This window comes from Pelatocladus sp. (genome assembly GCF_059505505.1).
The window spans coordinates 168,007-217,032 of record NZ_JCACKS010000101.1 but is presented as its reverse complement, the minus strand read 5'-3'; the positions used below and the strand labels follow the sequence as shown (position 1 = coordinate 217,032).

Genomic DNA, 49,026 nt, shown 5'->3' with positions numbered 1-49,026 from the left:
TTCTCATGATGTAATCTCTTTGTACTTCAATTTGAAGTGCGGAATGTGGGTTACTAAATCTTCTGTACACAACAATATCCCCGACTTATTCAATAAGTCGGGGATCTGATTCTCTAAATGAAACATATTTTTATCAGATATGCAGGCATAAATAAAAATAATTAATAAATCAAAAAAGAGAATTTATTTATTGCCTACTGTTAATTAGGAATGATGCAAATTTTAATTTATTTGCATTAAATTACTTAAATTAACCCAAAAATTGCTGTTTAACAGAGTCAATTTCTGCTGCTAATTCTTGGCGAGTGGATTCTTTCATGAGATAGCGAAAAACAAACCAACTAGTGTAAATAATACCAATTAACTCCAATACTGGCTGTGCTAGCGGAATATCATTGATTGCATCCAGTACAGCCAGGATAATTTTAGCAGTCACAACTGCTGCTAGTGACCAAGCCAGAATGATGAATATCTGTTTGTATGCTTGAAAAAAATTAGTGAAGTTTTGGGACAATTCCTGCCAAAAACTTGCCAATTCTCTAGTAATCAACTGAAATTGACTCTCAGGTTCTTGGGCTGGAAGTAACTTTGGTAAGTTTTGATTATCTGAACCTTCAATTGCTGCCACAGCTTCTGCTGAGGTAACATCATTGTATTGTTGTTGCTGTACTTCGGTTTCCATAGGTTGGTGAGGTGATTTCGTTGCAATGGAAAACTATAATTGCAGTATCTCCTAATTTAAATTGTGCAGTTTCATCTTAATTTTTCATCAAACTTTTGACATACTTGTTTTTTCTTCCGTGAGAAGGAAGATTTATCAGTTATCAGTTTCATCAAAGACGCGAAATTATCCTGCGGGATCTTGCTACGCGTCTCTAGAACCCCAAAAATATGATGTGAAGTACCCCAACTTGCTTCGCTACTGATAACTGATAACTGTTAAAAATCTACTCCCCGCTTCAGTTCCACACCTTGATTAGCATAATGTTTATGGCAATACACTTCAGAGTGAATGCTAGCTAGGTCAAAATAGGCTGGTTGATTTTGGCAGCGACCAGTGATGATAATTTCGGTATGACGAGGTTTGCGGAGTAAAGCTTGAACAATTGGTTCTACAGGTAGTAATTCCAAGTCAACTGTGGGGTTGAGTTCATCTAAGATGATGGTTTTATAAAGTCCAGATGCGATCGCAGTCTTAGCAATTTCCCAACCTCGTTCTGCTTCCACATAGTCTAATTCTTGACGAGAATTACGCCAAACGATCGCATCTCTTCCGCAACGTTGATGATCCATCACATCTGGATACGACTGTTGCAAAGCTGCTAATGCTGCATCTTCAGTATAACCACTACCACCTTTAAGCCACTGCATAATTAATACACGGGTAGAACCTGGATGATTAATCCCTCGACCGATTGCTTGTAAGGCTTTCCCCAAAGCACTAGTAGACTTACCTTTTCCAGCACCTGTGTAAATTTCAATACCTTCAATCAAAAGTGCGCTTGCAGTTGGATGGTGATGGGGTTTCATTTCCGAGTGTAAATCCGCAATATCTAGCAACTTTTGCGGTGCTGCGCGACCAGTTGCAATAATTTCTAAATCTTCAGGTTTGGATGTGAGTGTTCGTACCACCTCATCCACTGATAATAAACCCAAATCCAAGACAGGGTTAATTTCATCCAAGACCACAACTGAATATAAACCAGAAGCGATCGCACCTTTTGCTACGTCCCAACCCCGTGTAGCTTCATATCGATCAAAAGATGTAATTTCATCTGGTCCAAAAAATTCTGCTCTTCCGGTGCGAACTTGATCAATTAAATGGGGAAATCCGCGTTGCAAAGCTGCGATCGCTCCATCTTCATCATAATCTCGTTCTGGCCCTTTTAAAAACCGCAGCAGCAAGACGCGGTTGGAATTGCTCGGTGTATTGATTCCCAAGCCAATTGAGCGTAAAACGACTCCTAAAGCTGCTTGGGATTTACCTTTACCTGCACCATCATAAACGTGAATTTGCCCTGTAACTCTTTGTTGACGCACTTGTGCTGTGCGAATTCCAATCCCGTTCCTTGTCATTTGACTCAAAGCTGTAAGTGGCAGTTTTTTATCTTACCCAAGGTTTTATATCAGAAGGTAGGGGGAAATGTACCGTCTTAAAAATGGGTGTGGGGGTGTAAGGGTGTACGGGTGTAGGAGGAGTCACATTTTCATACCCAATAACCCTCATCATTTGATTAGGTTGCGGCTATACTTTTTTAAGTCATTCAAAAAAGGGGTAAAAGAGTGAGCAAATAAAGGTATGAGAGAGAAAATTCTCAGACCATAAGTCCAGATTAAAGAGTGTTAATCCGAAGAGTATTGCCTTTAAACCCTGATACTCTTATAACCGATAGTTAAATCTAGCAACTACCTGTTTCTGCTTATGTTTGATTTGCCTCTACTTCCCAAAGTAGTACCCATTGGTGCAATTTTGTTTAGTTTTTTATTTTTGTTGGTTTCGATTCCGTTAGAAGCTTATATTTTAAATTCAGTTCTCAAATTTGATAAAAGAACCTCTAGCTTTTATGCTATTTGCATGAATTTGTTTTCCAATGTAGTCGGTTGGATAATCTTTTTTTGGATAGAGCCATTCCTGTCTATCAGATTGAGAACAAGCTTAATGAATTTGATTTTCTTTGATCAAATACTGCCTAGCATGATAAATTTAATGATTTTGACTGCCTTTATCGTTTTTTTTGGAACTTTTGTCGTCAAATCATTGATTTTAAGACTGGCGTTAATTTCAATGACTGACTTTTGGAAAAGGCAAGATGAATCTGATGCTCAAAAGGTTTTATCTCGTAGGGAATTTAAAATGAGACTACAAACAAAAAATATATTCACTAATGTATTAATAGCCAATGCACTCAGTTACACTGCGGTTGTTTTAATTCTATTTTTGATTATCAGAATTGTCTAAATTCCATTCATGAAAATTTGGTTTATAAACTAAATCTTAAATATACAGCAGATTTCAACAAGCGTGAGGTACGGAAGAACCTCACCCGCGCACGCGCACCCTCCTCGCTTGCGCTTAGGGTTGGGAAGGGGTGTACTCCATTTAGATGCAAAGCGCTGTATCAGAAGTGCTAAGGTAAATCCGAAGTAGAAAGTAGTGTATGTAAAAGTCTTGCTATCATCACACCACAAATGAAAAACAAATGTTTCTAATACAACATCTTACTAGTCATGTAAAGGTTGCAATATGGAATTAATTAGAGATTTATTAGGTGTTTTCGGTTTTATTGGGGGTATTTACGACGATATTAAAGATTTTTTTCTTCCCAAAAGAGCTTTTGCCTGGCAAACATTAATATATTTAAGTATTTTTTCTTGGTTAATGTCTTCTCTATCTACAGGCTTTGTAAAATCGGCAATAGCCCTTTGTGGTTGGGTATTATTAATTGCAGGAACAGCTTGGTATACAACTGAAAATCCTGTAGTTATTCCTGGTACTAATATGCCTATTGGAGCATTAGTAACCGGATTTTTAGTGAGTGCTTTTGCTTTTAGAGAGTCAGGACAAGAAATTACAACTAGAACAATTGTTTTCTGGCCAACAATTTCCGCATTAATTACAGCAATTCCAGAATTTTTTGAAGGAACTGGAACGGAGTTTAGCACTCAGGTTCCTAAAATAGAAGAACGCCAAAAAATTATTATTTTGGTTGCTGTTTCGATGGTAATTAGTTGTTGGTTGCAGTTCGGGTTTGTAGTAAATAAATGGTTAGACGAGTTTCCAAGTTTACAGACAGACAATATTAAACCTACTTTTGTACTTAGAACAGAACCACAACTCAGTAAAACCCCAAAAAATGGTAGTTTAATTCTGAGCAAGCTTGAGCCAATAGTAAAAGAACAAATAGCTAATAGACCTTGGTCTGAAGTAGAACAGTGGTTAAAAAGTGCGAATGCGAGAGTCGATAGTTTAGGTAGAGAAGCAATAGAAACAAGCTTACGTGAATTTGACGAAAAGTCTTTATGGCGCACTGAAGCACGTATATCTAGTCTCGATCAGAAAAATCCTGACATCTATAAATTGGATTTACTGAGTGTGTGGAGTGGCCCCACTTCTACTGGACGTGAGTATTATCTGAGAAAAACTTGTCGAGTAGAACCAATTAATGTTTCTAGCAGACCAGATCAAGTATTAAGAGTTGCAGAAATTGCATGTGGTCGCACTAGCAACCGCATCATAGGTTCACCACCTGCGCTGTGAGGTTTTATATGAATTTTGGCAGACTCTACGTTATAGCAACGAATGTATTTCGAGAAGTAGTGCGCGATCGCATTCTGTTTATGATCGGCTTCTACATCATTATTCTTTCCATTGCTATCTACTTCCTTCCTCAATTTGCTGCTACCGCAGAAGATAAAATGTTTCTCGATTTTGCTTTGGCGACGATGAATCTTCTTGGTTTAATTGTCGCCATATTTGTTGGTACAGGATTGATTAACAAAGAAATTGAGAAACGGACTGTTTTGGTTTTAATTGCTAAACCTATTAGCCATAGTGAATTGATAGTTGGTAAATATTTAGGATTATTGATATTGCTAGCAGTTTTACTTACTGCTATGACAATGATCACTCTTGTGTTTTTGCTCTTCAGTCAAGTTTCCTACTCAATAGTCAGTATTCTAATTGCTGTATTTTTTTTATTTTTGCAGTTGTCTTTAATGACTGCTGTTGCTATTACCTTGGGTGTGTTTACTAGTTCATTATTAGCAACCGTTTTAACATTTGCTGTGTATTTAATGGGGAATATTAGTCGAGACGTATTAAAATTAGGTCGTCTTAGTTCTAAGCATGGAATTGAAACATTCACTCAAGCTTTATATCTTATATTGCCAGATTTATCTAGATTAGACGTAAAAAATGATGCTATTTATGGTCTGGCTGCATTGCCTAACTCAATAACACTAATTAGTAACATTGGTTATGGCTTACTGTATATCCTGATGCTGTTAGCGATCGCTATCCTCATTTTTTCCCAACGAGAGTTTTAGGAACGGGAACAGGGAACAGGGATCGGGGATCGGGGAAAAGGGAAAGGGGAGTTTGGGGAGAAAAATTACTTCCTTGTCTCCCTTGTCCCCCATCTCCCTCTTATCAATTTTTAATTGATAAGTTCCCCGTTCCCTATCTTCTAATATCTACTCGAATAGTTCCGTCGGGCATAATTGTTTCATAAAGTTTTGCATTTTTGAAATTGGCATTTTCAAGATTAGCTTCACTTAAATTTGTTGCCATAAGATTAGCCCATTTTAGATCTGCACCTGTTAAGTTGGCTTGATTAAAATTAGCTTCTATTAAAATAGCTCCACATAGCTTCGCTTCGGTGAGATTTGCTCTGACTAAATTAGCTTCAACTAACGATGCTTCAATTAATTGGGCTGTACTCAAATTAGCTTCCCTTAAGTCAGCATTACACAGAGAAGCATTCCATAATTTACTACCATTTAATTTTACTCGCCACAAACAAGCGCCACACAAATTTGCTTGAGTTAAATCAGCTTGACTTAAATCAGCATCAGAGAAATTTACTTGTTGTAGATTTGCTTCTCTGAGATTTGCACCAGTAAGTATCGCTCCACTAAGATTTGCATTACGTAAATCTGCTCCTTTAAAATTAATTCTGCTTAAATCAATTCCTCTGAGGTCAATTCCACTTAAGTCACACCCACTAAAGTCTCTACCTTCAATATTTCTATCTGTGATTTGACTTAAAACTTGCTCTTGCTTGTCAGCATGATTTTTCATGATATTTACCCCTAATTGTGCCTAGATGTAGTAGTAGGGGCGAAGCATTTGCTGATAAATATTTTTATAAAACAAATCAATAGTCATCTCAATGCTTCGTCCGTAAAGTCACGCAAAAATTGTTACCAAGAATCAATGTTCCAAGTAACTCCGTATTCCGAATGATGAATTCCAAATTGAAGTGGTTTCATACGCTTGTTCGGAACAAGTGTTCAATTTTGCCCTGATGATATATGTATCTTGAGATTACACCCGAAATCTTTATAAGCTAGATAGCAAATCAAGAGAAAATCCAAAAAAATCTCTTATCAATCGTGAAAACCATAATAGTACGTTCTTAATGAGAATTTTCTGTCAAAATACCCTGATAAAAATCAGGGAATGTTTATAATCTAGAACTTTTACTTTCATGCGATCGCTAGCATTGATACATGTTTATGGTGTTCGCATTGGTAATGGTTTCCAATTAGAATATTCGCCTAGATGATTCCAGTATGTAATATAACCGACAAAAGCAAAAATGAGGGCAGCAATTACTAACAAAATTGCACCAAACAAGCGCCACTTACGATTTGTTTTTAGATACAGAGTTGGTGCAGCAAAAACTCCACCTAATCCCGTTAAAATAAATCCAATTCCTGAGAGAAGTGGATTTCGTGTCAAATTCAGATTAATTATGCGTACCCCAATTACAATCGCAGCAAGTCCAGCAAAAAAGCCATAAATTGTAACTGTGAGCAAATCCCATCCCAAGGCTAAGGCTAAAGAAGCAGACAAAAATAAAATACCGAACAATACCGTCATTTCACCATAAGCAATGTTGAAAACTCCCCCTACTGGCCACGTAAAAGTCATGTGTAAACCAGTAACTAGTGCGATCGCCCCTGTCATCCCAAATCCAGGAATCCACCGTTTTTGATAAGCGTGATCTAGGCCAAAATACACATAGCCAGCTAAAAGAAATAGTCCGGCTACCATATTAATCAACATCAAGGTGATATAGTTAATAAACATTTATCTAGATGTAGATAGCATTAAACTTTTATTTGAGTATAAAATTACCTCATTTAAAATCTATAGCTAGAAGCATTTTTCAAACATCCTCTTAAAAGCTTTTAACTCTCCTCATTCCAGGTTTGTAGCTGCAAATATACCAGCACCAGGGTCACTGCAAATAATACCGTTGCTGCGGCGGCTGCATAACCAAAATCAAATTGAGCAAAAGCCTCTTGGTAAATGTAGTAAACCATTAAATTAGTAGAATTTAGAGGACCACCGCCAGTCATCACATAAACTTGCTCAAAACTTCGTAATGTAAAAATCATCGTGGTAACGATCGCAAAAATTAAAGTTGATTGCAATCCGGGTAAAGTAATATACCAAAACTTTTGCCAACTATTCGCGCCATCAAGTTCCGCAGCTTCGTATCGACTGGGAGGAATAGTTTGCAACCCTGCTAAAAACACTACCATATTAAAGCCGAGTTGTTTCCAAATACTCAAGATAATCAGTACTGGCATTGCCCACACAGTACTACTTAACCAAGGAATAGCTTTAATACCAATAATATCCAATAGGGTGTTAACTATACCATCATTTTGAAATAACCAACGAAATCCCAAACCACCAGCAACTAGAGAAATTATCGAGGGTAAAAAATAAACACTGCGGATAAATCCCCCCAAAGGTAAAGCTTGATTTAACAATACTGCTATTCCTAAAGGAATCACCAGACTAGGAATCACAGTAGCAAGGGTGAAATAAATAGTATTAAAAATAACTTGCCAAAAATCTGAGTCAGATAACAGACGCCAATAATTTTTTAAGCCTACCCAGTGTGTACCACCAGAAGTGAAAATACCACTGGTAAAACTAAGATAAAACAAATAGGCAATTGGCCAAAGAATAAAAAGACCTAATAAAATCAGTGCTGGAGTCAGAAAAAACCAAGCAGCAACGCTATCATTAGCCAACCACGACTGACTAGATTTACTATATATTTTTGGCATCTATAAAATTAACCTGTCGTTATGACACTCCGCCCTGATTCTATCTTTAGCCTGGTTTCTCCTCAAATTCAAGACACATTTAGTCAACACAAGCCTATAAAATTGGGAATCATGGCTTCGGGAAGTGGTAGTAACTTTGAAGCGATCGCCCAAGCCATCAAAGATGGGCAACTCAACGCCCAAATTCAAGTTTTAATTTACAATAATCCAGATGCCTATGCCGCAGTCCGGGCTGCTAATTGGGATGTACCTGCTGTACTTCTCAATCACCGTGATTATAGTAGCCGTGAAGAGTTTGATTGGCAAATTGTCCAGGCTCTACAGCAATATGATGTGGAATGGGTAATTATGGGTGGTTGGATGCGACTAGTAACACAAGTATTAATTGATGCTTTCCCATACAAGATTATTAATATTCATCCCAGCTTGTTACCCAGTTTTAAAGGTTCTCGTGCCGTAGAACAAGCTATAGCTACTGGTGTCAAAGTTACTGGTTGTACAGTGCATTTAGTTTGTTTGGAAATGGATAGTGGCCCGATTTTAATGCAAGCAGCAGTTCCCGTTTTACCTGATGACACACCTCAAACCCTTCACGCCAGAATTCAGATACAGGAACACAAGATATTACCGCAGGCGATCGCACTAGCAGCACAACAAGCACAGATGGGAGACACGGGTAATAAGTAGTTATACTTGTCACCCGTGTCTCCCATGTCCTCGTTCCCTGTTCCCTAACCACTTAACAATTACACAGTTTGATCGGAAGGATTTAAAGTAGAACGCCCATTCAACGACAGCATCACGCGAGAAACACCAGTGAACAGAACACTAGCACCAACCAGTGTTCCAAGCAGCCAAGGTGCATTGAAAGGCCACTGGAACCAGATCATTCCACCTAAAATGAGGGTAATAATTCCGTCGGAAAGTACCCAAGTCCAGTTTTGTTGTGGGCGCAACTTGAATGCTAGGATTAGCTCGAAAACACCTTCAGTTAATAAGAAGCTACCCAATAACAGAGTTAGTGTCAAAATACCAGTGCGAGGATAGATAAACAGCATCACACCTGTAGCGATGTAAAGACCACTCAACAGAATTTTCCAAACAAATCCGCCTTGCTCACGGGTATTATACGCGTAGAATAGTTTGGCAAACCCAGCAGAAATCAGAATGACCGCAACCCAGGTTTCAGCAAAAATAGTTGAGACAACAGGTAGTGCGATCGCAATTATTCCCAAAACACTCAGGATAATACCCATCCATAGCGATCGATTATTATTTTTGTTGAGGTTATCAGAAATGTTGGTTGTCATATAAAAAATTTTCCCCTAGCTGAGAATAAACCTACAATCAGGCTAGAAAATTTCTCAGCAAGTAGGAAATAACCCTAAGATAGACTCCGAGTTGTTTGTGGTAATATATTCAACTCTATTTTTGACGTTGGGAAAAAGCAGGAATTATTGTAACAGTTAATACCTCCCTACTTTCCACAAATAACTAGAAATAATGTTTGTAAAAACATGAGCAATAATTGGCACTAACAAATTACCACTGAGGATGGCGCTATATCCCAATATTAGTCCCACAATACTTGCCCAAATCACATACGGCCATTGTTGGGAACCACTCAAATGCAACACCCCAAAACAAAGACTCGATACGATGACAGCAGCATAATCTAATCCAAAAGCTGGCAACATTACACCACGAAATAATAATTCTTCACTCAATCCTGGTAATAATCCCAACCAAATTAAATCAGGGAAAGCTAGGGGTTTGAGAACTATTTCTAAGTAATAATTGGCACTCCTACGATAAGGAGGGCAAAGTTGATAAGCTAAACCACTCAAACCAGTAATACTCAAGCCTAAACCTACGCCCAAAAGGAAATCTCTTAAATTCCACGTTAAAGGCATCAGGGTAAAACTGCCAAAATACAACCATAGTTTGGCAATAATCCATAAAACTACAGCAGTTACTCCCATCGCCACCAGTACTTGGGTGCGTGTCATGTATGGTATTTCTGGCTCTTGATTTTCTGGTTGAGTCACGGAATTGGGGATTGGGGATTGGGGACTACCGCTTCGCGGAATTAAAAATTAAAAACTAAAAATTAAAAATTAAGAATCTTTTTGACTTTTGACTTATGGCTTTTAACGCCACTAACTACTAACTAATTATTTAAACAACGCAAAGGCGAGATATCAGGATTAAGAGCATAGGAGTTAATGCCTGCTTTATGGGCAACTAATACGCCCACTGCTTCTAAATATGAGTTTACCTCTACTGATTTTATCCCTAAAGGTTGGGGAGGAACTTGAAGCAGAGTATGATTTTCTCGAACTGTGACTATTAGAGATTGCGTCTGGCTGAGATTTAGTAAGGCGCTACTGCCACATGCGCTTGCTGGCACAATCACAGCATCTACTTGATTAGCCCAAATTTCTGTTGGTTCAAGTATTTGCTCAGTCTCCCTCACGATAAATTGGGGTGCGCGACTTAAACCAACAAGAACGCTTGGTAGAAAAGTATAACCTAATTCTTCGGCAGCTGAACGGGGAGATAAATCGGGATCTAGGGATGGAGGTAAAAAGGCTGGCGCATGAGCGCAAGGAATGTGAAACTGTCGCACTAATAAATGGCTAATCACAGCTTCAGCGCCAGCAATTGGATCTACACCTTTGCCGTGACGGTAGTTTTGATCTGCTTGTTCATCGATATAATCGGGGAAACGAGCCACAACTGCGATCGCTTCTGCCCCAGCTTTGTTAATTAATACTTCTGCTGCCCTTAGTAAACTATCTGGATTACCAATTGTTCCCCAACTTGCACCAGAGGTAGATGTACGTAGTTCTACGTTTAAAGGTGCATCGGTAACTACATAATCTGTTAAAGATAATCCTAAAGTTGCCCTAGCTGCGTCGGCTGCTTGCAGGTTTCGCAGGCGTAATTCTGGTTCTATCCCTTGGTCTAAAAGCAAACCAATCCGATTTTGATGGACGGGACGTAAACCCCAGCATTCAGCAGCAAATTTGTCAAGCCCATAACCTTCGACATAGAAAGCATTGGGGAGATTCCAATATAAAGTCGCACCATTCATGACATTGGGGTGAGTGATCAGGCGCTCGCAAACCTGGGCGATAGTTTTGGCAACGGGTAATGCATCGCCTGCATAACCACCAATTGCAGCTCCAATGCCAGTAGGTACAATCAAAATAGCAGTGTATGGACGCACAAATAATTAAAAAGTAAAAAGTAAAAAGTAAAAAGTAAAAATAAAAAATGGCTAATAGCTAATACCAATTAATAATTAGCTATTAGCCATCAAAAATTAAGCATTAGTGGTGACGACAGCTTCCACAGTTGCTTTTTGTTGGGGAACATCTACAGAAGTAATTGCCCAACGTAAGGGTTCACCTTGTTTTTTTAGTTCTGCTTCAATGGTTTTTTGTAATTCTGTAGGAGTTTCTTGGAGGTTAATTTCTGCGGTGATAAAATGAGTTGTCATTGTATTTGTTGGTTGTTAGTGGATAGTGGTTAGTATAAAACAACTAAAGTTCGTAGTAAGGACTTGAGTATTTATTTTTTAAGCACTTTAGTGCTTACTACGAACCCTTCATTCAAGGTGCGTTAGCCTACCTAACGTTATTTACCAAATTGTAATTGATAAACTGTATCTTCTTTTTCTGTGGCAATTTTTAAATCGGAACGAGGATAAGCAACACAAAGTAAGACGTAACCTTGTTCTTGAAGGTCTGGACTAACGCCCATGCCCTCACTTTGGTCTACTGTACCGGAAATAATTTGACCAGCGCAAGTTGTGCAAACACCTGCATGACAGGAACTAGGTAATTCTAACCTCTGTGCATCTGCAACTGATAAGATTGTTTGATCTTCGGGAACTTGCAAAGTATGAGTTTTGCCTTGATGGTGAATTTCAACGGTGTAAGTCTTAGACATATACTATTAAAGATGCGATACAACAGACAAATTGGCGTTGCTGAATGCGGTATGAATCCGAATGTAGAGACACGATATATCGTGTCTCTACAAAGATTTTGGCATTACGCAAAATCATTTTCATACATGAAATCAGCAATGCCGACAAATTTATTATTTTATCTGAATTAGTTAAAAATATTGCAGACATTAAATAAAGTTTGGATTTTGCTTGGGTTGGGGTATTCTACCAGAGTTCTATAATAATCACAGAGAATTTTTCAGAATTTTATAATGCACTCACAAACAAACTTTTGTCATCAATCTTACAAGGTTAACCCTTAAAGTTACAACATTAAGCCTTACAGATAGAACATTAAGCCTTAAGATTACAATATTAAGTCTTACAGCCATAACATTAAGCCTTAAAGTTACAACATTAAGCCTTAAGTAGGGTGCGTTATGGCTTTAGCCTAACCGCACCAGCAGATCATATTGGCGTGTCTAGACTAAAATAGTGCAATAGAAAAAGTTCGTAGTAGGCGCTGTCTTCGCAGAAAAACTAAAAATCTAATACAACATTTTAGCCTTGATACGCTAGTAAGGTGGAATATAGAGACGTACCTTAGCGAAGCCATGCGCTACAGGGGGATTATTTCCCTAAAAATCAACCTTTGGTAACTCAATTCAGAGAAATTACGGTCAAAAATAAAACCATTTGCTAAAAAACTGTGCTTTTTGCTGAACTAGAATCCAGATTAATTGAGCCAAAATAGCTCGATAAAGCTTTTAAAAGTGTAAATTTATGCCCCGAAAAAAACGTAGTTCCCGGATTCTAAAAAAAGCTCAGTTTAGAGTTGCTGGATTGAAAGCTATTGATCCAAATCTCAATTTTGATGAAACTTGCAATTTGCGAAACCTGACGCAATTAATAGAACAGTTTCACAATATGCTTGATGAGTATAACGCTGCTGTAGCTCTAGTTGACTCTTCTAAAACAAAGCTGGATGAGATGGAAAAAATATTAAGTCAAGTTTCAGATAAAATGCTGTACGGGGTTGGTTTTAAATACGGCAAAAACAGCAATGAATATGAACTTGCAGGCGGGGTTAGAGAAAGCGAACGTATCCGTAAAAGCAGATTGACACGTTTGAAATCTAATCCAGATAAAACATCAAATGAAAATACAATAACTACTTAGTGATTCATTGCATTAACTATGAGGAGTTATAGATACCCGACTTTTTTAAATCGGGGATCTATGTTTCTTATGAAAGATTCAGAACTGCTATAGAATAAAACTTTGCATTAACCTAGAAATTCTGCAATATTAAAATTGAATGACCCGTTTTATACATGATCAATTCGCCAAAGACTACCTCGAAGAATTATTAAAAGATTACGGAGAAGTCAAAGCATCAGAGAAAGTATCAGGAGAGATTAAAGAAATAGATGTTTTATTCACTCCTGCAAAACAGCAAAACTCTAATTTACAAATACTGGGTTTGCTAGGAAAATTTGCAGAAAATCCTGCCATCATCGAACCCTTCCGCAATCCGGCTGCTAGCGATGAAATCTGCGACTGTATTCTCAAATTATTAGAAGTCAAAGCTTTATTGCGACGAGAAGCCAAAGCCAACAAAACTAAACTTCAGGACTCAGAAATTCCCAAGTTGTGGGTTCTGACTCCAACAATATCCGAAACTAGATTGTCTAGTTTTGGAACTATCCAAAAGCAAGGTTGGTCATCAGGAGTGCATTTTCTCCCAGAAGCCTTGCGGACAGCTATTGTGGCGATACATCAACTACCAACCACACCAGAGACATTATGGTTGAGGCTTTTGGGTAGAGGAAGTGTACAGTCACAAGCAATTATCGAGTTGCAAGCGTTACCATTAAATCATCCATACCAACAAGCAACCCTCGAATTAGTTTACAACTTGCGCGAAAATTTGAGAGTAAATCAAGAATTAGAAGCAGATGATCGGGAGTTAATTATGCGTTTAGAACCACTTTATCAAAGAGACAGAGAACAAGCCAAAGAAGAAGGAAGACAAGAAGGAAGACGAGAAGGAAGACGAGAAGGAAGACAAGAAGGAAGACAAGAAGGAAGACAAGAAGGCGAACAAGACTTAATACTACGTCTATTAAATCGTCGTATTGGTGAAATTGATGCGTCATTAATCGAGCAAATTAAAGGGTTATCAATTGCACAGTTAGAAAATCTAGGAGAGGCATTGTTAGATTTTTCCAGTGTTAATGATTTAGAAATTTGGTTAAACCAACAATCAATCTAATTCATTTTGATTTATTGAGTCCTTCTCGTAAAGTATGTGTTTTAGAAGCAGATGTTGGGAGTTAATTATGCGTTTGAAACCACTTTATCAAAAAGACAGAGAACAAGCCAAAGAAGAAGGAAGACAAGAAGGAAGACAAGAAGGAAGGCAACAAGGCAAACAAAACTTAATCCTACGTCTGCTAAATCGTCGTATTGGTGAAATTGATGCATCATTAATCGAGCAAATTAAAGGGTTATCAATTGCACAGTTAGAAAATCTAGGAGAGGCATTGTTAGATTTTTCCAGTGTTAATGATTTAGAAATTTGGTTAAACCAACACTCAGAATAAGTTATCAGTTTTATATATTATGGGTAAAACAATTAATCCCTTAATAGTAAATGTTGTGGCAATTAAAATATCTTCGTTTGAATTGATACTTAAAATTTAGTTTTAAGTATCAGATAAAATTATTAATAAGCAATTACACAGTAAGGCTTTCAGCTATAAAATAAGGTAAGCTTTTATAGCCAAGTCTTGCCTAAAAATATTTCATAATTAAGGGGAGAACATCCCAACGGAGAATACAAAAATGCTAGAACAATACCGTCAACACGTCGCCGAAAGGGCAGCATTAGGAATTCCCCCCTTACCGTTGGATGCAAAGCAAACATCAGAACTGTGTGAATTACTTAAAACCCCACCTGCGGGAGACGAGGAAAATTTACTGCATTTATTGCGCGATCGCGTATCTCCTGGAGTCGATCCAGCAGCTTACGTCAAAGCCGGATTTCTGACTGGAATCGCCAAAAAGGAAATCACCAGCCCTCTGATTTCACCAATCGAAGCAATACAATTGCTGGGGACAATGGTAGGAGGTTACAACGTCCAATCTTTAATTGAGTTGCTACAAACTTCCACCGTCTCCTTCTCAGATTCTTCCGAAACACCCCTAGTGATGGGGGGAGAAGGTAAAGAACCAATCGCAGCTTACGCCGCCGCAGCCCTCAGCAAAATCCTGCTGGTGTACGATGCTTTCCACGATATCTTAGAATTATCCAAGGTCAACCCCTTTGCTAAACGGGTAATTGATGCTTGGAAAGACGCAGAGTGGTTTACAGTTCGTCCCGAAGTACCACAAGCAATAACTGTCACCGTCTTTAAAGTTCCTGGCGAAACTAACACCGACGACTTATCACCAGCTACCGAAGCCATGACTCGCCCGGATATTCCTTTACACGCCTTGGCAATGTTAACATCACGGATGCCTGGGGCGTTGGATACCATTGCCGAATTAAAGAAAAAAGGACACCCCATCGCCTACGTAGGAGATGTCGTCGGTACTGGTTCCTCTAGGAAATCTGCCATTAACTCGGTACTTTGGCACATCGGTAATGATATTCCTTATGTTCCCAACAAACGAGCAGGTGGATATGTTTTAGGTAGTGCGATCGCCCCCATATTTTTCAATACTGCTGAAGATGCTGGTGCTTTCCCCATCCAGTGCGATGTCACTAAGATGGAGACGGGGATGGTGATTACTATCCACCCCTACAAAGGTGAAATCACCACACATGTAGAGACGCGCCATGGCACGTCTGAGGAAGTAATTTCGACATTTAGCCTCAAACCCGATACCATTTTAGATGAAGTACGTGCAGGCGGACGTATTCCTTTATTAATTGGACGCACTCTTACCGATAAAACCAGACTTGCATTAGATTTAGAACCCAGTCCAATCTTCACCCGTCCCCAACAACCTACTGACACAGGTAAAGGCTACACCCTCGCTCAAAAAATGGTCGGTAAAGCCTGCGGTTTACCTGGTGTGCGTCCCGGTACTTACTGTGAACCGATCATGACTACCGTTGGTTCCCAAGATACCACTGGGCCAATGACGCGGGATGAATTGAAAGAACTCGCTTGTCTTGGTTTCAGTGCAGATTTGGTAATGCAAAGTTTTTGTCACACTGCTGCTTATCCTAAACCAGTTGATATCAAAACTCACCACGAATTACCAGACTTTTTCGCTTCTCGTGGTGGTGTGGCTTTGCGTCCCGGTGATGGTATTATTCACTCGTGGTTAAATCGGATGCTATTACCAGATACCGTAGGAACAGGTGGCGACTCTCATACTCGTTTCCCCTTGGGTATTTCCTTTCCTGCTGGTTCCGGGTTAGTAGCATTTGCGGGGGCGTTGGGTGTGATGCCTCTGGATATGCCAGAATCAGTTTTGGTACGTTTCAAAGGACAATTGCAACCGGGTGTAACTTTGCGGGATATTGTTAACGCTATTCCCTACGTTGCGATTCAAAAAGGTTTGCTAACGGTAGAAAAGCAGAACAAGAAAAATGTTTTTGCTGGGCGGATCATGGAAATCGAAGGCTTACCAGATTTGAAAGTTGAGCAAGCTTTTGAATTTACCGACGCTACAGCCGAACGTTCTTGTGCTGGTTCTACAATCAAACTCAGTATAGAGACTGTATCTGAATATCTGCGTTCTAATGTTGCTTTGTTAAAAAACATGGTAGCGCGGGGTTACGGCGATGCAAAAACGATTATGCGCCGTGTTGCCAAAATGGAAGAATGGTTGACGAACCCGGTATTAATGGAAGCAGACCCGGATGCGGAGTATGCGGAAATTCTCGAAATTGATTTGAACGAAATTAAAGAACCAATTGTAGCAGCACCCAATGATCCTGATAATGTGAAATTATTATCAGAAGTTGCAGGCGACAAAGTTGATGAAGTATTCGTTGGTTCTTGTATGACGAATATTGGTCATTATCGTGCTACTGCCAAAGTATTGGAAGGTGCAGGCGCAGTCAAAACCCGCTTATGGATTTGTCCACCCACCCGCATGGATGAACACCAATTAAAAGAAGAAGGTATGTACGGTATTTTTGGTGCTGCGGGTGCGAGGACAGAAATACCCGGTTGTAGTTTATGTATGGGAAACCAAGCACGAGTTGAAGATGGTGCAACGGTGTTTTCCACTTCTACCCGCAACTTTAATAATCGCATGGGTAAGGATGCGCGAGTGTATCTTGGTTCAGCCGAATTATCAGCAGTTTGTGCGTTATTAGGGCGCGTTCCCACACTCCAAGAATATATGGATATTGTGGCGAAGAAAATTCATCCTTTTGCTGGGGATTTGTATCGGTATTTGAACTTTGATCAAATTGCTGGTTTTGAGGATGAAGGTAGGGTGATTGCGTTGGAAGATATGCCTAAGATTGAGGATATTTTGGGAATTCCTGCTGGTACTTTGCGTACTCCATAATTAAAGTTAGGGTGGGCTATGCTCACCCTATTTTGTTAGTGGAAATGCAAGATATAAGCATATTATCAGAGCTAGTGATACTTACCTAACACGACGAATTCATTCTCATATTAATGCCAGCAAAAGATATATACCATAATGCTGTTAAACAAGCTCTAATTAAAGATAGCTGGACAATTACAGCTGATATCAAGTTCGGATAATTAGTTATACTTCCCACAGTCATTGCACCCCACCCCTTAATCCCCTCCCCGCACGCGGGGAGGGGTGGTTTTGGCGTTAGACAAAACCGGGGTGGGGTTCAAAGGGGATTATAAGTAATCAAGCGAACCTGATATGATCCTTATCCAATTAAATATGAAGAAGTTAAACTGTTTGCGGATCTTGCTGGAGAAAAAACCATTGCTGCAAGTAGACAAGGAAAACAAATTGTTATTGAAATTAAAAGTTTTCTGAGTCGTTCTCCTATGCGTGATTTTGAAACTGCATTAGGTCAGTATCTTATTTATAAGGCGTTACTTACTATTGAGCATCCCAAACAGATTTATATTTAGCAATATTTACATTGAAGAAGATTGGACTGAGGAAGGAATAGCAACTGAGTTATTAAGGGAAGGTGTGCCGAAAGAGGATATTGTTTTAGCTTTTTATGATCCAGAAACTCGTAAATTGACTGAATTTCCTGTTGCTTGAATAATTTCTAAACAGGAGCAGGTTTTGTTGGTATGATTTAGGCTAAGGTAGGTTTTGACTTTAGGAAATGATATGATTCCTGTGGAAAAGATACCTAAGCTTGATAAAATTAGGGTTTAGTATAATTATGAGAGTGTTTTTTTTGAGACTCACCTTTAACTTAGCCCCGGTGTAAAATTTTGTCAGATTAGTTTAATATAAATTACTTTAATAATAAAAACTCTAAGTTTCAACATCCACAAAAACAAATTGTAAAATCATGTTGACTCAATTAAAAATCACAGATGAACGCAAAGAAAATGCTGAAATAGAAATTCGTGACAAAACAAAGCGTGTTGACTACAACACTTTAGAATACCCTATAGAAGTAATCATTCAAAAATATTTAGATGGAAGGGATGAAGATGAAAATGAGTTGTTTATTCCAGACTATCAACGAGAAATGTCTTGGGATGAAGATAGACAATCAAAATTTATTGAATCTTTAATTTTAGGTTTACCAATACCTTACATTTTTGTTGCTGATATATCAGGAGCAGAAGATTTAGCACGTTTAGAAATTATAGATGGTACGCAACGTATTCGCACTTTAACTAAATTTATTAACAATGAACTTAAATTAAGAAATCTTGAGAAATTAAAAACTCTAAATGAGTTTACTTTTGCAGATTTACCGCTACCACGCCAAAGACGTTTTAAAAGGACTACTATTAGAATGATTATATTAACAAAGGAAGCAGATGAAGAAATCAGAAGGGATCTTTTTGAAAGAATTAACAGTGGTAGCGTCGAATTAAATGAAATGGAGAAACGCAGGGGAGGTAAACCAGGAAAGTTTTTAAATCTAATTGAAGAATTATCAAAATATCAACTATTTTTAGATTTATGCTCTTTTACTGAAACGGAAATCAATAAAAGAGACCCACAAGAATTTGTTTTACGTTTTTTTGCATTTTTAAATAATTATCAAAACTATTCTGATTCAGATAGAAAAGTCCATAAATTTTTAAATAACTATTTAGAACAAGAAAATCAATCTAATTCATTAAATATTGATGCAATGAAAAGTGAATTTTATTTAGTGTTAGATTTTATAAAAAAGTATTTTCCTGATGCTTTACATATTTATAGAAAAACAAAAAAATGCTATGAACCGACAACTAGAATTAAGTTTGAATCAATTTGTGTAGGTATTGCTCTAGCATTAAGAGAAGATCCAAATCTAAAGCCAAAATCAACTGATTTTTTAGATAGTCAAGAATTTAAAAAAACTACTGCATCTGATACATATAGTTCTCAAAATAAAGTCACTAATCGTATTCATTATGTTCGTGATCAGCTTCTAGGTAATTAATGAAAAGTACATTATTTAAAGATTTTGATGAACGCGCTCAAGAAGTTAGTAGATATTTTTTATTTTTGAAAAATTTAGAACAAGGTTCAATTAAATTAAGCATGGGTAATGCTAAGAATACAAAAACCAAATCAATAAATAATGACTTAGAAAAAACTCTTAAAGCAACAGGATTTTTATTGCTTTATAACCTAGTTGAATCCACAATGCGTAATGCAATTACAACTATTTTTGATGAATTTCAAAATAAAAATATTTCTTTTGATGATGTCACAGATAAAATAAAAAAAATTATTATTAAGAATTTCAAAGATAATAAATCAACTGATACTTTTTTACAAAAAATAAACAATATTTCATGTGATATAATATCTTGCAGTTTTGATAAAGGAAAATTGTTTTCAGGTAATCTTGATGCAAGAAAAATACGAGAAACCTCTGAGATCTATGGTTTTTCATGTAAAACAAATGCTAAGAAAACTAAAGACGGTAGCGATTTGCTAACAGTTAAGACTAATAGAAATGATTTGGCACATGGTTTTAAATCATTTGAGGAAGTTGGTAGAAATGCTACTGCGGACGAATTATTTGAAATTCAAAAAAGAGTTATTTGTTATTTAAAGGCAATATTAGAGAATATAGAGAGTTATCTATCAAATCAAGAATATTTACAATAGTTAGTTTATGATGAATTAGGAGTGCTACCTTTGGTAATTGGTGCGATCGCACTCCCAATTCCTCAATAAATGCTCAACTCTGTTTTTGTTGAAACTGACTCATTAACCAAGTTACAACCTCAGATTGGCTCATTTCCCGACTACACGCAGGTAAAAAGAAGTCCGCCTGCGCGGACTTAGTTTGTGCAGCCCAGACTTCCAGTCTGCGGGGATTTTAAACTGCATCTAATCCCGATCCTCGTCCACTAGTTTTGGCAGAACTATACACCTGCAACGCGACTGCATACGCTTATCCTCCTTTTTCCCCAATCCCCGATTCCCGCACTCTGTGAGAAGCCCTTCACCCTTCGCCAAGTGCTTTATTATGCCGGGGTAGACGCGTAGCGGCTTCTGAAAGTACCCGTCCACGTCCACCGCACTGGCTCACCACTTGCGCGTCTACGCGTAGCGTCTGGTCTGGAGAATCCCCGATCCCCTATGAAACCATGCAATAATCTTGAATACCCTTAACATCCAAGGTTGTGTTTTGCAGAGAACGGATAGCAGCAACGGTGGCTTTGGCACCAGCAATGGTTGTGATAATGGGGATTTTATAAGCTAAGGCTGTACGGCGAATCAGCCTAGCGTCGCTTTGGGCTTCTTCTCCAGAAGGTGTATTAATAATTAGTTGAATTTTGTGATTTTTAATCGCATCCAACACATGGGGGCGTCCTTCGTGGAGTTTTAATACCAACTCAATTTCTAAACCATGTTCATGGAGAACACGCCGTGTACCGTCGGTAGCCATGACGGTAAAGCCCAAATCTATAAATTCTTTGACCACTGGTACTGCTGCTGCTTTGTCGCGATCGTTCATTGAGACAAATACCGTACCACTTAAGGGTAAACGTTCGCCAGCAGCTAATTCTGCCTTGGCAAAGGCGCGTCCAAAGTCACTGTCTATACCCATAACTTCACCAGTAGAACGCATTTCTGGGCCAAGGATAGTGTCAGTACCGGGGAATTTATTAAATGGTAATACAGCCTCCTTCACGGCGATATGGGATGGTATGACTTCCTTTGTAAAGCCAAGTTCTGCCAAAGTCCTACCCGACATAATTAAAGATGCCAGTTTTGCTAAAGGTACACCTGTAGCTTTTGAAACAAATGGCACAGTCCGAGAAGCACGGGGATTAGCTTCTAAAATATATACTTGGGGCGATTCAGTTTGAGAACCGACAACAGCAAATTGGATATTCATCAGCCCGATCACATTTAATGCTTGTGCTAATTGCACCGTCCACTGACGAATCTGATCAAGAACTGTTACTGGTAGGGAAATAGTAGGTAAAGAACACGCCGAGTCTCCGGAGTGGATACCCGCCTGTTCAATGTGTTCCATAATCCCACCAATGACGACTCTACCTGTGCAGTCTGCGATCGCATCTACGTCTACTTCGATCGCATTTTCCAGAAACTTATCGATTAAAATCGGGTGTTCTGGTTCCACTTGCACCGCAAAAGTCATGTAACGCTCTAATTCTGTATCAGAATAGACTATTTCCATAGCTCTACCTCCTAACACATAGCTAGGACGCACTACCACCGGATAGCCAATGCGTTTGGCAACAATCAATGCATCTTCATAAGTACGAGCAATACCATTTGCTGGTTGAGCAATATTTAATTCTTTGAGAATCTTCTCAAACCGTTCCCTGTCTTCGGCCATATCAATCGAATCTGGAGAAGTACCCCAAATTTTAGTGATCGGGGATTGGGGATTAGGAATTGGGGATTGGGCATTTTCCTCATTCCCTGATTCCCGGTCGCCAGTACCCATTCCCTTCAAATATTTCTGTAATGGTACAGCCAACTTCAAAGGTGTTTGTCCACCAAACTGCACAATTACACCCACAGGATTTTCTGCCTCAATGATGTTTAAGACATCTTCTTTTGTCAGTGGTTCAAAATAAAGGCGATCGCTTGTATCATAATCTGTTGACACAGTTTCCGGGTTAGAGTTAACCATGATTGTTTCATAGCCTGCCTTCTTGAGTGCAAAGGCTGCATGACAACAACAGTAGTCAAATTCAATTCCCTGACCAATCCGGTTTGGCCCGCCACCCAAAATCATGACTTTGGGTTTATCCGTAGGCAAAATTTCTGTTTCTTCTTCGTAGGCTGAGTAGTAGTAGGGAGTAAACGCCTCAAACTCAGCCGCGCAGGTATCGACTGTTTTATATACCGGGATGATACCTAATTGTTTGCGGTATGCTCTGACTTCATCTTCTGTGGTTTTGCTCGCATAGGCAATCTGGCGATCGCTAAATCCTTGACGTTTTACCCCATACATCTGCTCTTTTGTCAAGCTCTGTAATGGCGTCCGCTTCAGGAATTTTTCGATTTCCAATAGTTCCTGCATTTTGTCGAGGAACCAAGGGTCAATCCCGGTTAATTCGTAGATTTCTTCAATACTTAGACCTAATTGCATAGCATGGCGCACAGCAAAAATACGATCAGGATTGGGTGTCCGCAGTTGAGCGCGAATTTGTTCACCACTGGGGAGTTTTTCTTTGATGTCGCATCCCCAGCCAGCGCGTCCTGTTTCCAGAGAACGCAAGGCTTTTTGGAACGACTCGTTAAATGTCCGTCCCATAGCCATTGCTTCCCCTACGGACTTCATTTGTGTGGTTAGTACTGGTTCAGAACCGGGGAATTTTTCAAAGGCGAATCGGGGAATTTTGGTGACTACGTAATCTATAGTCGGTTCAAAGGAAGCAGGGGTTTTCTTTGTGATGTCGTTTTTAATTTCATCCAAAGTGTAACCGACAGCTAATTTTGCTGCCATTTTGGCGATGGGGAAACCAGTTGCTTTACTCGCCAAAGCCGAACTACGAGAAACACGGGGGTTCATTTCAATTACAACTACTTCCCCATCCACCGGATTGACGGCAAACTGAATATTAGAACCACCAGTTTCTACGCCAATCTCGCGGATAATTTTAATTGCCATATCCCGCAGCCGTTGATATTCTTTGTCGGTAAGGGTTTGGGCTGGGGCGACGGTAATTGAGTCTCCAGTATGGATACCCATAGGATCTAGGTTTTCAATTGAGCAGATAATCACGACGTTATCTGCTAAATCGCGCATGACTTCCAGTTCGTATTCTTTCCAACCCAGCAGGGATTGGTCGATCAGAATTTGCGATACAGGTGAAGCATCAATTCCTGTCTGGGCCATTTCCGCAAATTCTTCTTCGTTGTAAGCAATCCCACCACCAGTCCCACCCAAGGTAAAAGCAGGACGAATAATTAAAGGATAAGTACCGATGCGGTGGGCGATCGCTTTTGCTTCTTGTGATGATGAAGCTGTTCCACTCGGACACACCCTGACGCCTATTTTGGCCATAGCGTCGTTAAACAGTTTTCTGTCTTCGGCTTTTTCAATTGCTGGTAACTTCGCACCGATTAACTCAACGTTGTACTGTTCCAACACTCCAGTTTTTGCCAAAGTTACAGCAATGTTAAGGGCGGTTTGTCCTCCCATTGTTGGTAATAAGGCGTTGGGGCGTTCTTTGGCGATTACTTTTGCGACTAATTCGGGCGTTAATGGTTCAATGTAGGTGCGATCGGCTGTTTCCGGATCGGTCATAATAGTAGCAGGGTTGGAGTTCACCAACACTACTTCATAACCTTCTTCTCGCAACGCTTTACAAGCTTGGGTTCCAGAGTAGTCAAACTCACAAGCTTGTCCAATTACTATTGGGCCTGACCCTAATAGTAGAATCTTTTTTATGTCATCACGACGGGGCATAGTTCTTGCTTTGGAGTAAAAGAATACAAATCTTGATTATTTTAAGGGTCTTTGCTACCCACTACTAATGCTGTCTATTATCAACTTTTCTAGATTTAATCATAGCCACCAAGTAAGAAAAAGCTACTCTTATTGATTTTTCTGGTATTTCCAGGATTTTATATAATTACTTCCTGTTGATCACAGCAATAAGACAAGGTTATGGAAGTCTCACGAAGAAAAACACAGTTAAATTACTTTTTTCATTTACTTTTTATATTTTTGAACTAATTTTTACTATTTTTCGATACAGAAATTACATGTAGTAATGATGCAATATTTTTCAATTGTTTTGCTGAATGTAATTCTTGTTAGTTATTTTTCTCAATACAAAGACAATGTAATTTTAACTATACATAAAGTTAAGTTTAAAAAGGTTAGATTTTTTGAAACAGAAATGCTTGGGATAGTATTCCTAAATCATTCGTAAACAGCAATATACCTGACTTCTTGTAGAAGTAGGGGTTCTGGTTCTCTTAATTTTCATAACTCCTACAGAGATTGCTATATAAAAATATAAGAATTATTTGCAATAATTCCATTATGTGTTTTTATATACAATAAATAATAAAAAAGCAGAGAATTAAGCTTTTGATCTCTGCTTTTTTTTATATTTTTTTTACAACTAACACTTGCAAATTCTTTACAATTTAACAAAGGTGTTTGAAATTGATTGGAGTGTTAGTTTTGAGCACGTTGAACGAAGCCTAAAGTTAAACTGTCTTTGGCAAGGAAATGAGCTAAATGGTAAGCTCTTTCCTCAGTTTCCAAAAGGATTTTTTCGTAGAGATAACGTGTAGCGCGATCGCCTAAACTCTCTGCTTGAGAAGCTTGACTACGGAGGACTCTAATAATAGATTGTTCTGCTTTGAGGTCATTTTCTACCATATCACGGTTAGAAAATACGCCATCTATTTCTTGTTCAACACAAGATAATTCTGCCAATTTGGCAAAAGTAGCAACTGGTATTCCTCCCAGTCCATTTAAGCGTTCACCAATATCATGGATATGTTCTTGGATTTCTTTATAGCTATCGTTAAAAAACTCGTGCAGAGAGTAATATTCTGCACCTTCAACTACGAAATGATGCTTTTGGTATTGTAAAGCTAGAGCTTGAAAACTAGCTAGGACAACGTTAAATCCTTCACAAACTGGAGTTGTAACACTGCGATCCAGCAAGACAGGATTGTCATAAACTTGACCAAAATTTTGTAATAAAGTTTGCGTTTCAGACATTGTTCTCCTCGCTTTTTAGCAGTTATGCTTTCTAACCGCTTAGGTTTTTACATATTAGCATTTTAAAAATGAAAACCGGGTTGATCAATATGATTAAATTTTAATTTCTCAGTGCATTAAATTTCTGTTTTTATTTATTATTGAAAATACATATCATCAAGTAACTTGATTTTTACTTGCGACCAAAGTCAGATATTCACAATGTCATCAACACAAGTTTATTTCGTCCGTTAGCAGTAAATAGAGTTTGTAGAAAAAGTAAAGATTTGCATTAAGAAGGAGGAAGGAAAAAACATATTGTCTTCCTAATTGATTTTTTTGAGAATAAATAGCAATTATCTTTGATTTTTCGGCTTTAACTGGGTATTTTAATAATTTTTCTCATTATTTCTCGTCTTTTATATTTATAATTCGATATTCCTCTAGTTTGCAGTCCTCATTGAAAATCTTTTTCAAAAACTAATGAGAAAGGTTTGCACTTAGGTTATGCTGGTTTAAGGAGTTCAACTCCTAAAAACATCTATGTCAAGGGAGTCAAGGCGCAGTCTTTGCTGCGAGTTTATAGCACTTTGAGGGCGGCAATCTTGAAGTCTTTTAGTTCAGAAATAGAAGCAAAACACGTTGTAGAGGTAAATTGGTCAGATCGTTGGCAAGTCTATCAACGCTTGCAGGAATTAGATATCCCCTGTTGGTGCGAGACTAACCAACCGTTGACAGTTCAAGTTGAAAATGCTTACACCGCTATTCAAATTTGGAGTGTCCTACGGCAATTTACCGCGTCTCGGCAAGTATTGATTTGGGCTTTAGAAGGGTGTTGGTAGCTTAGTCTCCAAGCTGTCCCAAGTAATATCTCGCTTGATTAGTTGTATGAGTCAACAATTAGGTAACAACCATGAGTCATTTCCACAACACTGAAACAACAGCATTTTGTATGGAGGCTAGATTCCTCGATTTCGTGATCAAAGATGGCTATAAACTTAAAGGACTACTGCTAGCTACGCCCGATGGCGAATGTTATGTAAAATTAGCTAAACATTTACGAGCAGGATTTGACTGGCGTTTACCACGTGGTACTTGGTTGCAAGTTGTGGGTGAAAAAAAATGCGATCGCAAAACTGGTGAAGTCAAATTCAAAGCTGAACGAATTTTAGCAGCGTCTTTTGAGAGTCACAGATACGCAGAAAACCTCACACCACCACCTCAGCAGTCCACCACCTCATCTATCGAACAATCCAAGCCAAAAGTCGCAAAATCAACTATATTGGTATGTCAAAAATCTGATTGCATGAAACGTGGCGGCAAACAGGTGTGTCAGGCTATACAAGCAGCTATGAGCGATCGCGGTTTAGAAGATCAGGTAACGATTAAGGGAACTGGCTGCATGAAAAATTGCAAAGCAGGGCCTAATTTAGTCATGCCAGATAAAACCCGCTATAGTCGGATCAAAGCTGCACAAGTACCTGCACTTATAGATAAGCACTTTAGTGAAGTCACATTGGCGATCGCGAGTAATAACACTTTTTAAAGAAAAAATTTTTTTTAATACAAATATTTTGTTTTAATTTTGATACTCAGTCCTAATTTTTGCAAAAATTAGGACTTATCCAGCTGACTTGAAAAGCGCCTCCCAATCAATTAACTGTGAAATATCAACCACCACTAATTTTGGCTTTGTACCCCAACTTGATCAAAGTTTCTAGGATTTTCTGCTTGTGTTCGCCTTGAATTTCAATTTCGTTATCTTTAACTGTCCCACCTGTACCGCACTGAGTTTTCAGCTGTTTGACTAATGCTTGCAAAGTTTCTGGTTTGGTTTGAAAACCGCTAATGACAGTGACAGTTTTCCCTTTGCGTCCAGCGCGAGTTGCTTGCACTCGTACATTTTGTTTTTCGGGTGGTAGTTCTTGAGTTGGTCTTTCTAATGCTGGCGAGTAGTTGTCACCAAATTCGCGGTAGACAAAGCGATCGCTTGATGATTTATCCTTTGAGGAAGCCATAAACTTTAATAATCAGTTATCAGTTATCAGTTATCAGTTATCAAAAACTGACAACTGTGTTAGTAGTCTTAACTAATCTGTTTTTATCCTAATGCGCTTCAGACTTTTTTATAATGAAGTTCGTCTTGTAGTTCAAAGTTCAGCCTTTAACCGATAATTCCTCACCTGTGCCTCATCAATCGAAAATCTAAAATCCAAAATCGCATGACTACTACTCCCATTTTCCCTAATTCCCCAACTAATCAACACCCCGACCTCCAAGGACGCTTTGGTCGCTTTGGTGGTAAATATGTTCCAGAAACATTAATGCCAGCACTGGCAGAATTAGAAACAGCATACGAGCAATATCGCAATCAACCTGCTTTTGTTGCAGAATTACAAAAATTACTTCGCGATTACGTAGGACGTGCCACTCCTTTATATTTTGCTGAACGCCTCACCGCTCATTATGCCAGACCAGATGGTACAGGGGCGCAAATTTACTTAAAGCGTGAAGATTTAAATCATACAGGCGCTCACAAAATTAACAATGCGATCGCTCAGGTGTTGTTAGCGAAGCGCATGGGCAAAAAGCGGATTATTGCCGAAACTGGTGCTGGTCAACATGGTGTAGCAACAGCGACAGTGTGCGCTCGGTTTGGTTTAGAATGTGTGATTTATATGGGCGTTCACGATATGGAACGTCAAGCTTTAAATGTATTTAGAATGAAGCTGATGGGGGCAGAAGTCCGACCAGTAGCGGCGGGAACAGGTACACTCAAGGATGCCACTTCGCAAGCAATTCGGGATTGGGTGACAAATGTCGAAACCACTCACTATATCTTGGGTTCGGTGGCTGGACCTCATCCTTATCCGATGATGGTACGCGATTTTCATGCAGTGATTGGACAAGAAACCCGCGCTCAAGCAATGGAAAAATGGGGAAGCTTACCTGATATTCTCATGGCTTGTGTCGGTGGTGGTTCTAATGCAATGGGACTTTTTCACGAGTTTGTGAATGAGGCGTCTGTGCGATTAATTGGTGTAGAAGCTGCTGGCGAAGGCGTGGATACAGAAAAACATGCAGCCACCTTGACAAAAGGACGGGTTGGTGTATTGCATGGAGCCATGAGTTACCTGCTACAAGATAACGATGGACAGGTGATAGAGGCCCATTCAATTAGCGCTGGTTTAGACTATCCAGGTGTTGGGCCAGAACATAGCTATTTAAAAGATTGTGGACGTGCTGAATATTATAGTGTTACTGATGCTGAAGCTTTAGCCGCATTCCAAAGACTTTCGCGCTTAGAAGGAATTATACCTGCACTAGAAACCGCCCATGCGATCGCCTACCTCGAAACCCTGTGTCCCCAACTTAGCGGTAGTCCCCGGATTGTGATTAACTGTTCTGGACGTGGCGATAAAGATGTGCAGACAGTGGCTAAATTCCTCAATCAGTAAACTGATAACTGATAATTGTCTCATTGGTGTCTATCTTGAGACTCTGGTTGTAATCAAGACTATAGTGTTACATTTCAAAAAGCCTCACTAATGCAGGGAAACTTGTTTGTAGTAGGCGCTTTAGCGCTTGGTATAAACCATAAGCTACTTGTTAGTAACAAGGAGCATCCCAAATGTTCAAAAAACTCTACTCTAATAGCTGAAAGTCTGCTTAAGCAGACTGCTTGATTTATTGGAGTCGTCTGAAGACGACTTGTGCTATTAGCTAAGGGTTTAAACTCTTAGCAGTACATTGAAAAATTGGGATGCTCCGTTAGTAACATAGATACAAGAGAAACTCGTAGATAGTGATGGCTAATGTCAACACCAAAAATCATATGCTTACCAAAACATCTTTGGCAGAAAAGGAGAGCAAATATTCTCAGCAAAATGTATTAATTGTTGGGGGAGGACCAGCAGGACTTGCAACTGCTTTAATGTTAGCTAAACGCAGTTGGACAAATATTACAGTTCTAGAAAAACGTCCTACTGCGGATTATTATGAACCTGACAAGTCATTTAATTACTTAATTGATGGTCGAGGTCAAAAATTTACTGACTTATTTGAATTAACTCAGCAGTTAGCAACGATTAGTGTACCAACCACAGAGTTTTATTTAACACTTATTAAACCAAATGGCAGTCGCAAAACATCTAAAGTACCTGTTGCAGATCCAAACCGAAAAACTGCCTACTGGATACCACGCAGAGCATTTGTTAATTTGCTTTACCAAGAAATAGAAAATAATTGGTCAGATCACATCACTGTGTTATTTAACACGCAATGTGTGGAAATCAATAAAATAGCTGTGGATAGTGAAGAAGCAGAAAAACTAGAAGTTTTTGCTCACACTAACAATAGCAATAAAACTAAATTTGAGCCTGATTTGATTGTCGGTTGTGATGGGATAAACTCTATTGTTCGGGACACTCTGAAAAAGTGGGATAAATCTACATCAAATAGATTTGAAATGAAGAAATTCCCCTCGCCTAGTTCAGGTTTGAGGTATAAAGTATTGAGTTTCCCGCCAAATTTTCCTCTTGATAACGCTGGCAAAGAACACACTGTCAGCACAATGGCTTATGGTATTCGTGGTGCATTTCGGGGTCGTAAATACTCTGTATCTCTGGGTTTGTTACCTCTGAAAAATCCCGACGAGCCTCGTAGTGCCAATATCGTTACATATCCAGATCATCAAATTTGGGAATTGCAAAGTGGTGAGGAAGTTTACAAGTTTATTCAACAAGCTTTCCCGCAATTACCTATCGATAAAATCTTGTCGCTTCCAGAAGCAGAACGATTTGCAAAAAGTGAAGGTGGTTACTTCCCCAATCCTCAGTATTCTTCTGGATTGTACTTTTTGTTAAAACAACAGACAAACAAAGGGATAGTACTTTTAGGAGATGCTATTCATTGCTTTCCACCTGATATTGGACAAGGTGTAAATTCAGCATTAGAAGATGTGTATATTTTGAATGACGCACTCGAAAGAAGTGAAGATAAACTTTCGGATGCTTTACCTTTATATGAATCTTGGCGTTTAGCAGATACCAAAGCATTAGTACGTCTTGCTCAAATTGCTTATCCGTGGCAGTATAACCAAGCTCCCCTACGCAAGTGGCTGTGGAGTATTAATTTTGTTTTCCGACTTCTACTAAATCGTTTACTGCCATATATATTTAGTCCGCCAGCCTTTTTTAGGATTCAGAATCATCAGTTTTCCTATCAGGAAATCTTGGTTATGGCTCAACGTACTACCCAAAGATTATATTTACTCGTTTTAGCACTTATTTTTGGATTTTTATCAATACCGTATTTTGTCTATTTTAAAGAGATTTTTTAAAGGACAATGACTGAAGAACGTGAGCCTGATTTACCGTCAGCAAATATGCAACACTCAAATGAACCGACTGATGATGTCAACAAAGAGTCGGTAGATGATTCCAAGACAAATCCGATTGCAAGTGTTTGGAATAAGACAACAGGACGATTGATCCAAGCTCTACCCGTAGAAAAAATATCACAGTTGTTTGTGAAGTGGTTTAGTGTCAGCGAAGCTCAAGTTGCAGAGATTTTAGAGCAAGTACGAGCAGAACTACCGACCACAGAAGCCTTATTGATTGGGAAGCCCCAAGCTGGTAAAAGCTCCATTGTCAGGGGATTGACGGGTGTTTCGGCCGATATTGTTGGTCAAGGATTTCGTCCTCATACTCAAAACACTAAGCGCTACGCCTATCCTTCTAATGATCTACCTTTGCTGATTTTTACTGATACTGTTGGGCTAGGTGATGTTAATCAAGATACAGAAATAGTCATTCAAGAACTGATTGGAGATTTACAAAAACAGAGTCGTGGCGCCAAAGTCATGATTCTCACTGTCAAAATTAACGACTTCGCCACCGATACACTACGACAAATTGCTCAGGAGTTACGTCAAAAATATCCAGACATTCCCTGTGTATTGGCAGTTACCTGTTTACATGAGGTTTATCCTCCTGATGTTGCCGATCATCCAGAATATCCACCAGTATACGAAGAACTCAACCGTGCTTTCACTGCCATACAAGAAACTTTTGCTGGACTGTGCGATCGCTCTGTACTCATCGACTTTACCCTCGAAGAAGATGGTTACACACCAGTATTTTACGGCTTAGAAGTGTTGAGAGATACTTTAGCAGATTTACTTCCAGAAGCCGAAGCGCGAGCAATTCACCAGTTATTAGATCAGGAAACTGGTGAGAAGATTGGTAATCTCTACCGAGATGTAGGACGGCGTTACATTTTGGCATTTGCTGTGATCGCTGCAACGATCGCCGCCACACCTTTACCCTTGGCGACAATGCCTGTGTTAATTGCATTGCAAGTATCAATGGTTGGGTTATTAGGTAAATTATATGGACAGACACTTACACCTTCTCAAGCTGGTGGTGTCGTGAGTGCGATCGCAGGTGGTTTTTTTGCAAGAACTGTAGCACGAGAATTAGTTAAATTTATACCTGGTTTCGGTAGTGTGATTGCTGCTTCTTGGTCTGCTGCCTATACTTGGGCATTAGGCGAAGGTGCTTGTGTATACTTCGGGGATTTAATGGGAGGTAAAAAACCCGATCCTCAGAAAATTCAATCTGTGATGCAAGATGCATTTGAGCAAGCAAAAGCACGTTTTCGGAGTATGAAATGATGAAGGAGCAAATTCTAAATACCTCAAAACATTTAACAATTATTTTCCTGTTTTTTCCTTCTACTTAATAGCGATTTATTGAAATTATGTTTCTCACTCAAACAGTTCCCCGTCAACGAGAAATCGTTGAAGTTCTTTTCCGTAATGGCTGGGACTATATGCGAAGATTGCTCACAGGTGGTAAAGCTGATGAGCCTCAATTACCCACACCAGCAGTTTTGAAAAATATCTTGGTTGATTTAGGGCCTGTGTACGTCAAATTGGGTCAACTACTTTCTACCCGTCCAGACTTACTAAGTGGTTCTTATATTGAAGAACTATCAACACTGCAAGATGAAGTACCACCAGTTCCTTGGTCAGAAATAGAAGTTCTAATTCGTCAACAACTCAAACAACCTTTAGAAGAAACTTTCATAAGCATTAATCCTATAGCAGTAGCAGCTGGTTCCATTGCTCAAACACATCAAGCTATCCTCAAAGATGGTCGAGAAGTTGCTTTGAAAGTGCAACGTCCAGGAATTGATATTACTGTTGCTAGAGATATTGCTCTGATTCAAGGTATTGCTGATTTAGTAGCACGTACTGAATTTGGTCAAAGCTACGAAATCAAATCTATCGCTGAAGAGTTTGTCAAAGCCTTGGAAGCAGAGTTAGATTTTACACTAGAAGCTAGTTATACTGACGATTTGCGGCGCAATTTATCCCAGAGTCGCTGGTTTGATCCAACTCAGATCATAGTCGCGCAAATTTACTGGGATTTGACAACGCAAAAATTACTAGTAATGGAATGGTTGGATGGTGTACCGTTGTTGTCGGCAAATTTAACTAGCCAAAATGGTAAAAGCCCGACTTTAGAAAGACAAGAAATTACTACCTTGTTATTTCGTGCTTTTTTCCAACAATTATATATAGATGGATTTTTTCATGCCGATCCCCATCCAGGCAATATTTTTTATCTTAAAGATGGGCGGATTGCTTTAATTGACTGCGGTATGATGGGGCGACTCGATCCGCGTACACAGCAGATTTTAACAGAAATGTTATTAGCAATAGTTGATTTAGATGCTCAACGGTGCGCCCAGTTAACTTTGCAGTTAGCAGATTCAAATCAACCTGTAATTTTGTCTCGTCTCGAAAATGATTATGACCGAATGTTGCGGAAGTACTATAACTTGAACTTGTCGCAAATGAATTTCAGTCAGATCATTTATGAACTGTTACAAGTCGCTCGTAATAATAAAATTCGTTTACCTAGTAATATGGGTTTGTATGCCAAAACCCTAGCTAATTTAGAGGGAGTAGCACGATCATTTAATCCAGATCTGAATTTTATAGATGAAATTCAACCATTGATTACAGATTTATTCCGTCGTCAGTTGTTCGGAGAATCACCTGTGCGATCGCTCCTCAGAACAGCGCTAGATCTTAAAAGTCTCTCTTTACAATCTCCCCGACAAATCGAATTACTACTAGATCGAGTCACATCAGAAACATTACAGTGGAATTTAAATGTACGTGGTTTAGATAGCTTGCGCCGTACCACCGATGATGCTGCCAATCGGCTTTCTTTTAGTATCTTGGTAGGTTCACTGATTATGGGAGCAGCAATTATTTCTAGCAATGCGAGAACTCCACAGTTTTCTCTTCTGAGTAACGTATTATTTGCTACGGCAACTTTTTTAGGTTTGTGGCTGGTTATTAGTATTTTGCGATCAGGACGTTTACGATAGCGACTTCTAGTCGCCAGGTCTTTTTCAGAAATTGAGATGCTCCCGATTTATTGGAGTCGTCTTCAGACGACTTGTGCTATTAGCTAAGGGTTTAAACCCAAGCGCGTTATATTGAAAAAATTGGGATGCTTCCTAAACAAACATTAACCACTAACTACTAACCACTAACTACCATCTACCTTATGCCAATCATTGAAGCTCAAAATCTGAGCAAGATTTATCCTGTCGCGGTAAAAGAACCAGGTATTGCTGGAACAATTAACCACTTTTTTCGCCGCACCTATCGCCAAATCAAAGCAGTTCAAGATGTTTCTTTTGCAATCGCACCTGGTGAAGTAGTTGGGTTTTTAGGGCCGAATGGTGCTGGAAAAACCACCACACTCAAAATGCTGACAGGGTTGATTCATCCTTCTAGCGGTATAGTTAAAGTCGCTGGTTATGTTCCCTTTCGTCGCCAAGAAGCATTTTTGCAGAAAATAACCCTAGTAATGGGACAAAAGCAACAATTAATTTGGGATTTACCAGCAGTAGATTCTTTAAAAATTAACGCTGCTGTTTACAATATTAGCGATCGCGAATTTAAAAAGCGAGTCGGCGAACTCACCGAAATGCTGTCTCTAGAAGGAAAACTTAATCAACCAGTACGCAAGCTGTCTTTAGGTGAGCGGATGAAAGCAGAAATTTTAGCAGCACTTTTACATCGTCCTTCGGTACTGTTTTTAGATGAACCAACTTTGGGACTAGATGTTAATGCTCAAGTAGGAGTGCGCGACTTTTTACGAGAGTATAATCAGCGTTATCAAGCTACAGTACTGTTGACTAGTCATTACATGGCAGATATCACCGCTCTGTGTCAACGGGTATTATTAATTCACCAAGGTAAGTTGATGTATGACGGTAGTCTCGATGGACTATTAGAAAAGTTTGCACCTTATCGAGAAGTACATGTGGAATTAACACAACCTCTGTCAAAACAAAGACTCATGTTTTACGGTGATGTCCAAAAATTAGATGGACGGATGGTGTGTTTTATGGTGCAGCAAGAAGATTTGACACGCACCGTCTCGCGGATTCTCGCAGAGTTAGATGTGATTGATTTAACTGTGAATGAACCACCAGTCGAAGAAGTAATTGGAAGAGTATTTCAAGCAGGGGTAGTTAGTAGTTAAAAATTGTTGTTTGTTCGTTGTTGATGATTGGTGGTTAGTAACTAATGACAAATGACACATAACTCATTATGCAAAGACTAATCAAAACAATATTAACTTTTCTGTCTGTGTATTACGCTTACATGGTGGAGTATCGTGCAGAACTAATTTTATGGGTATTAGCTGGCTCTTTACCAATTATCCTGATGGGAGTTTGGATACAAGCTGCTCAAGGTGGACAATTCGGTTTAACATCTGTGGATTTTGCTCGTTACTTTCTGGCTGTTTTTCTTGTGAGACAGTTCACAGTTGTATGGGTAATTTGGGAAGTGGAAAGGGAAGTAGTAGAAGGTAAACTTTCTAACCGATTGCTACAACCAATTGACCCAGTATGGCATCATGTTGCTGCTCATGTTAGTGAAAGAGTCGCTCGTATCCCGTTCGCAATTGTCTTAGTAGGGTTGTTTTTTCTACTATATCCCCAAGCTTTTTGGATACCGAGTTTAGGAACTTTTTTATTGTTTAGTTTAGTGGTGATATTAGCTTTTATTTTACGCTTTGCAATTCAGTACACTTTTGCTATATTCTCTTTTTGGACAGAAAGAGCAAGCGCTTTAGAAGATTTCTGGTTTTTGTTCTTTTTATTTTTATCTGGTATGATTGCCCCTCTTGAGGTTTTTCCGGAATCAGTCAGGACGGTAGTACTTTTTACTCCTTTTCCTTATTTGATTAATTTTCCTGCCAGTATTTTGGTAGGAATACCTGTAAATTTGACACAGGGATTGGTGTCAATGTTGGGTTGGATTTTGTTGTTTTTTGGTTTGAATCGTTGGTTATGGCGACAAGGATTGAAGCGGTATTCGGGAATGGGAGCATGAATTAATGTCTCATAACAAGCTGTTACGTATCTACACATAATTTTCATACCCATGTCATTAATTATTCATAAATATTCTGGTAGAATTCCTGGTAGCAAACATTAAATATTGCTCCTCACACCACACCGTCGCTCTCTTGTGTGCTAAAGGCAAGAGAGCTTTTTTTATTGGGTATGACAATTAGCTAACCGTCTACCAAAAATTCATACTCAAGGTTGTGATTCTTGCTTTTTGCCAATGAGTATCTTAGGACATAAAGCTAACTGTCCAAATCAAATTACTACTAAGGGAAGCTTTAGCATAGATTAATAACAGAATGCCATTTCACATTTTTTGTTAAATACTCACCAGATTAGGAAATTTGTAGATTAGCACACAATACGCTTCGGTTAAGGATTTTTCGGTATGATTTTGTCATGTAGAGACGCGAAATTTTGCGTCTCTACACAAGATTTTTGGTCTTATCCAAACCCTATTTATAGGGTCAAATATCAAGAATTGCTAATAAAATTCATGTCCAATAGTCCGTTGATTCCTCAGCCAAATTCAAATGATGCACAAGAAGCAGTTTTGACACCGCTAACACAAGCAACGATTCAACGTGCAAAAGAAGGTGTTGCTTATGCACGCGATCGCCATGCTAATGAAATTATCCGCCAAGCGCTACAAGAGGCGGAAGCAATTGCTGAAGGTGGTTCGGAACACAAAGTTAGTGGCCAGATGCGGCGAAAGGTAATACGGAGTCTCATCCATAGTTTATTTTGGGTGAAAGTTGAGTTTTCAGAACGGATTCCTACTCAACCAGTGTTAATTGCAGCTAACCATCTCAATCATATTGATCCATTTTTATTACTATCAGAATTACCCGCACATCCTTATACCTATATTTTTGGCGATGCTCGTACTCTTTATAATCAGTGGTGGAAACGACAATTTCTACATTTGGCTAAGGGAGTCATACCTATAGAACGGATTTGGAAAGAAGAATTAGCAGTAATACAAGCTGCGAAGACTGGAGATGAAGATCTAGCTGAATTAGCAGATGCTATAGAAAAATATGTCCCTACAGGTAACTCTATAGAATTGATGCGACGCTTAGATCGTATTGTTCAAGGCATTTTTGCTCGTGGGGAAAGTATAATTCTATTTCCAGAAGGAAGATTGGGCAATGCCGAAGCTCAGTTATTTGTTCCTCTCAAACGTGGTGTTGCTATTTATGCTTTGCGTTCTGGAGTACCAATATTACCTGTAGTCTTAGTTGGTACACAAGATCTGTACCTCTGCAAACAATTAACTGTTCGATTTGGCAAACTGATTATTTCCTCTCAATCTAGTCGTCCCAAAGCACAAGAAATACAAGTAATTGTAGATCAGTTAGAAGTAGCATTGATGGATTTATTACCGAAAGATTATCAAGAACCGAAAGAACCAAAGTTATTACATCACTTTCTGAATCATATGTTTTGGTGAGTATAGACGCGAAATTTCGCGTCTCTAATATATTTCGCGTCTCTACATAAGGATTGCGAGCTTAACACCAACAGTATTAAGTTGAAATTGAGTTGTGGTTACAAACACTTATTGATCTATAGAAAACATTCAAACGTTTTTTAGAAATGCTTTAACATTTATTATGAACTTAAACTAAATCAAATATACAATCTCACTTCTAGCTCCTCTGTTTCGGAGAATCTCAGCCTGAATGTTCAAAAAACCACCTGCTATTGAAATCGCAGGATAATTCAGTTATTTACCTATTTTTATCCCTAAACTATTCGTGAATAATAAAATCCCCGACAACTTCTGCGAAGTCAGGGAGCTTACTTTTTAAATTAGATTATATGTTTTTATTTATTCTAGATATAATTATATAAAATTACTGCAATTTATAACTTAAATTTAAATATGAAAATTAGAGCAATTACCACAGGTATTTCCTTAGCTTCTCCCCAAGAAAAAGATAAAATTAAGCAAGCTGCGGAGTTTAATCAACAAGCAAAAACTTTTTTTGAACAATTTGGTTATGAAGTTCAAACAACTAGAATAACTACAAATTCATGGGAAGAATATCTACAATATTTATCTCACACAGAGATTATCAGTATTATTAAAAATCTAGAAAAATTTTGTGATGAACTTAATATCAATTTTTTTAATATCGGATATGCCAGCCGTCCCGAAAATATTGCGATTATTCCGGAAATAAAAAAAAGTACATCTTTGATTTTTTCTTCTTCTAAAATTGGCGACAAAGAAACTGGTATTAACTATGAGAGTACTTTAGAATCTGCAAAAGCTATTAAACGTATTTCTCAAGAAACTGAAAATGGTTATGGAAACTTTCGATTTTGTGCTTGGGCAAATTGTAACTCAAGCATACCATTTTTTCCTGCTGCATACCATGAAGGTGATACATCTTTTGCTCTTGGTATAGAGTGCAGCGATTTAGTAATGAAAAGTTTTAGTACAGCCAATAATAATATTCAATTAGCAGAAAGAAACTTACAATTGTTTTTAGCAGATGAATTAAATAAATTAACAGATATAGGCGAAAAGATATCTGCAAACTTTGGTATTAATTATAACGGCATTGATACATCATTAGCACCACCTTTAGAGCGACAAGAAAGTATTGCTTTTGCTTATGAAAAACTGATGAATAGCAAATTTGGCTATCAAGGAACACTAACAGTTTCTGGGATGTTAACTCGTGTTTTAAAAAGTGTACCAGTGAAAATCTGTGGTTATTCTGGTTTGATGCTTCCTGTTTGTGAAGATGTAGGTTTGGCAACCAGAGCAAACGAACAAACTTATAATATTACTAATTTACTATTATACTCGGCAGTTTGTGGTTGTGGACTAGATACAGTTCCCATACCTGGGAATATTTCTACAGAAAAGATTGCAGCAATATTAATGGATATAGCAACTTTAGCCATCAAGCTAGATAAGCCTTTATCAGCAAGATTATTTCCCATTCCAGGAAAAGAAGCTGGGGAAATGACTGCTTTCAATTCCCCATATCTTATTGATTGCAAAATATTTGCTGTTGATTAATTAGTTAAGATAAACAACAACCAATTAATCAGAAAGCAAGCTTGGCGAAGTTAGTACAAAAACATCCCTTGTTCCTACGCCCTCTGCTATAGGTTTAATAGGAGTGGTAAAGTGAAAGAACTGATGGTCATTTATCAGCACTAATTCTCCCGGATAGAGAATTTTATTGAAAACGGGCTTTTCTTTCTTAGCAGTATATAAATGAGTTTCTCCACCTTGAATATTTTTTCTATCAACAGAAAAGATACCGATAAAATCAGTCCCATCTCTATGAATACCTTCAGGTGCAGGATTACCAAAATTATCTGGTGAACAACTAGTTCTGATTTGATGCACTCCGATTTCTGCTTCTGGATGCAGTTTACAAGAATCACTAAATGCGAAAACTAGGTTTTTAAATATATCTAGTTCTATAAGTGCATTATCTAATTCTGCAAACTCTCTTTTAATATCACCTAGTAAGGGATTATAATCTTTACTTTGAAACAGATAACCATGAGGTAATTTGATTAACTTATCTTCAGAAACTATAAAACGTGATAGCCTTCTGGTACGATAGTTTCCTTTAATATAAGGGTCAACAGGTAAGTTATTAAAAAATGCTTGGAAACCTTCTGTAGTTATGGAATTTACCTTTCGTAGGGTAAATAAAAAGGCATATTCCAATTCTGTTGATCCCAGGACTTTTTGCATATGATTTTTCTCCTGGTATATTCATCTTCTTCATATCCTTCCTTGTTTTATACCTTGAGGAAGGCTTATATTTTCTAGTGTATGCTATTTTTTATGAAAATGTCGTTAAGTAGACTACAGAAAATGTCATTCTATGATATGTAGAACTGAAACCTACTGAATATAGAGAGCAAAAAGAATTAAGAATTTTGTCAGTATGGCTGATATGGAGTGAAGCGATGACAAATATCATGTTTTTAGATATCGATCGCCAATACACATTGTTGGACACCTATTAGTTTGGAATGAAGCGATCGCTTTGAGTGCGATCGCTTCTAGAGTATCAGTTGATTTTGGCTTAAATCGGTATACAACAAGGAATCACAATACATCCACTTGCTGCGCGTTGACTTTGCAGAGTTTGAGCTGCTATTTTACAAGCTTTAAATCTTTGGGGAGCCATTTGGATAGCTGTGATCAAATTTTGGTTAATCAGTTGGCGCTTGATGTAGTCAGAACAAGAATCACCCCCATGAAGCAATCGATGGGGACAGGAAAAACCTTTGTGAGGAGAAAGACGCTTTTGATAGGTATTGAGTGATGCGATCGCAACCTGGCTTGCAAAAGCCTCAATAGTACTGACTGACATAAGAAAAATAGTGATCTAAACAACCACTCAATCTTCTATCCAACGTCAGTCTCTATTACTCTATCAACAGGTTTAATTTGCATACTAGTTCTAATCACCTAGTATGAATAAAATTTGACTACAATCAAATATTGCTGAACTCCATTCCCAATTAAGATTATGAGTTTTTACAGCCACAACTCACAAACAAAAAACATCGGCACGTACACTATATTAAGTGCGATCGCATTAGCAACGCTTTTCCCTTTATTTTGGCTCTTAAGTACTGCACTCAAATCTCAAAGCGAAAATATCTTTCAGTCACCACCGCAGTTGTTACCAAGCCAACCAACTTTAGAAAACTTTGTTAACGTTTGGCAATCTAATCCTTTTGGACAATATCTATTCAATAGTACTTTTGTTGCTGTACTGACTGTCGGATTAAATTTACTGTTTTGCGCTTTAGCTGCTTATCCTTTAGCTAGACTGTCATTTGCGGGAAGAGACTGGATTTTTATCGCGATTATTTCCACAATTATGATTCCGTTTCAAATCGTGATGATACCCCTGTATATTTTGACAGTCCAGTTGGGCTTAAGAAATACCTACTTAGGAATGATTTTTCCTAGCCTAGCTTCTGCTTTTGGGATTTTTCTCTTACGACAAGCTTTTATGAGTGTCCCCAAAGAGATGGAAGAAGCAGCACGTATGGATGGCTGTTCAGAATTAGGTATATGGTGGTACGTGATGTTACCAGCAGTTCGTCCTGCATTAGTTACCCTGGCAATTTTCGTTTTTATCGGTTCTTGGAGTGATTTTTTGTGGCCTTTGATTGTTATTCAAGATGAAAGCTTGTATACACTACCTTTAGGTGTAGCGAAACTAGCTGGTACTTTTTCTCTTGATTGGCGGTTAGTAGCTGCTGGCTCAGTAATTTCTATTCTTCCAGTCATGCTGGTGTTTTTATTTTTACAACGCTACATTGTACCCACAGAAACTGGTAGTGGAGTCAAGGGATGAAGGATAAGAATAAAAAATCTAACAGGCTCCATGTTTTTTGACAACTACCCATATCGTCTTGAAAATCAGACTCAAGTCGTACATTACTGACCATTTACTTTGGTAATCTATGTCCATACTGACTATCTTCTCAAAGTCGGTGATGCTGGAACGACCATTTGCTTGCCATTCTCCTGTCATACCTGGTTTGACTCGTAATCTTTGCCAGTGATGTATTTGGTAGTGTATCACTTCATCAGGAGTCGGTGGACGAGTACCGACTAAACTCATTTCTCCTCGCAAAACATTCCAAAATTGAGGAAATTCATCTAGACTAGTTCGACGTAAAAATTTACCTACACGAGTGATGCGTGGATCATCAGTAGATTTAAAAATGTGACCTGTGGCTTCATTTTTTACTAAGTGCTTGAGTTTCTCTGCACCAACAATCATAGAGCGGAACTTCCACATCCGAAAGGTACGCCCGTTCAAACCACAGCGAATTTGGCTGTAGAATAGAGGACCAGGATCGTCAAAAAATGTAGCAATTGCAATGGGAATAGTCAATATTGCTGTGATTGCTAGACCAACAATCGCTCCTAATATATCAATAATTCTTTTAGTAATACTTTTAACAGAAGAGTGTAATTGTTGTGGGAGAAATTGAGTTGAGTTTGAATATCTCAAAAAGAACGAATTATCAGTCTTAGAACATTCTTCATTAGAACTAAAATCAAACACAGCTTTGCTTCGGTTTTTACTTAGTCAGTAGTTTATAAGGTAAATATAAACAACAACCATTTACACCGAGAAGTTAAAAATCAAAAATTTATACAATCTTTGTAATTGAGTATGCAAAATTTGGCGTTGCAGAATAGAAATTTCAGCAACGCCCATTTTCTTCAATTGTCAATCCAACTCAAGTACGGTAATTTCGCCGCCGTCGCCCGAATTTGATCTGCGTGGGCTACTAATTGACCGCAAGCATCCCAAGTACCGGAAACAAACATATTTTTCGCACCTTCTCCAATTGAGATGGGGGCAGAAAAATCACCACATTGCACCTGCATGGTTTCTAAATTTACTGTCACAGCTGCTTGGGGATTGGCAGCGATAATTTCTTGCAATTGTTTCACAGTGCTAGAATCAGCAGTAACGCAGGGAATGCCCATCGCTACACAGTTGCCAAAAAAGATTTCGGCAAAGCTTTCACCTACTAATATTTGAATACCCCATTTTGCGATCGCTTGGGGTGCATGTTCCCGTGAGGAACCACAACCAAAGTTACGATTAACTACTAAAACCTTTGCGCCTTGATAGTGCGGTTGGTCAAAAGCATGTTCTCCTTTGAGTGCGGCGCGATCATCAGCAAATACATATTCGCCCAAACCATCAAAAGTAACACAGCGCAAAAAACGGGCAGGAATGATGCGGTCAGTATCAATGTCATCACCTACCAAAGAAATACCACGTCCAGAAACAGCTTTTACTTCACTTACCATAAAATTCTCGATTAAGGGAAAAGGGATTGGGGATCAGGGATTAGGGATTGGGGATGAATCAGTGATCAGTTTAATTTGATAACTGATCACTGTTAACTGATTGATGCCCGATCCCCTTACAACAACTCGCGCACATCGAAAACTTCGCCTTTTACCGCCGCCGCTACCACCATTGCTGGACTCATCAACAAGGTACGACCAGAGGAAGAACCCTGGCGACCTTTGAAGTTGCGGTTAGAAGAAGAAGCGCTGAGTTGCTGTCCTTGGAGTTTGTCGGGGTTCATGGCTAAACACATTGAACATCCCGGTTCGCGCCATTCAAAACCTGCTGCTTGAAAGATTTTATCTAACCCTTCTGCTTCTGCTTGTTGTTTGACTCGTTCGGAACCAGGGACAACAAAAGCTTTGACTCCTTCGGCAACTTGACGCCCTTTGGCAACTTTAGCTGCTTCTCGCAAATCGCTAATTCTGCCGTTGGTACAGCTACCAATAAAGCAGACATCAACTTTTATACCTTGGATGGGTTGACCAGGAGCTAGATCCATGTATATGTAAGCTTCTTGGGCAATTTGGCGATCTTCTTCTGCTAATTGTTCGGCGGAGGGTACAAACTGGTTAACGCCAATACCTTGACCGGGTGTAATACCCCAAGTCACTGTAGGAGGAATTTCGGCGGCGTCAAATACTACAATGTCATCATACTCAGCATCAATATCACTCTTGATTGATTCCCACCAAGCAACTGCTTTTTCCCAGTCTGCGCTCTTGGGAGCAAAGTCTCTACCCTTGAGATATTCGTAAGTGACTTGATCTGGATTAATGTAACCGCAACGCGCTCCACCTTCAATGGACATATTACAAACGGTCATCCGTTCTTCCATGTTCATTTGCTCAAAGGTAGTACCTGCGTATTCATAGGCATATCCCACGCCACCTTTTACACCAAGGGTACGAATGACATGAAGGATAACATCTTTGGCGTAAACACCTGGTTTGAGAGTGCCGTTAACTTCGATTTTGCGGACTTTGAGTTTAGATAAAGCCAGGGTTTGGGAGGCGAGAACGTCGCGGACTTGGCTAGTACCAATACCAAAAGCGATCGCACCAAATGCACCATGAGTTGAAGTGTGGCTATCTCCACAGGCGATCGTCATTCCTGGCTGGGTAAGTCCCTGTTCTGGTGCAATTACATGTACAATACCCTGATTACCGGAACCAATATTATGGAAGGTAATGCCATTTTCTTGACAGTTTTGCTCTAGCGCCTGCATCATTTCTTCTGCTAACGTATCAGCAAAAGGACGTGCCTGATTGGTTGTCGGTACAATATGATCTACTGTAGCGATCGTTCGTTCTGGAAATAATACCTTTAAACCCCGCTCCCTCAACATAGCAAAGGCTTGGGGACTTGTAACTTCATGAATCAGGTGTAGTCCTATTAATAGTTGTGTCTGTCCTGAAGGAAGTGTACCAACAGTGTGTAAGTCCCAAACTTTGTCAAAAAGTGTACCTTTGCTCATACTTGAACCTGTTTTAAGCCGTCGCATTTTTTAGATGGTATCAAAAATAGTGAATCACTCACCGAGAAGCTAAATGCTTATGGCGAGAGCTTTTTATTACCTGTGTGAATTGAAAGATTACAGTTTGATTACGCGTGTTGCCTTAATCACAACAATAAAGAAGTTAGTTAATAATGTCCAATATCTTTTAGTTGCATAACTAATACATAAATGAAGAACATGTGTAAGGGCGAACGGTCGTTTGCTCTCATACATGTTCTTCACCAAATTGCAATCTGCTCTCAGTCAGATTTTTTAACTCTTACTGTTTCACAAGTGGCGTATTCTTACCATAGCCTGCATCAATCAAGGTTGTTTTTAGTTACACCAAAAAACTTATCCTGCTGCTTTGATTGCTGTCATGTTTTTCAGTTTGCTTAACCAGTCTTTAACAAAACCTTTTAATTTCAGTTCTGTGTGATGTTGCCATTCAAAGAAAGGAGCGAAACCTAAAGACAATGCAAAAATTCGCAGTTGCAAAACAGGCGAATCACCCAACTGTTTTAACAAGGTAACAAGTTCTGCTCTTTCTTTTTGATTAAAAATAGGAAGAAAACAATAGGCTGAGTGTATGATTGCTATCTTGCGTCTCTGTTTATCTAACACTTTTGTGTTCCAGCCTCGCCGTTGAAAAGCAGGGAAAAAACTCTCTTCAAAAATCCGAATATATCCTTTTAGCTGCAAATGTTTCCGTTTGGAACGTGTTTTATTCACATCAGTCCAAACTCGATATTTTGCTAATATTTCATCTGCATAAACATTTCCATAGCCAGCATCGGCGATTCTGACAGATAAATCATAATCTTCAACATATTCAGGCCCATTTTCGTAATATCTTAGTTCTTGGAGTGCCTTGGTTCTAAACATGATAATATTCGCTGCTACTCTATAGCCAGTAACTGCTGCCATTAGCGCGTCATCTGAATTTTGAAACTCTTTTTTTCTGACAACTCGTCCTATGGAATGATTTTTTCCATACTCATCCATTTCCTGGATAGCAGTATGAGCATAACCAGCTTCTGGATATTTTTGTAGCAGAGAAACTAATTTCTCCACGTAATTTGGCATTAAAGCATCATCTGAGTCTAGACGTACGATAAAGTCAGTTTTTGGCTGACTCATTAACCAAGAATTATTACCAGCAATACCCATGTTTTTAGGTTGCTGATAGTAATGCACTTGCGGAAACTGCTGACACAACTTTTCCATCACTTGAGGTGTTTTGTCAGTACTGTGATCGTCTGAAACCCATACTTCCACGTTTGGATAAGTTTGGCGACAAGCACTAGTTACGGACTCAATCAAGTATTGGGCTTGATTATAAGTGGGAATACATATAGCAACTGAGGGAATATTTGGCATTGAAGTCATATCAAGTTTAGTCTTTTGTGTTGTGTTGTGTTACTCTGAAGAGCGGTAACAGAATTAAGCAATTACCAACTACGTTTAATATCCTAATTGCAGAGATAAAATCTGTTATGTCGCGATAATTTTCTGGGTACAAAGTGTTGTTACTTTACCCTTGTGACAAAAACTCAACTATAGTCTAAACCTTCGTTTTTGCAAATAAATTAAGTGACACTTATCCAAAGCGACTTTGAATGTTACTCCAGTCACTCTTACTGAATAAATGTTTCAAAGAATTATACAAAGTAAGGCTTTACCCTTAATATTTGGCAAACTCTTGATTTTATTATTCAGTAATATATATATGGATAAAGTGTTAACACACCTATTCATCCAGATTAACTAAACTATTGGCGAAAAATTCATGGTCAACCTAGTACATTTGCAGTACTGAAAGGTAAACATAGAATAAACTTCTATGTTGTCGTGTAGAATCTCTCTCCAGCAAGATTAAGAGAATAGAATCCTTATCACTTTTTACAACTACAGACAGAAGCATTTAAATCAATCTACTCAGGGTGGAGTTAAACCACCAGGAATCCTCACAGCATAGACACTCTGAAGCACTAGATCATATTCGATGAAAAGACTACCCCCTAGCAATACTTGCTGGATGTGAGCCAGGAAGATTGAATTTGTTGAACCTAGCTTAAACATAAGAGCGTCCTCTGACTTTTTATTTCAGAGTTGTGCTAGCGTCTGCACATACCCACTGCTTCACATTTTATATTCTTTAGTGAAGCATTAATTAAAGATGTTAAAGCAATCAAATCTAAAACAACACTAGAAATCAAGCAAGTTCACAAACAATTCACGTTTTTACATAAAATTTTTATCAAAAAATCATGAAGCACAAAATAAAAAAACTAAAAATGTGAATAATTTGCTTGAAAAAATAAAAAGGCTGGATTTCCAGCCGTCTTCTTTATGATTATTTCGGAACCAGTTGTATTTAATAACGGGATTTTTTTGGTTTTGATTTTTGCTTTTTGCGTCGTCGCTCAGAAGTTGCAACTGCACCTTCTACAGGGTAGCCGACAACAGGTATGACTTGATACTTACGTTCTTCTTCCAAACGTTTTATTTCGGTGTAATCAATCCAATGGATACAATCAACTGGACAAGTATCTATTGCCTCTTGAATTATTTCCTCGGAATCACCATCTTGACGCATGACACGCGATCGCCCATAATCTGGTTCTATATAGAAAGTGTTACGGGCAACAAAAGCGCAGTGCTTACAGCCAATACAAGTGATTTCATCAACATACACACCCTTTTGACGTAGCATACCCCCTAACTCCGGCTCTAAACCAGAGCGTTCTGGGGCGTCCCGCAAAAAGCCGCCTAATTCTGGTTCGAGTCCAGATCGGTTATCTTCCTGTTCTTCCAGCGACGGCAAAAAATCAGACATTACGCACTCCAGCGTTGCACTACCAGACGAATTGAACCATCTTCATTTTTTTGTTGTTCAGCAACTTGAAAGCCTGCCTTTACTGTCTCTTTCATGACTGTTTGATAAGCATAGCGCTGCGTTACCTGGCGCAAGAATCCTTCCACAGATAAGTTTTGTTGCCAATATTGCAAATCAGCTACCAGTTCGTATTCTTTGCCATTCCATTTGAAACCAACATCGTAGCCATTTTCTTGCTCGATAGTAATCTCAGCACTGTGAGTTTGACCACGATAGCCACGCACTTGACGCGGCCCTTGCTTCCAGTCTAAACCCAAGTCAGAGAGAGCATCTTGCAAAGACTCAAGGTTACGGATTTGGGTTTTAATTTGGCTAAAGTGTGACATGGTGGTTATGAATCGACTAAACTAAATGTTTGTGTTTGTGTAAATTTACCAACCGCTATGAGTGGTTTGTGTGTTCACCACTCCAGATTGCTGCACCTTGGCGGCAAAGAATTCTGATGTTGGCTCATGACTAAGCACTTGTCCCAGCTGTGCTTCTATAGCCGCAGTCACTTCGGCGCAGGAATTACCTACAATACCTGTGACTTTCTCCTGTACCCGACCATCTGGATAAATGATGAATTCTAATGTCTCCATGCTTTTGGTCTAACCACAAATAGTACGCTTGGCTTGTACTGCTCTAGCAAATGGCTAAAAATGTAGCTCTAGGGAACAGCATTTTTCCTTAGCCACAAAATTAGCTATTTGTTAACTAATGTTCCATCTCTCAAAATATATATCTCAGAAAATTTACAAAAGTTATTAATCTTATTAGTTAACACATCTATTACATGTAAGTTTCTCTTAACCTAATCGAGAAGTCAAGCTCAAAATTTAACTCTCAAGAAATTTGTTAAAAACGGCGAAACCATAACTATGGTTAGGTTAGACAGTAATATCTGTTAAAAAACAATGATTTTTATTGAAAAACTCTATCATTATGATGAATTTTGCAAGATGAGAAGCGATTCTCCAAAGGAGACGCTACGCGAACGCACTTAAATTTGTACTGAAAAAATTCCTGCACCGAAAACCACTGATTCCGCACTAGGTACTACGATGCTTTGCTTTGGAGTTCTTTGTGGAGAAAATCTGTATCTAAAAATAAAAAATCGATCTGCCAAGCCAACAACCCAGCATAATAAATCAAGATAAAATTTCTCGCGACTAGCCAAAAGCTACAGTCATAAGACTTAGAACTAAAGCTAAATGCGAAAGCTAATTATTTAACTGAGCTAATTAACCATGCATACAGAACAAATAATAGGTTCTACCAATTTTGCTCAAGCGATACGTATCGGAGTACTGGGTTTTGGCGGATTGGGACAAGCTGCGGCGAAAGTCCTAGCCCAGAAACAAGAAATGATATTAGTAGCAGCAGCAGATAACAAAGGTTATGCTTATGCTACCGAGGGTTTAAATGCCGAAAAGTGCATCACTACATATCAATCTCAAGGTTCGCTTGGTTATTTAGAACCATTTGGTACATTAACCAATCAAAGTATTCAAGATTTAATCGAAAGTAATCAGCCTGTAGATGGTTATTTTTTGGCTTTACCAAACTTACCTAATGACTTTATCGCCACTGTCACCAAGCAATTTATTGATTCTGGTTGGCGTGGGGTATTAGTAGATGCGATTAAACGCACCAGTGCAGTAGAACAGTTATTAACCTTAAAAGAGGAACTACAAACCGCAGGTATTACCTACATGACAGGATGCGGCGCGACACCGGGACTATTAACAGCAGCAGCAGCGATCGCAGCTCAAAGTTATGCAGAAATTCATCGAGTCGAAATTACTTTTGGGGTGGGGATTGCTAATTGGGAAGCTTACCGTGCCACTATCCGCGAAGATATTGCCCATATGCCTGGTTACAATGTAGAAACAGCTAGGGCGATGACAGATGCAGAAGTAGAAGCACTTTTAGATAAAACTAATGGTGTGTTGACATTAGAAAATATGGAACACGCCGACGATGTGATGTTAGAGTTAGCAGGAATTTGTGCGCGCGATCGCGTCACTGTTGGCGGTGTTGTCGATACCAGAAATCCCAAAAAGCCCCTCAGCACCAACGTCAAAATCACAGGGCGGACTTTTGAAGGTAAGATTTCCACCCATACCTTCACATTAGGAGATGAAACCAGCATGGCTGCAAACGTGTGTGGTCCAGCTTTCGGCTATCTCAAAGCAGGAATAAACCTACACCAACGCGGTATCCACGGAATATTCACCG

At 38.8% G+C, this 49,026-nt stretch carries 45 protein-coding genes and 2 pseudogenes (1 of these 47 only partly in view); 25 read left to right on the top strand and 22 right to left on the bottom strand.

Translation table 11 applies throughout. From position 1 onward, the window contains the following. Nucleotides 1-250: 250 nt before the first annotated feature. Together AC5JMK_RS09975 and AC5JMK_RS09970 are read right to left on the bottom strand one after the other, a co-directional pair. Nucleotides 251-682 (bottom strand): CAAD domain-containing protein, encoded by a 432-nt coding sequence (locus tag AC5JMK_RS09975; RefSeq protein ID WP_096674349.1) that lies wholly within the window; start codon nucleotides 680-682, stop codon nucleotides 251-253. Nucleotides 683-939: 257 nt separating this feature from the next. After that, on the bottom strand, nucleotides 940-2,076 hold the full coding sequence (locus AC5JMK_RS09970) for a cob(I)yrinic acid a,c-diamide adenosyltransferase (RefSeq protein ID WP_096674350.1): 1,137 nt from the start codon (nucleotides 2,074-2,076) through the stop codon (nucleotides 940-942). A 346-nt stretch (nucleotides 2,077-2,422) separates the two neighbouring features. On the opposite strand from AC5JMK_RS09970, the gene fraC reads away from it, so the two are divergent. The 3 genes from fraC (at nucleotide 2,423) to AC5JMK_RS09955 (ending at nucleotide 5,046) form a co-directional block, all read left to right on the top strand. Then, a complete protein-coding gene (gene fraC, locus AC5JMK_RS09965) occupies nucleotides 2,423-2,959 on the top strand; it encodes a filament integrity protein FraC (RefSeq protein ID WP_495909981.1) in 537 nt (178 codons plus the stop codon). Between the two features lie 285 nt (nucleotides 2,960-3,244). Further along, entirely contained in the window at nucleotides 3,245-4,258 is a 1,014-nt protein-coding gene (fraD, locus tag AC5JMK_RS09960; protein WP_096674354.1) for a septal junction protein FraD, read from the top strand. A gap of 8 nt (nucleotides 4,259-4,266) precedes the next feature. Beyond that, a complete protein-coding gene (locus AC5JMK_RS09955) occupies nucleotides 4,267-5,046 on the top strand; it encodes an ABC transporter permease (protein ID WP_096674355.1) in 780 nt (259 codons plus the stop codon). 133 nt (nucleotides 5,047-5,179) lie between these two features. Here the strand turns inward: AC5JMK_RS09955 and AC5JMK_RS09950 are convergent, their stop codons facing one another. The 3 genes from AC5JMK_RS09950 to AC5JMK_RS09940 form a co-directional block, all read right to left on the bottom strand. Further along, the gene (locus AC5JMK_RS09950) at nucleotides 5,180-5,800 is read right to left on the bottom strand and encodes a pentapeptide repeat-containing protein (protein WP_495909980.1); all 621 of its coding nucleotides are present in this window, start codon (nucleotides 5,798-5,800) and stop codon (nucleotides 5,180-5,182) included. A gap of 435 nt (nucleotides 5,801-6,235) precedes the next feature. Further along, nucleotides 6,236-6,814: a DUF981 family protein gene (locus AC5JMK_RS09945; RefSeq protein ID WP_096674359.1), complete on the bottom strand. Its 579-nt coding sequence runs from the start codon at nucleotides 6,812-6,814 to the stop codon at nucleotides 6,236-6,238. Between the two features lie 101 nt (nucleotides 6,815-6,915). Next, nucleotides 6,916-7,809: a carbohydrate ABC transporter permease gene (locus AC5JMK_RS09940; RefSeq protein WP_495909979.1), complete on the bottom strand. Its 894-nt coding sequence runs from the start codon at nucleotides 7,807-7,809 to the stop codon at nucleotides 6,916-6,918. A 21-nt stretch (nucleotides 7,810-7,830) separates the two neighbouring features. Between AC5JMK_RS09940 and purN the strand changes: the two genes are divergently transcribed. Beyond that, nucleotides 7,831-8,496 carry a phosphoribosylglycinamide formyltransferase gene (purN, locus tag AC5JMK_RS09935; RefSeq protein ID WP_096674363.1) on the top strand — a complete coding sequence of 222 codons (666 nt, stop codon included), beginning with the start codon at nucleotides 7,831-7,833 and terminating at the stop codon, nucleotides 8,494-8,496. Nucleotides 8,497-8,555: 59 nt separating this feature from the next. On the opposite strand, the gene AC5JMK_RS09930 is transcribed toward purN, so the two are convergent. The 5 genes from AC5JMK_RS09930 to AC5JMK_RS09910 all read right to left on the bottom strand — a co-directional run bounded on the left by AC5JMK_RS09930 (nucleotide 8,556) and on the right by AC5JMK_RS09910 (nucleotide 11,766). Continuing rightward, nucleotides 8,556-9,119, bottom strand: coding sequence for an HdeD family acid-resistance protein (locus AC5JMK_RS09930; protein WP_096674365.1), 564 nt, complete (start codon nucleotides 9,117-9,119; stop codon nucleotides 8,556-8,558). A gap of 156 nt (nucleotides 9,120-9,275) precedes the next feature. Further along, a complete protein-coding gene (locus tag AC5JMK_RS09925) occupies nucleotides 9,276-9,857 on the bottom strand; it encodes a CPBP family intramembrane glutamic endopeptidase (RefSeq protein WP_096674367.1) in 582 nt (193 codons plus the stop codon). Nucleotides 9,858-9,979: 122 nt separating this feature from the next. Next, nucleotides 9,980-11,041, bottom strand: a complete 1,062-nt coding sequence (locus AC5JMK_RS09920) for a DUF3326 domain-containing protein (RefSeq protein WP_495909978.1) — start codon at nucleotides 11,039-11,041, stop codon at nucleotides 9,980-9,982. Between the two features lie 96 nt (nucleotides 11,042-11,137). After that, entirely contained in the window at nucleotides 11,138-11,314 is a 177-nt protein-coding gene (locus tag AC5JMK_RS09915; protein ID WP_495909977.1) for a DUF8621 family protein, read from the bottom strand. A 137-nt stretch (nucleotides 11,315-11,451) separates the two neighbouring features. Further along, nucleotides 11,452-11,766: a 2Fe-2S iron-sulfur cluster-binding protein gene (locus AC5JMK_RS09910; protein ID WP_096674371.1), complete on the bottom strand. Its 315-nt coding sequence runs from the start codon at nucleotides 11,764-11,766 to the stop codon at nucleotides 11,452-11,454. Between the two features lie 784 nt (nucleotides 11,767-12,550). On the opposite strand from AC5JMK_RS09910, the gene AC5JMK_RS09905 reads away from it, so the two are divergent. The 9 genes and pseudogenes from AC5JMK_RS09905 (at nucleotide 12,551) to AC5JMK_RS09865 (ending at nucleotide 20,029) form a co-directional block, all read left to right on the top strand. Further along, nucleotides 12,551-12,946, top strand: a complete 396-nt coding sequence (locus AC5JMK_RS09905) for a hypothetical protein (RefSeq protein ID WP_495909976.1) — start codon at nucleotides 12,551-12,553, stop codon at nucleotides 12,944-12,946. A 139-nt stretch (nucleotides 12,947-13,085) separates the two neighbouring features. Continuing rightward, on the top strand, nucleotides 13,086-14,042 hold the full coding sequence (locus AC5JMK_RS09900; protein ID WP_495909975.1) for a DUF4351 domain-containing protein: 957 nt from the start codon (nucleotides 13,086-13,088) through the stop codon (nucleotides 14,040-14,042). 58 nt (nucleotides 14,043-14,100) lie between these two features. Next, nucleotides 14,101-14,373: pseudogene (locus AC5JMK_RS09895) on the top strand (DUF4351 domain-containing protein); the annotation flags it as partial. A 241-nt stretch (nucleotides 14,374-14,614) separates the two neighbouring features. Next, the gene (acnB, locus tag AC5JMK_RS09890) at nucleotides 14,615-17,305 is read left to right on the top strand and encodes a bifunctional aconitate hydratase 2/2-methylisocitrate dehydratase (RefSeq protein ID WP_495909974.1); all 2,691 of its coding nucleotides are present in this window, start codon (nucleotides 14,615-14,617) and stop codon (nucleotides 17,303-17,305) included. 113 nt (nucleotides 17,306-17,418) lie between these two features. Next, the gene (locus AC5JMK_RS09885) at nucleotides 17,419-17,508 is read left to right on the top strand and encodes an element excision factor XisH family protein (protein WP_495909973.1); all 90 of its coding nucleotides are present in this window, start codon (nucleotides 17,419-17,421) and stop codon (nucleotides 17,506-17,508) included. Nucleotides 17,509-17,655: 147 nt separating this feature from the next. Continuing rightward, entirely contained in the window at nucleotides 17,656-17,859 is a 204-nt protein-coding gene (locus AC5JMK_RS09880; RefSeq protein WP_495909984.1) for an element excision factor XisH family protein, read from the top strand. Between the two features lies 1 nt (nucleotide 17,860). Then, a pseudogene (locus AC5JMK_RS09875) lies at nucleotides 17,861-17,998 on the top strand (element excision factor XisI family protein); the annotation flags it as partial. Nucleotides 17,999-18,257: 259 nt separating this feature from the next. Beyond that, nucleotides 18,258-19,352: a DUF262 domain-containing protein gene (locus AC5JMK_RS09870; RefSeq protein WP_495909972.1), complete on the top strand. Its 1,095-nt coding sequence runs from the start codon at nucleotides 18,258-18,260 to the stop codon at nucleotides 19,350-19,352. After that, nucleotides 19,352-20,029 carry an MAE_28990/MAE_18760 family HEPN-like nuclease gene (locus AC5JMK_RS09865; RefSeq protein ID WP_495909971.1) on the top strand — a complete coding sequence of 226 codons (678 nt, stop codon included), beginning with the start codon at nucleotides 19,352-19,354 and terminating at the stop codon, nucleotides 20,027-20,029. The genes AC5JMK_RS09870 and AC5JMK_RS09865 overlap by 1 nt, the downstream gene beginning before the upstream one ends. Nucleotides 20,030-20,504: 475 nt before the next feature. Here the strand turns inward: AC5JMK_RS09865 and carB are convergent, their stop codons facing one another. Continuing rightward, nucleotides 20,505-23,822 carry a carbamoyl-phosphate synthase large subunit gene (carB, locus tag AC5JMK_RS09860; protein WP_495909970.1) on the bottom strand — a complete coding sequence of 1,106 codons (3,318 nt, stop codon included), beginning with the start codon at nucleotides 23,820-23,822 and terminating at the stop codon, nucleotides 20,505-20,507. Nucleotides 23,823-24,542: 720 nt separating this feature from the next. Then, nucleotides 24,543-25,097 carry a DNA starvation/stress protection protein DpsA gene (gene dpsA, locus AC5JMK_RS09855; protein ID WP_096674433.1) on the bottom strand — a complete coding sequence of 185 codons (555 nt, stop codon included), beginning with the start codon at nucleotides 25,095-25,097 and terminating at the stop codon, nucleotides 24,543-24,545. A gap of 584 nt (nucleotides 25,098-25,681) precedes the next feature. Between dpsA and AC5JMK_RS09850 the strand changes: the two genes are divergently transcribed. Then, the gene (locus AC5JMK_RS09850; protein ID WP_096678744.1) at nucleotides 25,682-25,918 is read left to right on the top strand and encodes an Asr1405/Asl0597 family protein; all 237 of its coding nucleotides are present in this window, start codon (nucleotides 25,682-25,684) and stop codon (nucleotides 25,916-25,918) included. A gap of 71 nt (nucleotides 25,919-25,989) precedes the next feature. Further along, on the top strand, nucleotides 25,990-26,622 hold the full coding sequence (locus tag AC5JMK_RS09845) for a (2Fe-2S) ferredoxin domain-containing protein (protein WP_495909969.1): 633 nt from the start codon (nucleotides 25,990-25,992) through the stop codon (nucleotides 26,620-26,622). Nucleotides 26,623-26,746: 124 nt separating this feature from the next. Here AC5JMK_RS09845 and AC5JMK_RS09840 read toward each other — a convergent pair whose 3' ends face one another. Further along, nucleotides 26,747-27,094 (bottom strand): translation initiation factor, encoded by a 348-nt coding sequence (locus tag AC5JMK_RS09840; protein WP_495909968.1) that lies wholly within the window; start codon nucleotides 27,092-27,094, stop codon nucleotides 26,747-26,749. A gap of 204 nt (nucleotides 27,095-27,298) precedes the next feature. Here AC5JMK_RS09840 and trpB point away from each other — a divergent pair, with 204 nt between their 5' ends. The 8 genes from trpB (at nucleotide 27,299) to AC5JMK_RS09800 (ending at nucleotide 38,565) form a co-directional block, all read left to right on the top strand. After that, entirely contained in the window at nucleotides 27,299-28,534 is a 1,236-nt protein-coding gene (gene trpB, locus AC5JMK_RS09835; protein ID WP_096674439.1) for a tryptophan synthase subunit beta, read from the top strand. A 377-nt stretch (nucleotides 28,535-28,911) separates the two neighbouring features. Continuing rightward, nucleotides 28,912-30,417 carry an FAD-dependent oxidoreductase gene (locus tag AC5JMK_RS09830; RefSeq protein WP_495909983.1) on the top strand — a complete coding sequence of 502 codons (1,506 nt, stop codon included), beginning with the start codon at nucleotides 28,912-28,914 and terminating at the stop codon, nucleotides 30,415-30,417. 6 nt (nucleotides 30,418-30,423) lie between these two features. Beyond that, nucleotides 30,424-31,752, top strand: a complete 1,329-nt coding sequence (locus AC5JMK_RS09825) for a GTPase family protein (RefSeq protein WP_495909967.1) — start codon at nucleotides 30,424-30,426, stop codon at nucleotides 31,750-31,752. An 86-nt stretch (nucleotides 31,753-31,838) separates the two neighbouring features. Then, nucleotides 31,839-33,482, top strand: coding sequence for an ABC1 kinase family protein (locus AC5JMK_RS09820; RefSeq protein WP_096674443.1), 1,644 nt, complete (start codon nucleotides 31,839-31,841; stop codon nucleotides 33,480-33,482). 182 nt (nucleotides 33,483-33,664) lie between these two features. Further along, the gene (locus AC5JMK_RS09815) at nucleotides 33,665-34,651 is read left to right on the top strand and encodes an ABC transporter ATP-binding protein (RefSeq protein WP_096674445.1); all 987 of its coding nucleotides are present in this window, start codon (nucleotides 33,665-33,667) and stop codon (nucleotides 34,649-34,651) included. 68 nt (nucleotides 34,652-34,719) lie between these two features. Further along, the gene (locus AC5JMK_RS09810; protein ID WP_495909966.1) at nucleotides 34,720-35,508 is read left to right on the top strand and encodes an ABC transporter permease; all 789 of its coding nucleotides are present in this window, start codon (nucleotides 34,720-34,722) and stop codon (nucleotides 35,506-35,508) included. Between the two features lie 513 nt (nucleotides 35,509-36,021). After that, the gene (locus AC5JMK_RS09805; RefSeq protein ID WP_096674449.1) at nucleotides 36,022-36,978 is read left to right on the top strand and encodes a lysophospholipid acyltransferase family protein; all 957 of its coding nucleotides are present in this window, start codon (nucleotides 36,022-36,024) and stop codon (nucleotides 36,976-36,978) included. Nucleotides 36,979-37,413: 435 nt separating this feature from the next. Then, nucleotides 37,414-38,565, top strand: coding sequence for a DUF711 family protein (locus AC5JMK_RS09800; RefSeq protein ID WP_495909965.1), 1,152 nt, complete (start codon nucleotides 37,414-37,416; stop codon nucleotides 38,563-38,565). A 24-nt stretch (nucleotides 38,566-38,589) separates the two neighbouring features. Here AC5JMK_RS09800 and AC5JMK_RS09795 read toward each other — a convergent pair whose 3' ends face one another. Both AC5JMK_RS09795 and yidD read right to left on the bottom strand, forming a co-directional pair. Next, nucleotides 38,590-39,258 (bottom strand): 2OG-Fe dioxygenase family protein, encoded by a 669-nt coding sequence (locus AC5JMK_RS09795; protein ID WP_096674453.1) that lies wholly within the window; start codon nucleotides 39,256-39,258, stop codon nucleotides 38,590-38,592. A gap of 337 nt (nucleotides 39,259-39,595) precedes the next feature. Beyond that, complete coding sequence (yidD, locus tag AC5JMK_RS09790; RefSeq protein ID WP_096674455.1) at nucleotides 39,596-39,886, bottom strand: membrane protein insertion efficiency factor YidD; 291 nt, start codon at nucleotides 39,884-39,886, stop codon at nucleotides 39,596-39,598. Nucleotides 39,887-40,045: 159 nt separating this feature from the next. On the opposite strand from yidD, the gene AC5JMK_RS09785 reads away from it, so the two are divergent. Next, the gene (locus AC5JMK_RS09785) at nucleotides 40,046-40,885 is read left to right on the top strand and encodes a carbohydrate ABC transporter permease (RefSeq protein ID WP_096674457.1); all 840 of its coding nucleotides are present in this window, start codon (nucleotides 40,046-40,048) and stop codon (nucleotides 40,883-40,885) included. A gap of 18 nt (nucleotides 40,886-40,903) precedes the next feature. Here the strand turns inward: AC5JMK_RS09785 and AC5JMK_RS09780 are convergent, their stop codons facing one another. The 7 genes from AC5JMK_RS09780 to AC5JMK_RS09750 all read right to left on the bottom strand — a co-directional run bounded on the left by AC5JMK_RS09780 (nucleotide 40,904) and on the right by AC5JMK_RS09750 (nucleotide 47,387). Next, the gene (locus tag AC5JMK_RS09780) at nucleotides 40,904-41,551 is read right to left on the bottom strand and encodes a sugar transferase (protein ID WP_495909964.1); all 648 of its coding nucleotides are present in this window, start codon (nucleotides 41,549-41,551) and stop codon (nucleotides 40,904-40,906) included. A gap of 215 nt (nucleotides 41,552-41,766) precedes the next feature. After that, nucleotides 41,767-42,366 carry a 3-isopropylmalate dehydratase small subunit gene (gene leuD / locus AC5JMK_RS09775; protein ID WP_495909963.1) on the bottom strand — a complete coding sequence of 200 codons (600 nt, stop codon included), beginning with the start codon at nucleotides 42,364-42,366 and terminating at the stop codon, nucleotides 41,767-41,769. A gap of 116 nt (nucleotides 42,367-42,482) precedes the next feature. Further along, nucleotides 42,483-43,886 carry a 3-isopropylmalate dehydratase large subunit gene (gene leuC, locus AC5JMK_RS09770; protein WP_096674463.1) on the bottom strand — a complete coding sequence of 468 codons (1,404 nt, stop codon included), beginning with the start codon at nucleotides 43,884-43,886 and terminating at the stop codon, nucleotides 42,483-42,485. A gap of 375 nt (nucleotides 43,887-44,261) precedes the next feature. Then, nucleotides 44,262-45,296: a glycosyltransferase family 2 protein gene (locus AC5JMK_RS09765; RefSeq protein ID WP_096674465.1), complete on the bottom strand. Its 1,035-nt coding sequence runs from the start codon at nucleotides 45,294-45,296 to the stop codon at nucleotides 44,262-44,264. Nucleotides 45,297-46,284: 988 nt separating this feature from the next. Next, nucleotides 46,285-46,746, bottom strand: a complete 462-nt coding sequence (locus AC5JMK_RS09760; RefSeq protein WP_096674467.1) for a ferredoxin — start codon at nucleotides 46,744-46,746, stop codon at nucleotides 46,285-46,287. Next, a complete protein-coding gene (locus AC5JMK_RS09755; RefSeq protein ID WP_096674469.1) occupies nucleotides 46,746-47,132 on the bottom strand; it encodes a DUF1257 domain-containing protein in 387 nt (128 codons plus the stop codon). The genes AC5JMK_RS09760 and AC5JMK_RS09755 overlap by 1 nt, the downstream gene beginning before the upstream one ends. 45 nt (nucleotides 47,133-47,177) lie before the next feature. Continuing rightward, a complete protein-coding gene (locus AC5JMK_RS09750; protein ID WP_016859569.1) occupies nucleotides 47,178-47,387 on the bottom strand; it encodes a DUF2997 domain-containing protein in 210 nt (69 codons plus the stop codon). Between the two features lie 648 nt (nucleotides 47,388-48,035). On the opposite strand from AC5JMK_RS09750, the gene bioU reads away from it, so the two are divergent. Continuing rightward, nucleotides 48,036-49,026: the 5' portion of a (S)-8-amino-7-oxononanoate synthase BioU gene (gene bioU / locus AC5JMK_RS09745; RefSeq protein WP_096674471.1), read on the top strand. 32 nt of this gene lie beyond the right edge of the window; the window shows 991 of its 1,023 coding nt (coding positions 1-991); it begins with the start codon at nucleotides 48,036-48,038; its stop codon lies off the right edge, out of view.

Bases quoted from the DNA above. Each gene is read 5' to 3' on its own strand.
- AC5JMK_RS09975 (WP_096674349.1), bottom strand. From the start codon at position 682: ATGGAAACCGAAGTACAGCAACAACAATACAATGATGTTACCTCAGCA.
- AC5JMK_RS09970 (WP_096674350.1), bottom strand. From the start codon at position 2,076: ATGACAAGGAACGGGATTGGAATTCGCACAGCACAAGTGCGTCAACAA.
- fraC (WP_495909981.1), top strand. From the start codon at position 2,423: ATGTTTGATTTGCCTCTACTTCCCAAAGTAGTACCCATTGGTGCAATT.
- fraD (WP_096674354.1), top strand. From the start codon at position 3,245: ATGGAATTAATTAGAGATTTATTAGGTGTTTTCGGTTTTATTGGGGGT.
- AC5JMK_RS09955 (WP_096674355.1), top strand. From the start codon at position 4,267: ATGAATTTTGGCAGACTCTACGTTATAGCAACGAATGTATTTCGAGAA.
- AC5JMK_RS09950 (WP_495909980.1), bottom strand. From the start codon at position 5,800: ATGAAAAATCATGCTGACAAGCAAGAGCAAGTTTTAAGTCAAATCACA.
- AC5JMK_RS09945 (WP_096674359.1), bottom strand. From the start codon at position 6,814: ATGTTTATTAACTATATCACCTTGATGTTGATTAATATGGTAGCCGGA.
- AC5JMK_RS09940 (WP_495909979.1), bottom strand. From the start codon at position 7,809: ATGCCAAAAATATATAGTAAATCTAGTCAGTCGTGGTTGGCTAATGAT.
- purN (WP_096674363.1), top strand. From the start codon at position 7,831: ATGACACTCCGCCCTGATTCTATCTTTAGCCTGGTTTCTCCTCAAATT.
- AC5JMK_RS09930 (WP_096674365.1), bottom strand. From the start codon at position 9,119: ATGACAACCAACATTTCTGATAACCTCAACAAAAATAATAATCGATCG.
- AC5JMK_RS09915 (WP_495909977.1), bottom strand. From the start codon at position 11,314: ATGACAACTCATTTTATCACCGCAGAAATTAACCTCCAAGAAACTCCT.
- AC5JMK_RS09910 (WP_096674371.1), bottom strand. From the start codon at position 11,766: ATGTCTAAGACTTACACCGTTGAAATTCACCATCAAGGCAAAACTCAT.
- AC5JMK_RS09905 (WP_495909976.1), top strand. From the start codon at position 12,551: ATGCCCCGAAAAAAACGTAGTTCCCGGATTCTAAAAAAAGCTCAGTTT.
- AC5JMK_RS09900 (WP_495909975.1), top strand. From the start codon at position 13,086: ATGACCCGTTTTATACATGATCAATTCGCCAAAGACTACCTCGAAGAA.
- acnB (WP_495909974.1), top strand. From the start codon at position 14,615: ATGCTAGAACAATACCGTCAACACGTCGCCGAAAGGGCAGCATTAGGA.
- AC5JMK_RS09885 (WP_495909973.1), top strand. From the start codon at position 17,419: ATGCCAGCAAAAGATATATACCATAATGCTGTTAAACAAGCTCTAATT.
- AC5JMK_RS09870 (WP_495909972.1), top strand. From the start codon at position 18,258: ATGTTGACTCAATTAAAAATCACAGATGAACGCAAAGAAAATGCTGAA.
- AC5JMK_RS09865 (WP_495909971.1), top strand. From the start codon at position 19,352: ATGAAAAGTACATTATTTAAAGATTTTGATGAACGCGCTCAAGAAGTT.
- carB (WP_495909970.1), bottom strand. From the start codon at position 23,822: ATGCCCCGTCGTGATGACATAAAAAAGATTCTACTATTAGGGTCAGGC.
- dpsA (WP_096674433.1), bottom strand. From the start codon at position 25,097: ATGTCTGAAACGCAAACTTTATTACAAAATTTTGGTCAAGTTTATGAC.
- AC5JMK_RS09845 (WP_495909969.1), top strand. From the start codon at position 25,990: ATGAGTCATTTCCACAACACTGAAACAACAGCATTTTGTATGGAGGCT.
- AC5JMK_RS09840 (WP_495909968.1), bottom strand. From the start codon at position 27,094: ATGGCTTCCTCAAAGGATAAATCATCAAGCGATCGCTTTGTCTACCGC.
- trpB (WP_096674439.1), top strand. From the start codon at position 27,299: ATGACTACTACTCCCATTTTCCCTAATTCCCCAACTAATCAACACCCC.
- AC5JMK_RS09830 (WP_495909983.1), top strand. From the start codon at position 28,912: ATGCTTACCAAAACATCTTTGGCAGAAAAGGAGAGCAAATATTCTCAG.
- AC5JMK_RS09825 (WP_495909967.1), top strand. From the start codon at position 30,424: ATGACTGAAGAACGTGAGCCTGATTTACCGTCAGCAAATATGCAACAC.
- AC5JMK_RS09820 (WP_096674443.1), top strand. From the start codon at position 31,839: ATGTTTCTCACTCAAACAGTTCCCCGTCAACGAGAAATCGTTGAAGTT.
- AC5JMK_RS09815 (WP_096674445.1), top strand. From the start codon at position 33,665: ATGCCAATCATTGAAGCTCAAAATCTGAGCAAGATTTATCCTGTCGCG.
- AC5JMK_RS09810 (WP_495909966.1), top strand. From the start codon at position 34,720: ATGCAAAGACTAATCAAAACAATATTAACTTTTCTGTCTGTGTATTAC.
- AC5JMK_RS09805 (WP_096674449.1), top strand. From the start codon at position 36,022: ATGTCCAATAGTCCGTTGATTCCTCAGCCAAATTCAAATGATGCACAA.
- AC5JMK_RS09800 (WP_495909965.1), top strand. From the start codon at position 37,414: ATGAAAATTAGAGCAATTACCACAGGTATTTCCTTAGCTTCTCCCCAA.
- AC5JMK_RS09795 (WP_096674453.1), bottom strand. From the start codon at position 39,258: ATGCAAAAAGTCCTGGGATCAACAGAATTGGAATATGCCTTTTTATTT.
- yidD (WP_096674455.1), bottom strand. From the start codon at position 39,886: ATGTCAGTCAGTACTATTGAGGCTTTTGCAAGCCAGGTTGCGATCGCA.
- AC5JMK_RS09785 (WP_096674457.1), top strand. From the start codon at position 40,046: ATGAGTTTTTACAGCCACAACTCACAAACAAAAAACATCGGCACGTAC.
- leuD (WP_495909963.1), bottom strand. From the start codon at position 42,366: ATGGTAAGTGAAGTAAAAGCTGTTTCTGGACGTGGTATTTCTTTGGTA.
- leuC (WP_096674463.1), bottom strand. From the start codon at position 43,886: ATGAGCAAAGGTACACTTTTTGACAAAGTTTGGGACTTACACACTGTT.
- AC5JMK_RS09765 (WP_096674465.1), bottom strand. From the start codon at position 45,296: ATGACTTCAATGCCAAATATTCCCTCAGTTGCTATATGTATTCCCACT.
- AC5JMK_RS09760 (WP_096674467.1), bottom strand. From the start codon at position 46,746: ATGTCTGATTTTTTGCCGTCGCTGGAAGAACAGGAAGATAACCGATCT.
- AC5JMK_RS09755 (WP_096674469.1), bottom strand. From the start codon at position 47,132: ATGTCACACTTTAGCCAAATTAAAACCCAAATCCGTAACCTTGAGTCT.
- AC5JMK_RS09750 (WP_016859569.1), bottom strand. From the start codon at position 47,387: ATGGAGACATTAGAATTCATCATTTATCCAGATGGTCGGGTACAGGAG.